The following is a 54,792-nucleotide window of genomic DNA, read 5'->3' as shown; positions in this document are numbered from 1 at the left end:
GTAATCCTACGATCACTGCTTACGCGAGGGTGACCGCGGAAACGCCACCATTCGCCACCCCTTCGGATGAACCCGCCCGGCGTCGACCGCGATTCACTTGACAGGCCGCGATCAGGGACAGGCGGAGTGAAGCATTCAGGGGCGCGTGAACCGTATCGCGCACCCCCTCGATGTCACCCCGCGCGTCATCGGGCCGCCGGCCGCGCCGGAGGACGCTCGCGTGCTCCGGGTCGTAACCACCGGTGACTCGGACCCGTTGGAGGGGGCATGGGCTTCACGATCGGCGGCATCCGTGAGATGCGATCCGGCTCGCGGCGCCGCGGCCGTGCGGCCGAGGGCACCGCGGTGGCCGAGTACACAGGACTCTGGGGCTGGGCGGTGGCTCCGGGGGCACGTGCGGCGGACGGCGCCTGCTCGTGCGGCGACCGTGTGTGTGCGGCCCCCGGGGCGCACCCCCTGGACTTCGCCCGGGAGGTACCGGCGGGCGCCACCTTCACGACCGCCGCGAACGCCTGGGCCGAGGCGCCCGGCGCCTCGATGCTGCTCCCCGTGGGCCGCAGCTTCGACGTGCTCGACGTCGCCGAAGCAGCCGGCCGGCGGGCTCTGGTCCGCATGGAGCGGATGGGGCTGCCGCTGGGCCCGGTGACGGTGACGCCCACCGGGCGGACACAGTTCTTCGTAGCCCCCGGTGCCGCGACGGGGCTGCCGGGACTCCTGTACCGGATGGGCTGGGACGACGCGGATCTGGATCTGCGGGCGCTGGGCCCGGGTACGTACATCACGGCTCCGCCGTCCGACCTGGGGGGTCTCGGCCCGGTCCGCTGGCTGCGCCCCCCGGTGCCTGACACGGCGGTCACTCCCCCGCAGGCACGTCTGCTGCTGGGCACGCTGGCCTACATATGCCACCGCTGGTGACGCCGGAAGGGCGGTGAACCCTTTTCGGGTCCACCGCCCTTCCGGCGTGCGCGGAGGTACGGGTATCAGTCGCCGATCAGTGCGTCGACGAAGGCATCCGGCTCGAACGGAGCCAGGTCGTCCGGCCCCTCACCGAGGCCGATGAGCTTCACCGGTACGCCCAGCTCACGCTGGACCGCGATGACGATGCCGCCCTTGGCGGTGCCGTCCAGCTTGGTCAGGACGATGCCGGTGATGTCGACCACCTCGGCGAACACCCGTGCCTGCACCAGGCCGTTCTGGCCGGTGGTGGCGTCGAGGACGAGGAGGATCTCGTCGAGCGGCCCGTGCTTCTCGACGACCCGCTTGACCTTGCCGAGCTCATCCATGAGGCCGGTCTTGGTGTGCAGCCGGCCGGCGGTGTCGATCAGCACGACGTCGGCGCCCTCGGCGATACCTTCCTTCACCGCGTCGAAGGCGATCGACGCCGGGTCTCCGCCCTCGGGCCCGCGGACCGTACGGGCGCCGACCCGCTCGCCCCAGGTCTGGAGCTGATCCGCCGCAGCGGCGCGGAAGGTGTCGGCCGCACCGAGCACGACACTGCGGCCGTCGGCGACGAGAACCCGGGCGAGCTTGCCCGTGGTGGTCGTCTTGCCGGTGCCGTTGACGCCGACGACCATCACGACGCCGGGTGTTTCGGCGCCGCCCTCCGTCTTCACGGCACGGTCGAAGTCGGTGCCGAGAAGGGTGATGAGCTCCTCGCGCAACAGCGTGCGCAGCCCTTCCGGCGTACGGGTACCGAGGATGCGGACCCTCTCGCGGAGCCGCTCCACCAGTTCCTGGGTGGGCGCGACACCGACGTCGGCGGTCAGGAGCGTGTCCTCGATCTCCTCCCAGGTGTCCTCGTCGAGGTTGTCGCGGGACAGGAGCGTGAGCAGCCCCTTGCCCAGGGAGTTCTGCGAGCGGGCGAGCCTCGTACGGAGCCGTACCAGACGGCCCTCGGTGGGCTCGGGGACTTCGAGCGCGGGGATCTCCGGCTCGATGACCACCGGGGCTTCCCCGGCGGGAGCCTCGGTGCCGGGGGGACCGACCTCCTCGATGGTGCGCCGCGCTTCGTCGCGCGGCGCCTCGGCTTCGTCGCCGACATGGGGTTCGGCGGGAGCAGTGATGGTCGGCGTGCTCGACGGCGCCGAGGGCGGCAGCTGCTTCTTCTTGCGGCTGCTGACCACGAGCCCGCTGATCAGGCCGACCGCGACCAGGGCGATGACTACAGCAAGGATGACGATTTCCATAACCCGTCCAGTATCGGCCACCGCCGTGGTCCGGGCGCTGTTCCGGAGGACCGCCCGGACGGACCATGTGAGCGTTATGCACCTTTTGGGGGTAAAGGTACGCTGCTGCCCGTGGAGAACCGCGGTCTCGATCCCGTCCCCGACGCCGAGCGCACCGGCCGGGTCCGCGCCCTCTTCCCCACCTGGGTGACGGCGAACATGACGGTTCTGCTGCTGACGGTGGGCGCCGGTCTCACCGTCTTCAACGGACTGAACTTCTGGCAGGTGCTCGCCGTCGCGGGTACGGCGCCGCTGCTCTCCTTCGGACTGGTCGGCCTGGTGTCGATCGCCGGGAAGCGCGGCGGCTCACCCGGCATGGCACTGTCGCGGGCGGTCTTCGGCCAGCGCGGCAACCTCTTCCCCGGTGCCCTGCTGTGGGTGGCCCGCTGGGGCTGGGAGACGGTCAACGCAGTGACCGGCTCCTACGCCCTGCTGGCGGTGCTCAACCTGCTGTTCGATGTCCGGAGCACCAGCAGACTGGTCATGGTGACCCTGACGGCCTTCGTGGCGGGCAGCTTCCTGGTCTCGGGGCTCGGCATCCGGGCGCTGCGAGGGTGCTGTGCCGTGTCGGCGTACCTCTTCGGCGGCGCCAGTCTCCTCGTGCTGATCGATCTGATCGGCTCGACACCGTGGCGGGCCGTCCTGGAGCGGCCCGCGGGCCCGGCGGCGATGATGATCGCGGGAATCGGGACTCTGGTCGCCGGGGGCATCAGCTGGGTCCCGTCCGCCCCGGACTTCGCCCGCTACCTGCCGCGTTCGGCATCCGGCCGGACGATGGTCGGCGTGACCGTGGGCGGGGCACTGATCGTCGTCCTGCCGATGGTGATGATGGGCGCGGTGATGGCGGTGGGCACGCCGGGTCTGGCCGTCACGAAGGATCCGGTGGCCTTCGTCGGGCCACTCCTGCCGGGATGGATCTCGGTGCCGTATCTCCTGATCGCCGTCGTCGGCATGGTGATGATCAACGCGATGTCGATGTACTCCGCCGGTTTCACCGCGCAGACGCTCGGATTCACGATGCCCCGCGCCTGGGCCGTGGGGGTGAATGCCACGATCAGTCTGCTGCTCGGCGGGCTGCTGATGATGGTGGCGACCAGTTTCATCGACGCGTTCATCTCCTTCCTGACCCTGCTCGCCGTGACGTTCTCCGCCTGGATCGGGGTGTTCGGCGCGGATCTGCTGCGGGGGCGTACGTACGACGCGGCAGCCCTGATGGACACGACGCCCCGCAGCGCCTACTGGTACTCGGCCGGCTTCTGCTGGCAGGCCATGACCGCCTGGGCCGCCGCCCTCGCGGTGGGGCTCTTGTTCACGACGGTGGAGTGGTTCACCGGCCCGCTCGCCGCCACCTGGATCGGGCGCAACGGCCTGGGCTGGGCGGCGACGATCCTGGTCGCGGCGGGGGTGTACGCGCCGCTGCCGCGCCCGGCCGCGCGTACGGACGGCGGCGGCCCCGTCGACTTCTGACGGCCTGCCCCCGACGGTCCCGGACCACGACAGCACGCTGCCCCGGTCGGGCAAGGGGCCGGACCGGGGCAGCGTTCTGTTCCGAGGAGAGGGGCAGCGGGGATTAGCCCATCTCCTCCAGCGCCTTGCCCTTTGTCTCCTTCACGAACATGAGCACGAAGGGGATCGAGAGCACGGCGAAGCAGGTGTAGATGATGTAGGTGCCCGACAGGTTCCAGTCCGCCAGGCTCGGGAAGCTCGCGGTGATCGCCCAGTTGGCGATCCACTGCGCCGACGCGGCGACACCGAGGGCGGCGGCACGGATGCGGTTCGGGAACATCTCGCCGAGGAAGACCCAGACCACGACACCCCACGACAGTGCGAAGAAGAGCACGAAGACATGGGCCGCGATGAGTGCGACGGTGCCCTCGGTGTCAGGGAGCTTGCCGTCGACGAGGTCGGCGGAGAAGGCCCAGGCCTCGAAGGCCAGCGCGATGGCCATACCGACCGAACCGACGAGCGCGAGCGGCCTGCGGCCGACCCGGTCCACGAGGACCATCGCGATCACGGTGCCGATGATGTTGATGATCGATGTGGTGAACGAGTAGAAGAACGAGCCGGTCGGGTCGATGCCGACCGACTGCCACAGCGTCGATGAGTAGTAGAACGCCACGTTGATGCCGACGAGCTGCTGGAAGACGGACAGTCCGATACCGACCCAGACGATCGGCAGGAATCCGAAGCGGCTCCCGAGCAGGTCGCTGAACTTCGACTTGTGCTCGCGGTGCATGGCCGTTTCGATCTCGTTCACCCGCACGTCGAGATCGACGTCCTTCCCTTCGACCTCTTCGAGGATCTTCCGGGCCCGGTCCTTCTTGCCGACGGAGATCAAAAAGCGCGGCGACTCGGGGATCGCGAAGGACAGCAGCCCGTACAGGATGGCGGGCACGACCATGACACCGAGCATCCACTGCCAGGCTTCGAAGCCGCCGATCTCGCCGCGCTGGTCGCCGTCGGCGATCTGCAGGATGCCGTAGTTGACCAGCTGCGAGATGGCGATGCCGATGACGATGGCGGCCTGCTGGAAGGAGCCGAGCCGGCCGCGGTAGGCGGGCGGCGAGACCTCGGCGATGTAGGCCGGGCCGATGACCGAGGCCATACCGATCGCGAAGCCGCCGATGATCCGCCACATGGCGAGGTCCCACAGGGCGAACGGGAGCGCGGAACCGACGGCGCTGATGGTGAACAGCACCGCGGCGATCTGCATACAGCGGATGCGGCCGATCCGGTCGGCGATGCGTCCCGCGGTTGCCGCGCCGATCGCACAGCCGATCAGGGCGACGGCGATGACCTGCGCCAGCGTCCCCGAGCCGATGTCGTAGCGGTCGCGGATGGCTTCCACAGCGCCGTTGATCACGGAACTGTCGTAGCCGAAGAGGAAGCCGCCCATGGCCGCGGCTGCGGTAATGAAGATGACATGGCCGAGATGCTCCGGGTGGGCCTCCCGGGCTCCGGACGGTCCGCGCGCTGTGCTGGTCACATGAACTCCTGATGCCTGGCCGCAACGTCAGGCGTGGGGGGTGAGCTCTCCCAGTGGCGCACAACTTTTCGCCAGACACCACTTGAAGGTAAAAACAACATTGCTGAGGTTATGCGTTCAAGTTTCGAAGTCAAGACTCGGGTCAAGCCTTTAAAGGGCAGACAACTACCCACCAGCACCCAAAAGGTGCGTTGAAGTGTTGAAGATTGGGCAAAGACGGCATGCCCGCGTGTGCCCACCGGTTGGTTCGGAGCGGCCAGGCCTCAGCGGAGCCGCTGGCTGATCACCTTGGAGACTCCGTCGCCCTGCATCGAGACGCCGTACAGCGCGTCGGCGACCTCCATCGTCCGCTTCTGATGCGTGATCACAATGAGCTGCGAGCTCTCCCGGAGCTCCTCCATGATCCGGATCAGACGCTGCAGATTGGTGTCGTCGAGCGCCGCCTCGACCTCGTCCATCACATAGAACGGGCTCGGCCTGGCCTTGAAGATGGAGACCAGCAGGGCAACGGCCGTAAGGGATCTCTCGCCTCCCGACAGCAGTGAAAGCCGCTTGACCTTCTTGCCCGGCGGCCTGGCCTCCACGTCGAGTCCTGTCGTCAGCATGTTGTCCGGGTCGGTGAGGATGAGCCGCCCCTCGCCGCCCGGGAAGAGCCGGGAGAAGACGCCCTCGAACTCACGTGCGGTGTCCCGGAACGCTTCGGTGAACACCTGCTCGACCCGCTCGTCGACCTCCTTGATCACCTGCATGAGATCGGCCCGGGTCTTCTTCAGGTCCTCGAGCTGCTCGGAGAGGAACTTGTGCCGTTCCTCCAGCGCGGAGAACTCCTCAAGGGCGAGCGGATTCACCTTCCCGAGTTGCTGATACGCCCGTTCGGCGGCCTTCAGCCTCTTCTCCTGCTCCGCCCTGACGAACGGCTTCGGCTGGTTACGGGCGTCCTCCGGATCCTCCGGAAGCTCCTCGCCCTCCGCCGCGGGGGACGGCGGCACGAGTTGGCCGGGGCCGTACTCGGCGGCGAGACCGGCCGGCTCCACGCCGAACTCCTCCAGCGCCTTCGTCTCCAGCTGTTCTATCCGCAGCCGCTTCTCGGCCCCGAGCACTTCGCCGCGGTGCACCGAATCGGTCAGCCGGTCGAGCTCGCCCTTGAGGTCACGGCCCCGGTTGCGTTCGGCCGCCAGCTCACGCTCGCGCCCGGCCTTCGCGGCCTCGGCCGTGACCCTCTCCTCCTCGGCCCGTACGACGGACACCTCGACGTGCGCGAGCAGCTGACGGGCACCGGAGGCCACGGCGGAGGCCACCGCGGCCTCGTGGCGCAGCCGGGTGCGGCGCTGCTCCGCGCGGGTACGGGCCTCGCGTTCGGCGCGGGCCCCGCGGTCGAGTGCCTCGGCGCGCCCGGCGAGTCCCTTGACCCGTTCCTCGTGGGTACGGACCTGGAGCCGCGCCTCCATCTCGGTCTGGCGTGCGTTGGCGCCGTCGGCGGCGAGCCGGTCCCGTACGGAGGTGTCGGGCTCCTCCTCGACAGGGGTCTCCTCGGCGACCAGCAGCCGCTCGCTGAGCTCCTCGGCCTCCTCGGTGGCCCGCTCCAGCGCCTCCTGGGCGCGGGCTGCGGACGCGGTCGTGCGCTCGGCCTCCCCGGCTGCGCCCCGGGCCTGCCCGGCCAGGCGGCCGAGCTGCTGAGCCACTCCGGACTTCTCCCGCTCCGCAGCCCGGCGCCGTTCTCCCAGCTCCTCCACACGGGCCGCGCCCTCGCTCCGCAGAGCGCCCGCGCGGTGCTGCGCCTCGGCCAGCTCCTCGCACCGTACGGCCAGCTCGGCCAGCTCCGCAGCGGCCTCGTCGACCGAGGCCTGCACCTCCAGGAGGCTGGGCGCACCGGCGGACCCGCCGTGCGCGAAGTGCACCCCCAGCACATCGCCCTCGCCCGTCACCGCGGTCAGCCCGGGGTGAGCGGCAACCAGGTCCTCGGCGTCCTCCAGCGTGCCGACGACGACCATGTCGCGTACCAGCCGCCGTACGGCCACCATGAGTTCGGCAGGCCCCTGCACGAGTTGGGCCACGGCCGGCGCGGACGCGGCACCCGGCCCTTCGGCGACCGCATCCGCGCCGGCCACGAGGGGAACCGCTACGGACGCAACGGACGCATCCGTACCGGCCACGGACCGAACGGCCGAGGACACAACGGCCCGCCCCTCCTGCGCGGCCTGCCCTGCCCCCGGGTGGCCAGGACCACCGGGCTCCCCGCCCTGCCCGGGTACGAGCCCCGCACCGTGCTCCGTGCCACCGCCGGACGACTGGCCCGGCAGATGCCCCGCGACGGCCCCCACGCCTCCCAGCAACAGAGCCGCACGGCCCGCGTCCTGCTTGCGCAGCAGACGGATCGCGTCCGCCGCCGTGGCCGGGTCCGTCACCGCGATCGCGTCGGCCGCCGCCCCCAGAGCCGCCGCCACCGCGACCTCGTACCCCGGAGCGACCGTGAGGAGTTCCGCGGCCGGGCCGAGCAGCCCCGACAGCCGGTCCCCTGCGCCGAGCAGCACGCCCGTGCCGTCCTTGCGGCGCAGTCCCAGCGAGAGTGCCTCGTGGCGGGCAGCGACCGCGGCACGTTTGCGCTCCGCCGATGTGGCCGCCTCCCGGGCCGCGCCGAGCGCCGCCTCGGCACCGGCCAGCTCCCGCTTGGCGGCCTCGTGCTGCTCCGCCAGTTCCGCGTCGCCCGCGTCCAGGCCGTCGACTTCGGCCTTGAGCTGTTCGTACTCCTCCTGTGCGGCGACCGCCCGCTCGCGTGCCTCGTCCCGCGATGCGGCCAGCCTGTCGATCTCGGCCTGCGCCGAACCGGCGCGACTGCGGGCAGCGTTGACCTGGCCGTTCAGCCGGGCAAGACCCTCGCGCCGGTCGGCGATGGCGCGGGCGGCGTCCCGGAGCCTGCGCTCCTCGGCAGCCAACTCCCTTTCCAGCTCGGCCCGGTGCGCGGTGGTGTCCTCCAGGGCGTGTTCCGCCGCCTCCAGTGCAGCCTCCAGCTCCGCCTCCTGCTCGCGGATCCGGGCGGCCTCACGCTCCATGTCCTCCGGGTCCCGGCCGCGCCGCTCCTCCTCCGGTGCGGCGGAGGCGCTCTTCACCCGCGCGTCGGCGAGCGAGATCGTGCCCCGCACGCGTTCGGCCAACTGCGAGAGTTCGTACCAGGTCTGCTGGGCCCGCTGCAGCCGTGGCGCCAGCCGCCGTACCTCGTCCTCGAGGTCGGCCTCGCGGGCGAGCGCCGCCTTGAGCTCGGCCTCCGCCTTCTCCCTGCGCAGCTTGAGCGCGGCTTCGTCGGCGATCTCGCCGCGCAGCGTGTCGTGCAGCCGCACCAGATCGTCGGCGAGAAGCCGCAGCCGGGCGTCCCGCAGATCGGCCTGGATGACGGCGGCCCGGCGGGCCACGGCGGCCTGGCGGCCCAGCGGTTTGAGCTGGCGGCGCAGTTCGTCGGTCAGGTCCTGGACCCGGGCCATGTTGGCCCCCATCGCCTCCAGCTTCCGCAGCGCCTTCTCCTTGCGCTTGCGGTGCTTGAGCACGCCGGCCGCCTCCTCGATGAAGGCGCGGCGCCCCATCGGATCGGCATGCAGTACGGAGTCCAGCCGCCCCTGCCCGACGATGACATGCATCTCACGGCCGATACCGGAGTCCGAGAGGAGTTCCTGGATGTCGAGCAGCCGGCAGGTGTCGCCATTGATCTGGTATTCGCTGCCGCCGTTGCGGAACATGATCCGCGTGATCGTCACTTCGGCGTACTCAATGGGCAGCGCACCATCGGAATTGTCGATGGTCAGCGACACTTCCGCGCGGCCGAGCGGTGGCCTCCCGGTGGTGCCGGCGAAGATCACGTCTTCCATCTTGCCGCCGCGCAGGGATTTCGCCCCCTGCTCGCCCATGACCCAGGAGAGCGCGTCCACCACATTGGATTTGCCGGACCCATTAGGACCGACGACGCAGGTGATCCCCGGTTCGAACCGCAGGGTCGTGGCGGAAGCGAATGATTTGAAACCACGCAGGGTCAGGGCCTTGAGGTGCACGCCGCCGGACTCTACCTTTCACTCTCGGTTTCGCTGATGAAGGTGCAGGGCACATCAGACGGTAAGCGAAGAGCGATGGGTCCGGGACGGGCCGGGGGGCAAAGAAAGAAGGGACGCCGAGGCGTCCCCAGTAAATTGTATGCAGTCCTGCGTGACGGATCGCGAACGGACCGGATCACAAGCAATCCATGTTGTTCCCGGACGACGATCCGTGACGAAGACATTCCAGTGGTGATCCCGTACGGCTGCCACGAGCAGCCCGACCGGCCCGAAGAGGGCCATCGGTCAGGTCAGCGCGGGCTCCGCCTGGGGTACGTCAATGTCGATGCTGTCGAGCAGCGACTCTTGGTGCTGGGCGGCGGCGTTGAGCGCGTCGTTCTCGTCCTGGATCCGTACGAGCTCGGATTCCAGGTCCTGGACGCGCTGCTGGAGCCGTCGCATCTCGGCGAGGAGTCGCGGATCGGAACCGCCGACGTAACCGAGAAGCGCCTTTGCCATGATGGATGGTCCTCCACACTGAGTGACCGACCGATGCGGTGTGGGTCGTGAGGGAATCGCACCCGCGGTGCTCGGCAGTGCTCTGTAATCACTGCGGTTCTGCTGCCAAACAGCTCTGCCAAACAGCTAAGGTGCGCGGGGTTTTCAGCGTCTCACCAAAAAGTTTGACGGTCAACACGATCACACCCCGTTGAAGCGGGCGTCCCGGGGGCGCGCGGCCTGACGATCATGCGGCGCGACTCTCCTGCGGGGTCCCGAGGGGGCGTGGAGATCTTCGTTACTGCCGCAGCCTGGCATGACATGACGTTCTTGGCAAGAACGCTCCGGTGGCGGGTTCTTTCGCAGGTCATTTCGGGTGCGGGGTCCTCGAGGACCGACTCGGTCACCCCTCGGCGCGCCCCGGATACGGAGCGGATCCGCATCTTTTTTCGTGACCCCGGTCAGCGGATTGCGAATCCGTCATATCCACCGCGCGGCGTGTCCCAGATCTCAGTGACTCCGTCGACGCGGCCGGGTGTGTCGTCGGAGCCGAGCCAGTCGAGCAGACGGTGGCAATTCTCACGTGTCCCTTCGGCGACAACCTGCACCCTGCCGTCGTCGAGATTGAGGGCAAAGCCGGTGAGGCCTCCGATCTCCAAAGCATTTGCCCTGGTGAACCAGCGGAACCCTACTTGCTGTACTCGGCCGCGTACCCAGACAACGAGTCGTGCATCTTCGTTCATGCCCGAACGCTAACCGGGCAATTGCTCAACGAGCACGTCGCCCCAATACGCCATGGCGTACAGTCCCGTCGCAATAGCTTCACCCGAACGGGTGAGGTCGACAGTGAACACGGTGACGTCGCAGCGACGCCCGGAGCACGAGGAAGGCACAGCGCATGGGACGCCATCGACGCTCGGGCGCAGCCCCCGCCGCTGACCAGCACGCAGCGGACGGGACAGGCGGGCACCGCGGTGCCCGCCGCAAGAAGCGGGTCGGAGCGCCTCTGCGCACCGGACTTCTCGGCGTGTCGGCGGCCGTGGCCGTCGGCGCGGTCGCAGTCGCGTCGGGTCTGCTGCCGGGCGGTGACACCTACAGCGTGAGCGGCGGCCCCGCCGCCGACCAGGTCCGCGCGGGCGGCGCCCCGGACCTGCTGACGCAGGGCGGCGCGTCCGCCAAGCCGACCGACCGCACATCGGCCTCCGCATCCGCCCAGGCCGGACGGGGTAGCGCGCGTCCTGCGGCACCCTCGAAGTCGGCCTCGGCCACCCCGACGAAGAAGCCGTCCGCCACCACCTCGAAGCCGGCGGACAAGAAGACGGACAAGGCGACGAAGACGCCGGAGCGCGCAAAGGCGCCGGCCACGGAGCCGAAGAAGAGTTCGAGCCCGGCGACCAAGGCTCCGGCCGCCCCGAAGACGCCGTCCGCCTCTCCGAGCCGCAAGACCACTGCTCCGGCAGTCGGCACCTCCGCGCAGGCCGCCGTGCTCGCCCTGGTCAATCAGGAGCGCGCGAAGGTCGGCTGCCGCCCGGTCACCGCCAGCGCCTCGCTGAACGCGCTCGCCCAGAACTTCAGCGAGGACATGGCAGCCCGCGGCTTCTTCGGCCACACCGACCCCGACGGAGCGACCCCCTGGGACCGCGCCGACAAGGCGGGAGTGGAAGGTCTCGGCGGCGAGAACATAGCCCGCGGCCAGGCCGACGCGCAGGCCGTGATGGACGCCTGGATGAACAGCGACGGCCATCGCGCAAACATTCTCAATTGCGACTACACGACGCTCGGCGTGGGTGTGCAGCTCGGTTCCGGCGGCCCGTGGTGGACGCAGGACTTCGGCTTCTGAGCTAGCCGCAGGTCAGCGGGCTAGGAACCCTGTGGGGCCGTCCCGGGGCCGTCGGGCACCTGAAGCTCAGCCCCAAAGACGCGATCTACAGCGGTCCGGGTCCTGGTCTCGCTAGCGGGCATGAGGTGCGTGTACGTGCGAAGCGTGAAGCCCGGATCGTGGTGCCCGAGGAATTCACTCAGCGCCTTGATGCTCTCCCCCGCATCGAGCAGCACCGACGCGTAGAAGTGCCGCAGCGCGTGCGTGCCGCTGTCCCGGCTGGCCGGAACAGCGGCTGCTCGCAGCGCGGGCTTCCACACCCTGTGATTGAAGCGGTTGCGATTCAGGGACAGCCCTTCCGGGCTGGAGAAGATCAGCCTCGCAGTCACGAGCGGGCCGTTCAGCGTCTTCCAGGGCAACGTAATCTCCGCCGCCGGATGGGTCTTCGAGTGCGCGGTGAGGGCCCGAGCGACGGAATCAGGGAGCGGCACGTCGCGCTCCTTGCCGCCTTTCGGCGGGGCGAACACAGGCCGGGCGTGGAGAAGCTTCACCTGACGCACCACGTGCAGGACGCCACCAATCGGGTCCACGTCATCCACGGCCAGGCCAAAGACTTCCCCCTGCCGCAATCCGCATCCGGCGGCAGGTTCGACCAGCGCGCGGTAGCGGTCGGGCAGAGCGGCCCGGACAGCCATCACGCGATCGGCCGACCACGGCTTCACCTTGCGAGGATCGAGGCGCGGAGCCTTGACCGATCGGGCGCCGCACGGATTCGCGCGGATAAGACGGTCTTCGACGGCTGCGGTGAACACGGTCGAGACGTGCGCGAAAATGCCACGCCGGTACGCAGGCGAAAGACCCGCGTCTTCCAGGGCCCGAATCCACAGCCGGACGTGGGTCGGATTGAACGAAGCAAGTGGGCGCTGCCCCAGGTGAGGAATCGCGTGCAGACGTAGCCGCATCTCGACAGATTCGCGTGTCGCGGGGTCGGTCATCTGCGTGGCCATCCACTTGATCGCGTATTGCTCGAACGTCACCTTCCCCGCGTCGGGATCGATGTAGTCGCCGCGCGACATGTCCGTCTCGATCTGAGCCAGCCACTGATCAGCCTGACGCTTCTGCTTGTCAGGGAAGGACTTGCTCTTCTCGGTTCCGTCAGGACCGATGTAGCGGGCGCGGTAGCGCATGCCGGTGCCGTGGCGATCGGTCTTGGCCCGGGTGGTCTTAACGTCAGTGCTCTCGGTCTTGTACCAGCGGTCTTGGATGTGGCCTGCCAATTTGGGTCTCCTGTGTAGTACGCAGCAGGGGCACGACCCGTGTGGGTCGTGCCCCTGCTGGTGGTGGCGAGTTGGGTTACGCCGCGTCGGCTTCGATGCGATTGCCGATCCAGGTGTGGACGGCTTCGGGGTCGTAGCGAAGGTGCTTGCCGATCCGGAATCCGGGCGGGCCGGTGCGCTTCTTGCGCCAGGCGTAGACGGTTTCCAGCGGAACGGAGAGCAGGGTGGCTACGTCGTCGGGGGTGAGGTAGCGGTCGGGGAGTCCAGCGCGGAGCGTCTTCGTGATGGCGTTAGCCATTCGGCTTCTCCTTGACGGCAGGGTGGGGGCTCCGGCCCCCTTCTCTGAGGTCCGCTACATCCGCTACGCCGCTACATTGCAGGTCAGCGGCATGATTTTTGTAGCGGATGGGTTCGATGTAGCGGCTACGGCCCATCGCTGGGGCGGGGGCCGTAGCCGCTACATCTGGTTTTGCCGCTACAGATTCAGGGGCTCTGACCTGGGATGTAGCGGCGTAGCGGATGTAGCGGCCGTGGTGGAGGGAGGCGGAGGGCAGTAGCGCGCCCACGCGTCTTCGAGGTCTTTGGTGAAGAAGCCTTTGAGGATTCCGCCGGCGGTTCGGATGTTGCGTGAGCCGATGGGGTCGTTGTCGGTGGTCATGTACTCGCCGAGCATTTTGGAGAGGCGCCGGTTGTCGAGCGGCTTTCCGTTGAGGTCGGCCCATGGGGCGTCGTCGAGGGAGTTGAGGCGGTCGAGGATGGCGATGGTGGGCAGGCGGTCGATGCCGATCAGCACGTGGTCACGCAGATCGGTCAGCAGGCGGATGCCCAGGCTGCCTTTGTCGTTGGCCCGGGAGGCTTCGACGAGGGTGAGGCAGGCTTCGCGGGCCCGTCGGGGCCAGTTACCCCCGATGGCGTCGGCGATGGCGAGCAGTCCCTCCCACACGTCGGCGGGTCGGTCGCTGACGCCTTCCGGCATCTCCGGCCAGGCCCCCATGACCCAGCCCTGTGCCTGCTCGGCCCAATCTGCGAGGCGGTCGCGCAGCGCGTGACCTTCCTGCTCATGGAGGCGGGCGCGGAAGGGTTCGATCGTTTCGTTCCTGGCCCTGCGGCGCATGCGGATGATGACGGCGCGGGTCAGGATCGTGTCGGGCAGGGAGCCGAGCCCTGCGACGGCGACGGCGGTGTAGGACGGGAACGGAGTGACGGTCTGGCTGTCGCCGACGCACCGGTAGGTGACGCCTGTGCGGCGGTGTCCGGCGTTGAGGAAGCCGCGTAGCTCTTCGTTGTCTCCGGCCTTGGGGCCGAACACGGTGTCGATCTCGTCGAAGAGGATGGTGGGCCGTCCGTCCGGGCCGGACACTGCCCGGAACAGGGCGGGGGCGGACGCGTTCACCGCGACCATGGGGCGCGGCACGAGCGTTTCGACGATCTCCAGCGCCCTGCTCTTCCCGCTGCCCGGTTCGGGCGAGAGGAACGCGAGGCGCGGGGTGGAGTCGAAGCAGTCGAGCAGGTGGGCGTGCGCGTCCCACAAGGCGACCGCGACGTAGGCCGCTTCGGTCGGGAAGATGTTGAACCGGCGGTGGAAGGCTTCCACTTCGTCGAGGAGGGCCGCGCCGTCGATGGGGACCGTCTGTGGTGTCGGGCTGGTCATGCGGCGTTCCTCCTGTGCTGCTCGGTGGCATGCGGGCAGTGCCCGACGCGTGCGCGGGTGGTGAGTTCGGTGACGGCTGTACGGCCGCGGGCGCGTTCGTGGTGGCCGCAGGTGCACAGCCAGTCCGCGTCGGGGATCTCGTAGCGGTCGAGTCCGCGAATGCTCAGACCGGGGTGGATGCCGGTGATGGTGACCGTGCGCGGGTCAGGGCGAAGGGATGAAGGGGCGGCCTGGCGGCCGACGACTTTCGGCGCTCCATTGCCGGATCCGGGCGGGGCCGGTCGGGCGACGCCGGGTCCGGTAGGGGTGGCGGGGACGCTTTTCAGGTGGCGATCAGCCCGGGTGGTCACGCTGCCTCCGGTCGTGGCCGGCAGGTGCGGATGGACCAGTCCAGGGCGCTGGTGATGGTGGCGCGGCACTCTGCCGCGGTGAGTCCCACGGCCTCGCCCTCTGCTTGAAAAGCCACTTCGACCACGTGGCGGGGAAGATCCCCCCACGCCACGAACCGGCCCATCGCGCGGGCAGCGTCGAGCAGGGTCGTGTTGCGTCGGCCCTCAGGCGCCGTCTGTACGCTCCGGCGGGCCCACCGGAATGCGGTATCTGCGCCCCCGTGAGTCCGCAGCGGCGCCGGGGCGTTGGTCGGTACGGCATTGGTCCGCACGGTGTTGGGGTGTGCGGGTACAAGGCTCTGCATGAGCCACCCGGGTAGGGGGTTGATGAGCGCGGGCCCGTCGACCTCGTACCGGTGGCCGTTGATGACGCTGCCCGCTGCGACGATGTACCCGCCCCACGCCCGGGTGTCGACCAGGGGCGCGAGGGTGCTGGCGGTGTTGTGGAGGCGGGCGGCTGCGGGGGCGCTGAAGTACCGGTGCCAGCCGCCGCTCGCGGTCCGGATTGTGCGGGTGCGGGGCACCGGCTGCCCGGCGCGCTCACAGAGCGCACGAAAGGTCGTCACGCCGTCAGGCGTGCCCGTGCTGCTGTTGGGCTTGGGCATGTCGAGATCCACGACGACCAGCCCGGACGGGCCCGTCGCCAGACCGACGTTGAACGGCCCGGCCGTCCAGGCGGCGCGGATGCGGTCCGGGTCGATGGTGGCGCGCTGCTCCCACTTCAGGTGGCCGGAGGTGCAGGGGCCGGTGCGGGGGCAGGCGGACTCGCCGTGGAGGGCGGGGCGCTTGCCCCCTGGCCGGAGCGGGAAGACGTGCCAGCCACGTTCGGCGGCTTGTAAGGCTGCGGACAGCAGCGCGGTTGGTGCGTGATGGGTCATGCTAAGTGTCTCCAGTTCTCTGGATTGGTGGAGAGGGCGGCCCCGGACTTTGGCGAGACGGGGGCCGCCCTCGGTCAGTTGTGGAAGCGGCTGGAGTCGGGGTGTTGGTCGCGCCGGTCCTCGGCCGCGTTGGTCACCGCCCGGTCTTCTGCAGTTCGTACGTGTGGCACAGCACGGAGCCGATGACGATGCCGATCCGGTGGACCGTCCACCGGCCCTGGGTGAGCGGGCCCGGCGGGACCTCGTCGACGATCCGCCCGGTCCGCCCCGCCGCGCGGGCGTCGTCCTCACATCTCACGATGCGCACTTCGTCGCCTGCCTTGAACGCCATCACTCTCGTCCTCCTCGGGTCTGGGCTGCGGTGCGCAGGAGAGCGATGACCTCGCCCTGCGTGCGGTCGGGCATGTCGTTCCAGCGGTGGTAGGGGAGGGTGCAGCTGCGGCTGCGCAGGACGGCCTGCAGGCGTTGTCCGGCGCGGTCGACGGTGCTCTCGTCCCCGATGCCGAGGCGGTAGAGCACGGCCTGGGCACCGAGGATGCAGCGGCGACCGGACGTGGTGCGGTGCGTGCCCCGGGCCCAGCCGTACCGCTCGATCACCAGGGCGGTGAGCTCCAGGTGCTCTGCGACGGTCACCGGCCGGGCGGTGGTGTGGCGGTGACGGACGATCGGGAAGCCGAGCACCCAGTCCGGCAGGATCCGGAGCATCCGGCCGGGGAGCTCCAGCGCGGGCGCGGTGGCCGGCGCCTGCGTGCCGAGCGCTTCGGCGACAAGCTCCTGGGTGGTCTTGGTGACCAGCGGGTGCGCGGTCGTGCGGGTGCGGGCGGCGAGGAACTGCTCGATGTCGCGAACGAGCCGGGCGGCATCGATGTCGGAGCGCGGTGCGGGGAGCGGAGCAAGCTGCGCGGCGCCCACGGCCTGCTCAGCGGGCCGGTTGATCGTGTTCCCGGAAAGCATGCGGAATCCCTTCCTGCGCTGGGTCAGGGAGGCGGAAGCACCCCCCTCGGGAGGTGCGTGGAGGGGGTGCAGGGGTGCTGAGCTGGGGTGACTCCCTGCCTCCCTGAACATCATTTGCGCAGGTCAAGCACAGGGAGACAGGCCAGGGAGGCGGTTAGGGAGTTCTCCCTGCCTCCCTGACCTGCCGGGGGTGCGCTCCCTGCGATCAGGAAGCGGAAGTGGAACTGCCGGTGTCCCGGTTGGCGAGTGCGCGGATGACCCGTTCGCGGCCGACGACCATGCGCCCGTCGGACTTGTAGGGCTCGGCCGCCGTGCCGTCCAGGACCCGCTTGAGGTCGGCGTGCGTCCAGCTTCCGTAGCTGTCCTCGGACAGCACCGCGAGCCGCTTCAACACGTCCTGGGTCAGGACCCGGTTCGTGTCCCCGATGACGCCGGCGATGTCGGCGAGCGCATCCCGCTCCTCGCCACGCTCGATGACGTGCAGGGTGGTGACCCCATCGCGCAGCGCCTTGGCGCGGTCGGTGATGGCTTCGGCCCCGTCGTCGTCGATGTAGTGCGTGCGCACCGTGATGGATGCCTGGCCGGCCGGAATGCTGATGCCGTCGGACGCGACGACCAGGGTTCCCCTGTCCAGCCCGGGGCGCAGCAGGTTCGGTGCGGCCCCGCCGTCGACCGCCTTGTCCCCCAGCGCCATGCGGGCTTGGGATTCGGTGCCCAGCGCGAGTGATGCGCGGGTGTGGGCGCCTTCGCGGACCAGCTTGGGAAGGTTCTGGTCGGTGGGGTCCTGGGTGCCCTGCCACATCAGGACGTTGACCGCACGCCCCTGGTTGTGGATCTTCCGGACGGCCATGAAGTACCGGGAGTTGGCCTTGGACCCGCCGTAGGGCCGCTTGTCGGCGTCCTTGACCGGGCACATGAACGCGACCTGCGCCTCGTCCACCAGCACGATGAGGGCGGGGAACTCGGTGCCGGGCGGGGCCTGGAGGCGGCGGTTCATCTCGTCCACCGCGCCCTCGACCATCTCGGTCACCTGGATCACGTGGTCGTCCGTCGGCCCCTGGATCAGGGTGGTGGCCAGGCCGTCGAACATGGCCCAGTCTCCGACGCCCTTGAGGTCGCCCATCAGGAACTGCACCGACTTGTCCAGCGCCAGCCACAGGGCCAGCGAGCGCAGCGCGACGGTCTTGCCCTGGTTCGACAACCCTGTGATCAGCAAGTGGCGCTGGTACAGGCTGATCGCCGCAGCGTCCCCGCGCAGGTCCTGACCCCACGGGGCGCGGCCCTTGGCGTAGTCGGCGGTCAGGGTGTCGTCGGTTGTCAGCGGCGAGGGGCCGATCGGCTCATCGAGGGCGCCGCTGTCCGCAACCCAGAGCCGCACGGTGCGGGCGGCCTGGGGGATGGTGATGAACACTTCGTGCTCATGCCTGCTGAGGTTCTCAGCGAGCTTGCGCCGCTTGCCCTGGACCTCGTTCGTGGAGACACCGGAAGGCAGCGTCACGTCCACTTCGACCCCGCATCCAGCGATCCGGATCGGACCGAGCATGGACGCGCCGGCGTCGCCCATGTCCTTGATTGCGTTCCGCAGCGGAGCGATACCCAGGTTGCGGAGCGCGAGGACCACGATGGACGGGGTGATCGGCTCACCATCGCTGCTGCGGACGTTGGCGGGGAGTGCCCACTGGGGTGCGGCTTGCTGGTTCTTGCCCACCGCCCACAACCCGAACAGCACCACCCACGGGCCGATCGTGACCAACGGCCCCCACGTCACGGTGATGATGAAGACGATCCAGCGGACCAGCTCGATGAGCGCCATGGTAGGGGCGCCGATGTCGGTCCAGTCCTTGCTGGCGACGGCGAGCATGATGCCGAGCAGTAGGAGACCACCCGCCCCGATACCGGCGCCGGCCGCGATGCCCTTGGCAGCGTCGAGCGGGGCGGTGAGCAGGTCCATGCGGCGGCGGTGGCGCTCCTGCCGGAAGCGCTGCCCGCGCTCCTCCCACTCCGCTGCCGCTTCCATGTTGCCCGCGGCTTCCGCCGCACGGAGCAGGCGTTCGTAGCGGGAGGCGGTACGGCCCTCCCACGTTCGGCGGGCCACGATCCGAGTACCGCCCAGGGCGTAAAGCCCGTGGCGGGCGGTGGCCCTGCAGGCGGTCTTGGTGCGCTCGTGGGTGACCACCGTGCGGACACCCCGCGCGGAACGCACCCACAACGGCACAGGCGGCTTCTCAGCAGTAGGCGCTGTCCCTGCAGCTATGTCCACCACCGGGGGCACCACAGTGCGCGGGACGGTCTTTTCGAAGAGGGGAACGACGTTGTCGCTCATGGCGGAACGACTCCTGACTGCCCCGGAACCCGGAGCGAAGTGGAAGGGGTTGGGGTGGGTCAGGATGCGGCGGCGGGAACGAGGCGACCGGCGAGGTACTCGGCCCCGTACGCCTCCCTCTCCTCCGCCTCCAGGCAGCGTTCGTGCTCCCGGTACTGGCGGCGGGACTGCTTCTCGACGCCCAGGTCATGCCGCAGTCCGGCTATCAGCCGGTCGCGGACGTCTTTGCGGCTGGTCTGCATGGCGTGGACCAGCTCGTGCACGAGCGTGATGGCGAACGTGGCTTCGTTGGGGTGCTGGTCGACGTTGACGACGATCAACACCCCGCCGTCGACGAGCGGGACGGCGCGGCCCGCCGTGTCGCGGGCCAGCTTCCTCGCGGAACGCAGCGCGCGGGCCTGGACCCGCTTGTCGGTGCATCCGGCGGTCTCCCACTCGGCGGCGGTGGCCACCTGGGCCAGGTTCCGCTCGGCGGTGAGGACTACCTGCACGTCGGGCATGCGGCCGGCCACGGCCCGGTCCACGATCCGTACGGCCTCTTCGGTCAGGCGCTTGGCGGTGCGAAGGGTGGCCCGGTAGCCGAAGAGCTTGTGTGTGCTGACGGTCAGCTTCACTACGTCTCCGTTTCGACGCCGCAGCTCAGGCGGCAGACTCGGTGTCCAGGTCGGAGCAGGGCACGCACATGCCGAGTGAGCGCGGGATGCAGTACCCGGCATCGGTCCGGCAGTTGGGACAGGTCCGCCGGGCCGCCATCGCCTTGGCGAGAGCGACCCGGCGACCAGGCGTCATCGGCCGGACGGGCTTGGCCCGGTCGATGCGGTAGAGGTAGGCGACCAGCGGGCCGCGTCGGCGGCGTGGCCGCTGGAGTTCCGCGGCCACGTCCTGACCGCCGGGCCGCAGTCCGAGGGCGCGGAGTTGGCGGCGGGTGGCGTATCCGTCCGGGGCAAGGCGCCATCGGTAGACGGGCAGCGTGGCCATCAGGCAGCTGCCACGCGCTTCCACGCGGTCCTCAACCGGACCTCGGAAGCGGAGTGCCCTGCCGCCCGGAAGCGGGTGGCCATCTCCCGGTAGGACAGGGCCGGTGTCTCGCTGTGCCGAATCTGATCGACGAGCGCATCCAGTGCTTCGTCGGTCAGGGCGCCGGCCGACTCCAGCACGAACGCCGAAACGGGCTCCGTGGGCCCCCAGACCGGGAGCTCCCAGCGGGGTGTGACGCCCGCTGTGACGCGGCTCGTCACGCTGCTCAGCGCCCTACTGGTGTCCTCACCCTCCCGCGCCGTTTCCAGGGTGGACCAGGCTCGGGAGAGGGTGTCGGCGGTCTTGGCCTGGACGTGTGCGACGCGGGCACCGGCCTGCGTCACAGCCGTCAGCCGCGTCTCCTCCGTGGCCGCCTCGGCCCGAAGTCGGGCGCGGGCCACCGCGGCTTCGTCACGTGCTTCCTGCTGAATGCCCTGGATGGCGTCCAGCGCCTCACCGGTGAGCGCGGTCCGCTCCCACAGCCCGTGGACCAGCCACAGGGCCTTGGCCGCGACGGGCAGCCAGGCAACGGCCAGCCACGCACCGGCGGACTCCTCGGCGGTGAGTGCGTGGGCGATCAGGACGCCGGTCGCGATGAGGCCGAATGACCAGCCGACCGCGGTGACCGGGTTGCTGTGGTCACCTTGCGCAGCCAAGCGGCGTTCGTAGGCGAGGGTGGCGAGCCATCCGCCGTCGATCCCGAGACCGACGACCAATGCGACCGGCCACGGCATCGCCGTGCCGAGCCACATCACGACGACGGCCAGGGTGAGGACCATCGATACCGCCGTCATTGCGACGGCGGGCAGTGCGGTCTTGCCCCTCATGCGGCACCGCCCGACCGCACCGTGTCGGTGCGGTTGGTCAGGTCGCGGCGGGCGGCCAGGACCCGGTTGCGGGCGCGGCGGATGCGCCGTTCGTCCACCTCGTTGACCGGGCGGTCGATGGTCATGATCTGCGCGTCCAGCAGCTCGACGTCCGCCCGGATGAGCGGCATCTCCAGCTCGATCGCGTCCAGCTCGGCGGCCGTCGGCTCGATGTCGAGCGACGCGGCCGTAACGAGGTCCTGAAGTGCGGCGATGGTCTTCATGGGTCGTTTTCTCCTTAGTCGGTGAACGGCCTGAAAGGCGGCCCCGGTGGTGAGACACCGGGGCCGCTCAGTTGCGGAATGGGTGGGTCAGTTGCGGCGCTTGCCGTTGCTGTCCGTGCCGTGGGTGGCGTCCAGCTCGGCCGCGGCGTTCTTGCACTTGCCGGCCACGATCCGGTCGTAGACCTTCTGGCTGCGGGCGACGGCCTTGGGAGTGGTCAGGTCGGTCGACGCGCTCCGCGACTGCTTACCGAACATGCGAACTCCTCTGGGTGGAAGGTGTGGACCCGGCCGGTCATCCCGGCACCGGCTCCCCTCAGCCCCGCCCGTACGACCCGGTGGGCCGGACGGGCGGAGGAGGCAGTCGGCCGTTTCGCGGGGGAAACGGCAGTCGTTCGGTTCTCCGATTCGCACGGCGCTGCTCGTTCCGGGGAGATCCGAAGTCCCGGAAGTCGTGGCAGTTTCGAAGGTGTGCCGTGCGGTTCTTAGAGCCGATGGCGTTCCCGGTTAGGGGTGTGGGCCCCGGTGTGAAGGGGGCCGTTTCTCGGTCGGCTGGTCTCCACTCGCCTCGGCTGGAACGGTCACGGCCGTCGTGCTGCGGTGGATCACGCTGTTGAGTTTGGCGTGACGGAATCGGCCCCTTCCGGAGATTCCGGATCGGGCGATGGCCACAACAAGAGACTGGACCGGTGGACCGGTCCAGTCAATCGATGAATTCGCGAGCCGTCACGCTGTTGTGATGAAAAGTGCAGGTGGGGGTCACTTTCTGGGCAATAAAAAAAGCTGAACCGGTGGACCGGTCCAGCCGCCTCCGTTGCTCGTGTTGCGCCTACATGGCGTAGGTATCCACCTGCTCGAAGAACGAGGACGGCGTTACGCCCTCCTCGCAGACCAGCGGCTTCCCCTGCTCGTCATACGCCGTGTGCAGAAGCACGGCCACCGGTGCCCCCTGCGGCACCTGCAAGCGGTCTGCCTCCGTCTCCGAGGCAAGGCGCACGGTGGTGACGTCCACGCCTTCGGCCGGGCCTCGCCCGGTCTGACGCCGGACGTAGCGCGTTGTGCCTTCGGCGATCGGGGTGGTGTCGGCAAGGCGTGGTGCCACCTCCGCGATATCCGGGGGGAACCACGCCTCAACGCAGCTATTCGGGGTTCCGTCCGGGAGCTGGAGGACGCGAACGCGCCGAAGCGCCTTAGTCCCGGGGGAGAGGCGGAGGGCGGCGGCGACGTGGGCGGGGGGTTCCGCCCAGTCAGGCGTACCGACGCGCAAGAACGGCATGCCGCCCAGGATGCGCGCCGACCCTGCGCGGCGAGCGCCGGCAGGGCGTGCCACGGGCGTTTCCGTGACGACGAACCCAGTTCCCTGCTTGGCCACGACCACGCCGTCGTTGCGCAGCACGTCGACGGCCTTGATGGCGGTAGCTCGTGACACATCCCACTGCTCGGCCAGCTCGCGGCCCGACGGGATCGTGTCCCCGGGAGCGATCTCACCAGCGGCAATGCGGGCGCGCAGGAACTCTGCGATCTCTTCGTACTTCAGGACTGCCATGGTTTCCCCTATTTCCTGCGCTGGACTGGTCCACCGGTACACACGATACTGCGACCATGTCGAATCTCGAATTGGCTCCCTCCGTGATGCGGTTCTACGGCGAGACAGTGAACGAGGATGACCGCCTGCGTAGCTCGGCAGACGGACGTATGGAGCTGGCCAGGACTCAAGAGCTCCTCCGACGCTTTTTGCCTCCCGCGCCGGCACGCGTGCTCGACGTGGGAGGGGGAACCGGGATTCACGCTGAATGGCTGGTGAAGGACGGCTACGAAGTCACGCTCGTGGACCCCGTGCCCCGCCATGTCAAGAGCGCCGCGGCCGTGTGCTCAGCGCTCGTGGGGGATGCCCGCGATCTGCCGCAACCGGACGGCAGCTTCGACGTAGTGCAGCTGCTTGGGCCGCTCTACCACCTCCCCGACCCGGACGACCGGCGTAGGTCGCTGGCGGAAGCACGCCGTGTGGTGAAGCCGGGCGGGCTGATCGCTGCTGCCGCGATCAACCGCTACGCGTCGCTCTTCGAGCACGTCACGTACGCGCACCTACACACTGAGCGGATTCACGACTCCGTCTCCAAGATTCTTGAGACGGCCGTCTATGACGGTGTACGCGGATTCACCTTGTCCTACTTCCACCGCGCCGAAGAACTTCTGGCGGAGCTGGCCGCCTCCGGTCTGACGGACGTGCAGGTCTTCGGTATCGAGGGGCCCGCGTGGTCCCTCGTGAAAGCGGTCGAGCAACAGCCGGGCGAGGGGCCCACGGACGATCTAATCGCCTCTGCGATGGCGGCGGCCCGGCTGGCGGAGCCCTACCCGGAGCTCCTTGCTGCCAGCTCGCACCTTCTGGCGGTCGGAAGGGCTCCTGCTGACATGCGCGGCTGACCTTGGCGACGGGTCGAGAAGAGCGAGATCGCGGTGGGTGATCCTACTTGCGAATCACGTGGCCTCAGGTCGCACCCTGAAACCGACCGGATGTTGCAGGACGTATCGATTGCCTCGCCTTACAAGACTTCCGGTAACGGAAACTGTTGAGTAGCTGTCATGGGCGCGGGTCGCCAGAGAATAATCACTCTCGGTCAGGTCAAGCCAGATTCGCCTGAGGCGGTCGTTAGTTCCTCCTTCGACGATCCCCGCAATGCTGATTTCTCCTGCACCCAGGGCTCCCTCTCGGTGCAGGCGGACTACGGAGCCAACGACTGTCACGTCCTCTTCCGGAGCCGCAGCTCTAAGTTCCTGCGCCGCTTCACGGAGTACGGTCACCTGGTCACGGTTCAAGCCGATCGGACCCGTCGGCTCGACTGGGCGAGAAAGGGCCCACGAAAAGTCAATACGGACGTCACCGCTGTCAGGCGAAGTGAAGCCAGCCAGTGCCTCACAGAGATTGGCGTTAACGCCCTTTTCGGCGCGCTCCGTAAAAGCACTGATATCGACTCGTCGCTGAATCACATCGTCAGCCGCAGAAACTGCAGCGCTCGTAGCCTCCCGCAATTTTAGCGACACGCGCCGCTGAAATGGCTGGCTCAGGAGTCTCACCTGCGGATGGTCTACTTCGATCTCAGTCTGCCCGATTCGAGGCGGGACCGGAATGTAGACGGTGAGAATATAACTGCCTTCGAGGGTGGGGCCGAGTCGGACGGAACGCATGAAGTCCAACGCAGCCGCCGGCTTGCGGGCAGGTTGAACCAGGCGGATTCCGTCTGTGCTGGCCGCCACGGCACCAGAGAGCACCCACTGACGCAAGCTCTCGAACGCTTTGACGCCTTCATCGATTGGCGTCGTTCCCGGATCTCCTGCCGGATCAGTGCGCACGTATTGAACATCCGCATCTGATACTGAGATTTCCAAAGAGATTTGGGATTCGCTTCTCCCCTCAGCTGCGGCGAGAGTCGAAAGTAGTGTCCGGATGTGCGAGGCGTACCCTCGCATTCTGCGATGGCGAGGCACGAACACCTCGTACGACTCGTCGTGAGCCGTCCACAGCGTTCCACCGCCTTGCTCGTGCGCGTCCCATCCTCGGGAGGTCAGATATAGGGAAATCCTCTGAGGGTCGCTTGCTTGTGCGAAGTTAAACGTGCCAGCATCCGTAATCACGACGAAATCCTACTTTCGGTAAGTTCTCCCTTTACGAGTTGAATCAGAGTCTCCACCGTGAGGAGATTTTCTCGTGGTACGTGAACCGATTTGTTTGCTTGTTTGTCTGGATCGATCGCATCACGGTCCATGAGATTTACCCAGTAGATGGCATGGTGAAAATTGCTCGAATCAGGACTGGATATTACGTAGCTGGTCTTCTCGGGTGGGGTGTGAGCTAGGAAGAGGTAGCGGCGAAGGGGGAGCTCTTCGCCCACCGTGCCGATAAGGTCATTGTAGTTTTTTACGGGTATGGAATACGAGAAGTTGTCTTCCACGTATTTCGGGTTGCAGCACGATTTGACCTGAGCTTCGATCAGAGGATAGCGAGTTGTGCCAACCATTCCAGGGAAGCCAATTTGGATATCTACCCCATCGACATCAAGGCTCCGTTTTCCAGGATTTAGTCCTGCGGCGCAAGATAATGCCCACACCAATCCTTCAGCGAAATGCCCCTGCCAAACCTCGCTGTTCAGCCCCACTCGTTGTCCTCCCGCCGTGCGGCGCAGGCCCACCCCTTGATCAGTCATCGTCAGGGATGGGTAGCGTGTCGCGCAATGGCGCCGAAGGTGTAGAGGTGTGCGTGATCGTGCCATGGCGGCTCCCGTTCAGGGTGCTCCAACTCGCGACCAGTGTGGCCTCCTTCGCTGACAATCGCTCAGCCCAGCGCAGTCCCTCACCCATGCGAGTCTCCTCAGGCAGTGCGGACCTGACATCAGCTTCTGACATCAACGTCCCTGGACGATGGCGCACAACCACGGTCGAAAGCGTGGCGTTCTAGGGCCCTACAGGAGCCGATACGCTCGACTTGGGGCTCTCAATGCGAGGGGGCACCCGCCTACGGATCGGATCCGCGAACACCTCCCGCGGCTCCGGCCGGGCGAGCAAGTGTCCCAACCTCTCGGTGAGCGAGGGTAGTTCCTCCGCTCCCTCCATGTGCTCCGGCGCCACATCGACCAGCATGACCAGGCAACGACATCACCGATCAACAGTCACAAGATCTGAGGCTGTAGTACTGGGCTGAGTTCCGTTCCTGCCGTTCCTCATCAAAACGCTTACCGTCCCGCCGATGGTGTCCCGCCGGGCCATGCACAGGGCTGCGCCAGCAGCGGATAGGGCCCAGCTGCCACAACAACGTTGATGGATACCGACCACCAGTCCGTGACGAGTGACCTCCTTCGAACCTCCTCTCGTTTCTCCTGTTCCTTGGACATCGGCTCGCCCCGGTCGCGTACCTCACCACGTCGGCCTACCGTAGAGATCGCGGGACGTCAGCAGGTTTGACCCCACGAGTTCAACGAGTGCATGGCGAAATGCTCAGTGAGACCCGCTGCGTCCTCTCCACCCAACCACGGGTCCTCCGAACGTGGCACAGCGCCGAGTTCGGAGGATTATCGTCACCATGGAATTGGAGCTGAACCATGGCACTCACCGCCCTATGGACGCACGGCAACGCGGTCGTACCCGAATCGCCGCAGCAGTTGGTGAAGTTCACTCGGTTCGGCTTCGGCACCGACGTCAAATCGGCTCAGAACGTTCCGACGATGTGGTTTCATGCGCCGATGCCAACCCCGCCGTTCCTAAACGGTCAACGTCCAAAGCTTCGGCGAGTCATACTTCTCGGCAAGTCGGGCGACGTCAGCAGCGCCATTCGTAGGGTTCACATCTTCGATGGAAACGATCGAGTCCAGGATAAGAGCGTCCTCATTGGCGGCGACAACCTGAACTTCAACGAAGAATGTGTTGTTCAGACCGGCAGCCAACCAATATTTAAGGGGCTTGGCATAACGATGTTCCTAGACGCCAGCAGCGGCTCGTTCTCGTACTTCTTCGCCGCCTTTGGCGCCGACTGGGAGTAGAGCGCGAAGGCACCTGCAAGTCGGGGTACGTGCGGCGTCAGGCGACAGCCAGTAACCTGGTCTGCGTAACTCTCGGCACCCGCGCCCAAACCAAGGACGCCCACGCCAAGAGCCGAGTGGCGAGCAGACCCACTGCTGGGAAGCCCCGATCTCTGACCGATCCATGCCGACGACGGAACCACGTCGGCGCCGAACGTGCAGATCCTGGCGTGTGGGAAAGGGTCACCTGCGGGCCGTGCCGGCGGCCCTGACATCAACGGCTGACATCAACAGGCACGCACAATGGCGGACCGCTGGCGTATCAGCTGCAGCGGACGGACACGGTGATCCGGGAGCTGGCGGCCCAGGAGCAGCAGAACCGGCACCGTGCGGAGCAAGCCCGCCAGGATCAGGGGTGGAAGATCCAGCCGAAGCGCGGTGAGGCGCCGCCGGTGCTGCACCGGGGTGGCTGCGCCACGTGCAAGGTCAAGGATGGAATATTGCTGGACCCCGGGCAGGCCCGGCTTGCGGTGACGCACGAGACGTACATCCTCATGTGCGAGATCTGCACCCCTCAGACAGACCTGCAGGACGGGTAGGGCCACCAGCACGAGTCACCCTTAAGCGACCCCCTGCACTTTCCCTGCCGGGGGTCGCTTCGGTGGTGGGTCAGCGCCCTGCGATCAGCCAAAGGATCAGCACGGCGTCCACAGGTGTCGTCGATCTTAACTTCGCACCATTGGATTAACGGTGGAGATCTGGACGTCAACCGGAGGCTGGTCCGGAGGTGGCCCCGAGATCATCGCCTGCACGAGAACAGTTAGAACCTCAGCCCGTTGTTCGCTGGTTAGTTCAGAATCGACGATCAAGCGCTCGGCTGCCAGATACCTGGAGAATTCCAGCGGCTGATCAAAATACCGCTGCAAATGTGCTGCAGCGGATTCCTGCGAGCGGATGAAGGTGCGGCTTACAAAACCCGCAAGGGCGGCAGAAACCGAACCCAAAACTGCGGCAGCCGCACTGGTGGCAGTACTGTCGGCTTTCAGGGCCAACACGGTAAAGCCAACCAGTAAGGCGAAGCCGATAAGCATGGCCGCCTGCGCATTCCGGAACGACTTCTTCGCTTGACCTAGTGCAATCCCGTGATACTGGTGCAACCTTGCATGGGTCACAGTCCAAAGGCTAGCTAGAGCAAGGTGCGAGCGGTCCCGCTCAGAGGTTCCCGGCGTCACAGTCCTCTGTGCCAGCGAAGCCTCCAATTGCTCCTCTGCAACTTGGACGCGGGTCACAGATTCTTCCGGCCGCTGAGGCATTCCGGAAAAAAAACGAGCAAGGCCGAAAAAGAAAAGCGATCCGAAGATCCACAGGATGCAGAACCAGAAGTCCCATGTATCAACGGGGGCGAATAGCAGTTGCCCGCTCTCGCTCTTTCTGAAATAGCTGCCCGCAATAAGGACTTCCAGGAAGCCGAAGGTGTTAAGGAAGCGGCGGGTGTACTTGGCCTGCTTAGGGGTGAGGATGCCCACTTGCTCGTCTGGCGGTGACGGTTCCGTTTGAGGTGGAACTTCGTCCTCCGCTGGAGCACTTTGGTGGGGCAGGACAGAGTTATCAGACAATTCTCCCCCTGGGGCGGTTACCCGGTGCAAGCCCGATCAGGTCCACACTGACGCGTGAGGATAGCGCGCCAGGTAAATCTAGTGGCCAACTTGATGGCCGTTCACTGCTCAGCAACCGTCCTGACCATGCGTGTCGGATGGGATGAACCTCTGATGCGCCAGCAACGCTCTCCCAGATCGGGTGAACCTTGCCCTGCAGCTACCGGGAAGGAACCGCTGGTGAGAGTCTCTGGGCAGACGCTGGCGGGTGGGCCTGGTCAAGGCGGCGAAACGTCCACCTGGTCTGGCTTCGCGGGTCGACTTCGGCACCGCAAAATTCCTCGGCTGCACGGTCGGACGAGTGCTGCTGACCGGAGAGCACTCAGCCCGGAAACCGATCTGCTGGGGGTAGTGCCGAGGTTCGCCCAAAAGCGCGAGCTGATGCCCGTCGGAGCCCATCCGCTCAGCCGCCGACGCAGCCTCCTCCTGCGTCGGCGCGAAGAAGAGATGCAGCTCGTGCGGCCAACCTCTGCCAGAACGGCCAGCGATGGGGCGAAACGGCGCGCCTGCCGAAGTCAGTGCAGCGCCAGGACGGCTCGCGTTGTCCTGGTCTTTGTTCAGTCCGCTGGCAGACTCCACCGTTCGCCGCTGTACGCGCACCCCGCGTGACTTGCTACGTGAACGGCCACGGACGCCCCCGAACGGCCACGCGGACAGTTGGAAAGCGTGTTGGCGAAGTGGCAGCGAGGGCCAGCCGGACGGCCAGACGTGGGCCATGTGCGGGCCAGACCAGATGCCTGGGGAGACGCTTTGGGGGTAAGTGCAGGTCAGCGCGCTGTCAGTTGTCTGGGCTGAACGGTCTTGAAAGCCGTTCCTGGGGTCGTATGCGCGGTCTCTGGCCTACGACCGGGCGCCCGGTTCTCGCCCTGCAGGCGCAGCCGGCCCGGGCTGCGATATGCGACGACTGGTCGCAGCATGGACCCATGGCAGCGGCGCCAATTGTCGTACACCGGCCGTCCCCCACGGGCGGCCGACGGGTGACCGTGCGCCGCGTCGGGAGAGACGAGACCCTCGGCCTGGCCCATTCCGATCATGACCTGGTCGTGTTCCTCGAAGGCGCGGGGATCCTCGATCCGGAACTGATCGTCGACGATCCAGTGTGGGTCGAGTGGCGGGGAAGCCGCGCCCACCAGTGGGACGCGGCCTAATTATGGGCCACACTCGTGCCCCGCCGCCAACGGCAGTGCAAGAGGCCAGGCGGTCAGACCAGAGGGGGCGGAGGTGCGTTGCCGGCCCCGCGTGCGGACCGGCCAGCCTCTCGCACATCAGCATCTGTGCTACGCCGCAACACAAAGATCCGCAGCAGGGACAGCAGACTCGGACCACACAGCGCGCCGGCGATCCAACCGTTCGTCGGCATCGCGTACAGCCCACCGCCGAGCATGAGGACCGAAAGAGCGACCGCGGAGTGCAGCAGCCGCATGCGGTACTTATGGTTGCGGGCGTCTATTTTCTCGCGAGCTCCGCGCTCATTCTCTGCCTCGGTCGCCAGTTCGCGGCGTTGCGCCTCGGCTTCCTCCGCGGCCGCCTTCCGAGCCGAGTCAGCTTCCTGTAGGTCGATTCGGAGCTTACTCAGCTCGTGCTCTCGTCGCAGTTGCGGTTCAAGTGCTTTCAACGCGACCTGGAGCTGCTCAGGCCCGCCGAGCGCTGCGCCCCACTGGGCGGCGATCCCGAGCCCAGCGGACAGAATCGGATCAGTGCTGCGAACACCCGGGAGCTGAGCGGATTGATCTTCGAGGCTCATGCTCGCACCCCTCCGTCGCCGCCGCCGCCCACCGGCACATAGTCGTTGTCCGAGGGGGTGGGAGGCGGTCCAAGCCGGAGAAACAGGCGGGCCAAGGCGTGATTCAAGGCGTCTGCTGCGGGCGCGGCAACGTCAGCGCTGTGCCCCTCCGGGTCATCGATGAAGAAGTCTCGGAGGCCCGCAGGGAGTGCGCGCTGCGCTGCGCGAACTTCCCTCCAGGCTTCAGCCCATGCGAGTTCCGGGTCGTAAGTAGGAGTTTGACCGAGAACGCGCTCCATTACGTCAATTTCGAGGGCAATATCCTCTGCACGGTAAATGCCTCGGCCAGCATTGAGTAGTGGCAAGAGCAGGTCGCTGACCCGCTTGATGGTCATGTCAATGTCAGCCTGCTGGCGGCTAGCCTTCGATCGAGCATGCTCAAGCTGCAGCATTACCCCCCCTGGCTCCCCGACGAAGTCAGTGACGCGCTGGAGGCAAAAGCTGATGACGATGCTGCTACGCATCCAGTCATCTAGTCGATTGCTTTCAATCGCAGCCGTAACGGCGATTCTCGCGACGCGATCCGCCAGGTCTCTAAACTCGTCCATGCGCCCCCCATGGTGTCTGCCAGTCAACCCTAGCCATACCGGGCGCCCGTCACTACACCCCTTCCGCACTGCCGTGGCCTGGGCCGTCCTGGGGCCGTCCGAGGGGCGCCAGCAACGACCAACGTTCACCACTGACGACCGCTCCACCGCCGGTCAGAACGATGGAGCGGCCAGGTTACGCAGGGCTCGGGCTCTGGGCCTCAGTTCTTCGGCTTCTGAGCTCGCCACGACCGCCTTACGCGTGTGCAGCGCTCACCACGAGTGAGCGCTGCACACGCGTAAGCTGACTGCCATGGGCGGGACAGACGCGGGCGGCACAGACGTGGGCGAGGCAGAGACGGACTCCATGCGCGACGGAACCGAAGTGCCGTTCGACGTGTTCTCCCGGAACTGCCCCTCGCGCGAGATGCTGGAGCACGTCACGGGCCGCTGGGGCAGTCTGACGCTGGGCGCCCTGTACGGGGGCAGCGTCCGCTTCAACGAACTGCGCCGTCGGATCGACGGCATCAGCGAGAAGATGCTCTCCCAGACATTGCACGCCCTGGAGCGCGACGGTCTGGTGCACAGGGAGGCCCAGCCCACCAATCCCCCGCGCGTCGACTACGAACTGACGCCCCTCGGCCGCGAGGTCACCGGACAGTTGCTGGCACTCATCCGGCTCGTGCAGGGCCGGATGCCCGAGGTACTCGATGCGCGCGGGCACTACGACGGTGCACACGGAGCCTGAGCCTCACGCCGTGCGCGGCGGACGCTGGCAGCGCGGGCAGAAGTAGCTGGAGCGGTTCATCCAGGGGCGACGGCGCATCGGCGTGCCGCAGCGGTGACACGGCTCGTCCTCCCGTCCGTACGCGTCGAGCGACCGGTCGAAGTAGCCGGACTCGCCGTTCACGTTGACATAGAGGCTGTCGAAGCTGGTGCCGCCCTGATCGAGCGCCTCGTGCATCACGGCCCGGACATGGCCCAGCAGCTCCGCCGACTTCGGCCGGGTCAGGGTCGCGGTGGGCCGCTCGTAGTGCAGCCGGCTGCGCCAGAGCGCCTCGTCCGCGTAGATGTTGCCGACCCCGCTGATCAGGGACTGGTCCAGCAGGGCGCGTTTGACCGTCGTACGGCGCAGGCGCAGCGCCGTGTGGAACGCGGCGTCGTCGAAGGCCGGGTCCAGGGGGTCGCGGGCGATGTGCGCGATGACATCGGGCAGACCCTCGGGGGTGTTCTCGTGGAGCGAGAGTCCGCCGAAGGTGCGCTGGTCGACGAAGCGCAGCTCGGTGCCGAGAGTGTCGTCGAAGCGGATCCTGATCCGCAGATGCTTCTCGTCGGGAGCCTCCCCCGGCTGCACCAGCAGTTGGCCGCTCATGCCGAGGTGACCGAGCAGCGAGGAGGACACCTCCTCCAGCGGCACCCAGAGGTACTTGCCGCGGCGCATCGCCGTGCCGAAGCGCAGACCCGTCAGCCGGGCGGCGAAGTCCGGCCCGCCCGCGAGGTGTCTGCGGACCGCACGCGGGTGCAGGACCTCGACCTCGTCGACGGTCCGCCCGGTGACCCAGCGCTCCAGACCGCGCCGTACGACTTCGACCTCGGGCAGTTCGGGCACGGCGGCGCTCCTTCGAAGACATGACGCAAGACGGCGCAAGACAGCGAAAACCCCCCGGTGCGCCAGGCACCGAGGGGCTGTCGGATGGTTCAGGCCGGAGCGGCGTCCGTGTTCGGCGACGGGTCGGCAGGAGGTTCGGTGACCCCTGCATCGGCAGCGGTCTTCTCTGCCGTCTCCCGTGCTTCTGCGGCGGCGCTGATCTCACGCCAGGCGGATTCTGCCGCCTGCTGCTCCGCTTCCTTCTTGCTACGGCCGGTGCCGGTGCCGTACGAGACACCACCGACGCGAGCAGCAGCAGTGAAGGTCTTCTCGTGATCGGGGCCGGTCTCCGTGACGAGGTACTCGGGAACTCCGAGGCTCTCGCTCGCGGTGAGCTCCTGGAGACTGGTCTTCCAGTCCAGGCCGGCTCCGAGGTTCGAGGACCTGTCGATCAGCGGGTCGAAGAGCCGGTGTACCAGCTCCGAGGCCACACTGAGGCCCTGGTCCAGATAGACGGCGCCGATCACCGCTTCAAGGGTGTCGGCGAGGATGGAAGCCTTGTCCCGGCCACCCGTGCCCTCTTCACCGCGGCCGAGCCGGATGAAGGAGCCGAGTTCGAGGCCGCGGCCCACTTCCGCAAGTGCACGCGAGTTGACCACCGCGGCCCGCAACTTGGCCAGCTGGCCTTCGGGCAGGTCGGGGTGGGTGCGGTACAGCGTGTCCGTGACCACCAGTCCGAGCACCGAATCCCCGAGGAATTCGAGCCGCTCGTTGGTGGGCAGACCGCCGTTCTCGTATGCGTACGAACGGTGGGTCAACGCACGCACCAGAAGGGCGGACTCGAGGTGGTACCCGAGCCGCCCTTCCAGAAGCGTGTGGGACGAGGCTGTGTTGACGTTGTCTGCCTGCTTCTTGGCGCTGGACAACTCAGACATCGGGCCTCTCACCAGCCGCTCAGACCTCGAGGACCTGGCGCTTGTTGTAGGTGCCGCAGCTCGGGCACGCAATGTGCTGGAGCTTCGGCTCCTGGCAACGCTCGCACGAAACCAGGGTGGGGACCGCAGCCTTCCACTGCGACCGGCGGTGGCGCGTGTTGCTGCGCGACATCTTCCGCTTCGGAACAGCCACGGCTACTTCTCCTGCTTCTCGTCGACGCCAGGTTCGGCGCCGCCCATGTTGTCCTTCTCGCCGTCCTGAACGGTCTCGGCGAGTCCTTGCAGTGCCGCCCAACGTGCGTCGACGGCATCGTGGTGGTGGCCCGGATTCTCGTCCAGCCTGATTCCGCATTCGGAACACAGACCGGCACAGGTCTCCTTGCACACCGGCTGCATCGGCAGTGCGAGCACCACCGCATCACGCAGCACAGACTCGAGGTCGAACAAGCCGTCCTCGAGGAAGAACCTGTCCTCGTCGTCCTCGGCGTCGTCGACCGGGTCCGCGGTCCTGCTGCGGTTCCGGTCATCGGCGTCAGGGTACGAGAACATTTCCTGGAAGTCCGCTGCGATCTCAAGGCGCACCGGCTCCAGACACCTTACGCACTCCCCCTCGGCCGTTGCACGGGCGGTGCCTGTGACGAGCACCCCTTCCATGACCGATTCGAGGCGGAGGTCCAGCGCCACGGGCGCCTTCTCCGGCACACCGATGACCCCGTCGATACCGAGGTCCTTCGGCGCTTCCACCGAGCGGGGCAGCCGCTTCAGGGCACCGGGACGCCGACCCAGCTCGCGCGTATCGAACACGAGGGGGTTGCGGTGGTCGAGGTGACCGTTCAGGGCTTTTCCTGCTTTCGAAATCATGTGCAATGTTCAGCTTCCGGAGGGACCGCCCCGATTCCGGAGAGGAAGAGGGCAGCCGGGATCGCGGCATACGCGCGACCGAACAACCAGGATACTGGACGTACCGCCCAGCTCCCAATCCGGTCCGGTCTGCCGCCGGCGCGATCCGGTCAGCGCCCCTGTTCGTACCGGCGCAGCTGCTCCAGGTCGATCATGCTGGTGTCGAAGAGGCTGGTCTCGTCGAGCGCGCTCTCGCCCTGCGGCAGGGGGGCCTGGGCCTGCTGCGGCCAGCCGTACTCCTGCTGGGGCTGCGCCTGGAGCCCGCTCTGGTCGTAGCCCTGCTGCTGGTAGGCGGCGTACGGGTCCGGCTGCTGCTGGTAGCCGTAGCCGTCCTGCTGGACCGGCTGGTCCTGGTAGGCGTACGTCTGCGCGTACTGCGGCTCCGGCTGGGCCTGCACCGGGAAGCCCGCCTGCGAGGGGTCCTGGTAGTCCGGTACCGCGCCGTCCCGGTAGTCCGCCACCGGCGCGTAGCCCGGCTGTGCGGGCTCCGCGTAGAGGGGCTGCTGGGGTGTGTGCTGCGGCTGGGGGGTGGCGAGCTCGGCCAGGCCCGCCCAGTGGTCCTCGTCGCTGGTGCGCTGGTGGCCGCCCGCGGCGTCCTGGGCCGCCATGTGCGCGCCGAGGTCGTCGGTGGCGACCCGGCCGTGCAGTTTCTGCCGGCCCCGGCCGACGGCTTCCAGAGTCTTGGCGAGCACTGCCTCGAAGGCGCCGAGCTTGGTGTCGACGTAGTCGTCCGCGCGCCGCCTGAGCGTCTCGGGGTCGGCGCTGCGCTCGGGCGCCTCGGCGAAGTCCGGGTCCTCGTAGCCCTGCTCGTCGAGCCCTTCGCTGCGGCCCAGGAGCTTCTCCCGGCCGCGGTCGACGGAACCGATGGTCTTGGTGAGGACGACCTCGAAGTTGGCGAGCTTGCTGTCGACGTACTCGTCGGCCTCGCCGCGGACCTCATCGGCCTCCCTGCGGGCCTCGGAGAGGATCCGGTCGGCCTCGGCCTGGGACCGCCGCGCGATCTCGGTGTCGGAGATCAGCGAGCCGCGCTGGGCATGGGCCGACTCGATGATCCGCTCGGCCTCCTGCCTGGCCTGCTCCACGAGCTGCTCACGGCCGCCGATGAGCTCCTCGGCGTGGGCCAGCGAGCCGGGCAGCGCCTCGCGCACCTCTTCGAGCATCGCGAGCAGCTCGGCGCGGTTGATCACACAGGACGCCGACATGGGCATGGCGCGGGCGTTCCCGACCGTTTCGACGATCTCGTCGAGCTTCTTCTGCACGTCCACCGTGTGCTCGCCACTCTCTGCTGCTGTTGGAGACGGACGGGACGACTGTAAGGCCAGTCGCCTCCCGTCCGACACCTGGTGACGGACGGTCAGCACATCACTTCTGACCGAGACGCTCCACGAGGGCCTCATGGACGGGCGGCGGCAGCAGGTGCGAGACATCGCCACCCCAGGTCGCCACCTCCTTGACCAGGGAGGACGACAGGAAACTGTAGGTGGGGTTGGTCGGCACGAAGAGTGTCTCGACCCCGGAGAGCCCGTTGTTCATCTGGGCCATCTGCAGCTCGTAGTCGAAGTCGCTGACGGCCCGCAGGCCCTTCACGATCGCCGGGATGTCACGCTGCTTGCAGAAGTCGACCAGCAGGCCGTGGAAGGACTCGACCTCGACGTTGCCGAAGTCCGCGGTGACCTCGCGGATCATCTCGATCCGCTCCTCGACCGTGAACAGGCCGTTCTTGGACTGGTTGATCATCACCGCGACGTGCACGACGTCGTACAGCTTCGAGGCTCGGCCAATGATGTCGAGATGTCCGTTGGTGATGGGGTCGAAGGACCCCGGACAGACGGCGCGGCGCAACGTGTTTCCCTCGCTCTCCGATGCGGTCATCGTGCGTCTTCGCACGTAGAGGCGGCGCGACCGTACCAAAGCGTTCCCTCGCCGTAGCGACGGGCCCGCAGTGGCTCGAATCCCGTCGGCCAGCTGAATTCGCCGCCTCTGGTGCTCCGCTCCACCGTGACGAGAGCATCGTCGCTGAGCCACCCCTGAGCACGGAGTGTGAGCAGTATCTCGCCAAGATCGCCATCGGTGACGGCGTACGGAGGGTCGAGGAAAACCACGTCATAGGGGTCCGCCGGCGCCTGCCCTGTCACGATCTGTTCCGCTTTGCCTGCACGGACTTCGGCGCCGGGCAGACCAAGGGTGCGGACGTTGTCACGGACGGTACGCACGGCCTTGGCGTCGGCCTCGACGAGCAGCGCGTGGACCGCACCGCGGGAGAGCGCCTCGAGGCCAACGGCGCCGGAGCCCGCGTAGAGATCGGCGATACGGATGCCTTCGAGGGTGCCCAGGAACGCTTCCCAGGTGGAGAACAGGCCTTCGCGCGCACGGTCGGACGTGGGGCGGGTGCCGGTGCCGGGCGGGACGGCCAGGCGGCGTCCGCCGGCCGAGCCGGCGATCACGCGGGTCATGGGTGTCTGGTCCTCGGGTCGCGGGCAGCACACAGGACGGAACGCGTGCCGTGCCCCCACGATATGGCGTCGGGGCGGATCCGGCCCTGGTCACCCCTTGTCGAGGTACTCCTCCCGGTCCTTGTCCAGGAGCGCGTCCAGCGCGGTGCGCAGTTCCGGGAGCCGCTCCAGCGCAGGGTCGGCCGCGACGACGCGGACGGCCTCGTCGCGGGCGGCCGCGATGACCTCCTCGTCGTCGATGACGCTGAGCACCCGCAGGGAGGAGCGGACGCCGGACTGGGCCTGGCCGAGGACATCGCCCTCGCGACGTTGTTCGAGGTCGATCCGGGAGAGCTCGAAGCCGTCGAGAGTGGCGGCGACGGCGGAGAGCCTGCCCCGGGCGGGGCTCGCCTCATGGGCCTCACTGACCAGCAGGCAGAGGCCGGGGGCCGAGCCTCGCCCGACGCGGCCTCGCAGCTGGTGCAGCTGGGAGACGCCGAAGCGGTCGGCGTCCATGATCACCATCGCCGTGGCGTTCGGGACGTTCACCCCGACCTCGATGACGGTGGTGGCGACCAGGACGTCGACCTGACCGGCGGCGAACCGGCGCATCACGTCGTCCTTGTCGTCGGGGTGCATCCTGCCGTGCAGCACCTCGATCCGGAGGCCGGTGAGCGGACCCTTGCCGAGCTGTTCGGCGATCTCCAGCACAGCGAGCGGCGGACGCTTCTCGGCGTCGTCCTCGGGAACGGCCTGCTTCCTCCCCTTCTTCTTCTCCGCGGCCTCCTCCGCGTCGTCCCCGATGCGGGGGCACACCACGTACGCCTGATGGCCGTTCTCCACTTCCTCGCGGACGCGTTCCCAGGCACGGCTGAGGAAGTGCGGCTTGTCCTTGGCGGGGACGACATGGCTGGCGATGGGTGAGCGGCCGGCCGGGAGCTGGTCCAGGACGGAGGTCTCCAGGTCCCCGAAGACGGTCATCGCGACCGTACGGGGAATGGGTGTGGCGGTCATGACCAGCAGATGCGGCGGCTGCTTGCCCTTGGAGCGCAGCGCGTCACGCTGTTCGACGCCGAAGCGGTGCTGTTCGTCGACGACGACCAGACCGAGGTCGTGGAACTGCACCTTGTCCTCGATCAGCGCATGCGTACCGATCACGATCCCGGCCTCGCCGGTGACCAGGTCGAGCAGCGCCTGACGGCGGGCCGGGACGCCCATGGACCCGGTGAGCAGTACCACTTTGGTGCCCCGGTCGGAGCCGCCGAGCATGCCGCCCTCCGCGAGTTCGCCCATCATCTCGGTGATGGACCGGTGGTGCTGCTGGGCGAGTACCTCGGTGGGTGCCAGCATCGCGGCCTGGCCCCCCGCGTCGACGACGGTGAGCATCGCGCGCAGGGCGACCATCGTGTTGTGGGTGACCGTGAAGTGATCGGTGACGTACGCGTGACTCGGGTGCGCGACGCTGATGCACTGGACCGGCTTTCGCCCGACATACTCGACCGAGCGAATTCCACGCCCGAACCTGTTGTATTTCGGCCGGGTCCGCATGCGTGAGGCCTTGCGAGTGAGCCGGAACGGCACGTACTCGGCAGGCAGGGCGATCGATACGTTGAAGGCCGCCTGTTTCGGATGCACCCTGGCACGCCCACCGAGTGAACGAACGAGCCAGGCCACGTCGTCGGCCAACCGCCGCGAGGCCGAGGAGAACGAAACACACATCCCTTGAGCGTCCACGGTCCCGTCCGTGTCCATGAGCCCTTGCAGGACAGCAAGCCGATGCTTGATCGTCGTGTTCTTGAATACTGGTGGGATGAATTTGTGGTGCGACGTGGCCCCCCACAGATTCAGCGCACGCAGCACGTCGATGGCCGGGTTCCTTCGCAATCCGCCCCTCGGCCCCGTCATCCGGATGGTGTAGTCACACGTCGTACCTGGCACGGGTACCAGCTCGCAGTCCGGTCCCAGTGCGGATCGCGCTGCCGTCAGGATCTCGTCGTCGGCCGTGGACAGACGCAGGTTGTGACGGAACGAGCCGGCCCCGAGCAGCAATCCGAACACATAGGGGTCGAGGGGCGGTTCCGACCCCGATGCGAGATCCGCCGGTGCGGCGGACGGGAGATACCACTTGGACGACCCCTCTGCCGTGCACGTGTCCATCCTGATCTCGCGGGTCGTCATCACCTTGGCCGTTTCCCCCCGGGCCCAGGCACAACTGGTCCCGACGATCCACAGATGCTCGTCGTCGGCTTCGACCACCGTGTCGTCGGACAGAACAAGCCGCCAGACATCCCGCTCTCCCTGGGGAAAGACCCCGTCGACTGCGGCAACTTCCCCCGTGGGAACCACTACCTCGTCGCCCTGCACGACGGTCCCCATGGGCTTGTAGCCCTCGGGGGTCAGAACCAGCGCGTCGAGCGGCTGTGCTTTGCCCGAGCCGACCTCGCCCTGGAGGAGGCGGTGCATCGGGTGCTCAGTCGCCAGGTCGCCGAAGATCTCTCCGGTGACCTTCTGCTGACCGTCGGTGAGCGTGAAGGGCAGCTTGGCGTCGAAGGCGTCGAGCAGTCCGTCGGGGACGGATCTGCGGGCCACCGCCGGGAGTTGGGTGTCCGCGTAACGGCGGCGGGCGAGCGCGACCTGGAGGATGAAGGCCTCGTCCCACTTCAGCCGCTCCCGAGCGGCCGCGATGTCCGCCTTGGTGTGCGGACGGTGGATCTTGAGCAGTGCCTCGGGCAGCGGGACGAATCCGCGCCCTTCCCGGAGCGTTGCGGGCAGCGGGTCGACGGCCTCCTGGGCGCTCGGCAGGACGGTGTCGACGGCCTTGGCGATCCGCCAGGAGTCGAGCTGCTTGCAGGCGGGGTAGATCGGCAGCAGCTGCCCGGCGAAGGCGTCGACGGCGTCGGTCGCCTCGTCCTCGTCGTGGGCGTCGAGGAGTTGGTACGTGGGGTGGGCGAGCTGCATCTTCCGGTTGAAGACGGAGACCTTGCCCGCGAACATCGCGCGACGGCCGGGGAGCAGCTCCTGGTGCGGTTTGTGGACGCCGTGTCCGAAGAAGACCAGCTGGAGTCTGCCGCTGCCGTCGGTGAGGGTGACTTCGAGGCGCTTGCCGCGGCCGTTGTTGAACATCATGACCCGCGCGTCGGCGACCTGTGCGACGACCGTCACATGCTCGTCCAGCGGGAGCTCGGTGAGCGCCGTGAGACGGCCCCGCTCCTCGTAGCGCCGGGGGTAGTGGTGCAGCAGGTCACCGACCGTGTGCAGGTCGAGGTGCTCGGCCATCACCTTCGCGGTGGCTCCGCCGAGCAGCTTCTTGAGGGATTCATCGAACGCGGACACGCGATCCATTGCACACCACGGCACCGACAAATGTCGCCGGGCGCCGCACCGGGGCGGCTACTCGACGCCGATCAGCAGGGGTGCCGCCTGGTGGCCGCCCCGGTAGATCACCGTGTCCACGGCCAGATAGCCCTCGCGGACGTGCTCCTGCAGGGCCTCGGCCAGGGCGTCGGGGACGCCCTCGCCCAGGACCAGCGTGACCAGTTCGCCGCCCGCCGACAGCATCCGGTCCAGGACGGTCCGGGCCGTGCCGGGGACGTCCTCGCCGATGACGGCGACGTCCCCGTCGATCAGGCCGAGGATGTCGCCCGTCTGGCAGATGCCGGCCATGGTCCACGACTGACGTTCGGCGACGGCCAGTTCGGCGTACCGGGTGGCGCCGGCCGCCGCGGTCATCGCCACCACGTCCTCGTCGAAGCTGCGGTCCGGTTCGTGGACGGCGAGTGCGGCGATGCCCTGGACGGCGGCACGGGTGGGGATCAGGGCGACACGGACGCCCTCGGCCCTGGCCTGTTCGGCGGCTGCCGCGGCGGTGTGGCGCAGTTGGGCGTCGTTGGGCAGCAGGACCACCTCGCGGGCGTGGGCCCGGCGGATCGCGTCGACCAGTTCGCCGCTGGCCGGCGGCTCGCCGGGACGCGCCAGCACCGTGGTCGCCCCGGCCTCCGCGCACAGGCCCGAGAGCCCGTCGCCGGGGACCACCACGACGACGCCGCGCTGGGCGGGTTCGCGGTGGGTGCGGATCCGGTCGGCGGCGAAGTGCGTGATCCGGATCCGGTACGGCCGGCCCGCCTCGACCCCCGCCTCCACGGCGGCCCCGGCGTCGTCGACATGGACGTGGACGTTCCACAGGCCGTCGCCGCCGACCACGACGAGCGAGTCCCCGAGCGCGTCCAGCCGGCCCCGGAGCCGGCCGACGGCGTCGTCCTCGGCCTCCAGCAGGTAGATCACCTCGAAGGCGGGGCCGCCGTCCGGGTCCGCCTGGGCGCAGTCGCCGGTCGGGGGCAGGGCGTCGGGGGCCACCCGCGGCGCGCGCGCCGGGGCCTGCCCGCCGACCGCTTCGAGCAGCGCCCCGAGCACGGTCACGAGGCCTTGTCCGCCCGCGTCCACGACGCCCGCCCGGCCGAGGACGGCGAGCTGTCCGGGGGTCGCGGCCAGTGCCGTGCGCGCGCCTTCGTACGCGGCGTCGAGCACGGCCGTGGGTCCTGCGGTCCCCGCGGTGGCCCCGGCGGCTTCGGCGGCTGCGGTGGCGACGGTCAGCACGGTGCCCTCCACGGGGTGGGCGACGGCCCGGCGGGCAGCGGCGGCGGCCTCGGCAAGGGCGGTACGCAGGTGATCCGCGTCACTCGCCTCGGCGAGCACTCCCGCCATGCCGCGCAGCAGCTGGGCCAGGATCGTGCCGGAGTTCCCCCGGGCGCCGATCAGAGCGCCGTGCGCCATCGCCCGTACGGCATCGCCGACGGCGGGCACGGTGGAGCCGGTCTCATGGGCCGCGAAGACCGCTTCGACGGCTGCCGCCGCCGACTCCACGGTCAGATACAGGTTGGTGCCGGTGTCCCCGTCGGCGACGGGATAGACGTTGATCGCGTCGATCGCCTCGCGCTCGCGGCCCAGGGCTTCCAGCGCCAGTGAGCACCAGGTGCGCACCGCGACGGCATCCAGATCGTCGGGGGACTGCGGCACCGTGTGGTCCTCCTTGAGGCGGCCGTGGGGGGCGGGCTGCACCGCAGAGTAGCCCTCGCCCGGCGTACCGGGCCCGGACAGGGGCGGGCGGACGGACCGGCGAGCCATGGTAGTTTCGTATCTCCGAAGCAGGCGTTGTATGCTGCTTCGGTTGCCCGGCGAGAGTCGGGCCATTCCTCCGGTACCGCCACTTCAGTCAAATGATTCCGGCGCGCCGGAATTCACTGTAAGTGCACCTGAAGTCTTTGGAGTGACCCGTGGCTGCCAACTGCGACGTTTGCGGCAAGGGGCCGAGCTTCGGCAACAGTATTTCGCACTCGCACCGCCGTACGTCCCGTCGCTGGAATCCCAACATCCAGCGCGTGCGTGCCGTGGTCGGTCGGACGCCGAAGCGGCTCAACGTCTGCACCTCGTGCATCAAGGCCGGCAAGGTCGCGCGCTGACGTTTCGTCGTAGCGCAGCCTTACCGGTTGCCCAAAAAGCCGGTCCACCTCGGTGGACCGGCTTTTTGCTTTGCTCTGCTCCGCTCAGCGGGCGCGGGTCTGCCAGCCGTGATCGACGGGGCCTATCCCGCCGCCCAGCGCGAAGCCCGCTTCGATCGCGCCGGTGACGTACGCCTTCGCACCCCGTACGGCCGTCGGCACGTCCTGGCCCTTGGCGAGTCCGCACGCGATCGCCGAGGCCAGGGTGCAGCCCGTGCCGTGGGTGTGCCGGTTGTCGTGCCTGGGCGCGCGCAGCCAGTGCTCCTCGCTGCCGTCCGTCAGCAGGTCCACGGCCTCGCCCGGCAGATGTCCGCCCTTGATGACCACCCAGCGCGGCCCGTAGGAAAGCACCTCGGCGGCAGCCCGCCGCATTCCCTGCTCGTCGGTGACCGTGATCCCGGTGAGCTGGGTCACCTCGTCGAGATTCGGGGTGGCCACCGTCGCGGTGGGCAGGAGTTTCGTCCGTACCGAATCGAGGGCCTCGGCGGCCAGCAGTGCGTCCCCGTGCTTGGAGATCCCGACGGGGTCGACGACGACAGGTGCGTCCGTCCCCGCGAGGAGTCCGGCGACGGCTTCCACGAGCGCGGCCGAGGACAGCATGCCGGTCTTCACGGCCTGGACGCCGATGTCGTCGACGACACTGCGGTACTGGGCGCGTACGGCTTCCACAGGAAGGTCCCAGGCCCCCTGGACACCCAGCGAGTTCTGAGCGGTCACAGCGGTCAGGACACTCATTCCGTGTGTCCCGAGGGCCAGCATCGTCTTGAGGTCGGCCTGGATGCCCGCACCGCCGCCGGAGTCCGATCCGGCGACGGTGAGCACTCTGGGCGGTACAGCGGTCGGTATAGCCATGCCCCGGAATCTACTGGGCGTCCTCGATGGAGCCGAAGTGGTCCCAGCCGCCCTTGCTCGTCCAGGGCGCCCCGTCGACGGTGACCTGGGGCAGCGCGGAGGGGTTGAGGACCTCGCCGATCACCTTCCAGCGGGCCGGGAGCTTCACGTCCGGGGGGAACGTCGCCACGATCGCGTGGTCCTCTCCCCCGGTGAGCACCCACTGCAGCGGGTCGACGCCGACGGCCTGCCCGATGTCGGACATCTGCGAGGGGATGTCGATCAGCCCGGAGCGCAGGTCGATCCTGACCTTGCTGGCCTCCGCGATGTGTCCGAGGTCGGCGACGAGTCCGTCGCTGACGTCGGTCATGGCGGTGGCGCCGAGTCCGGCCGCCGCGGGGCCCGCGTGGTAGGGCGGTTCCGGCCGCCGGTGGGCCTCGACGAACGCGCGCGGTGAGCGGAAGCCGCGGGAGAGCACGGCGAATCCGGCGGCCGACCAGCCGAGCCAGCCGGTGACGGCCACGACATCGCCGGGCCTGGCGCCGGACCGGGTGACGGGTTCGTGGTTGCGCAGGTCACCGAGTGCGGTGATCGCGACGGTGATGGTGTCGCCCCCGACGACATCGCCCCCGACCACGGCGGCGCCGGCGACCTGGCATTCGTCACGCAGCCCGTCCATCAGCTCGGCGGCCCAGGTGACCGGGAGATCGGCAGGTACGACGAGGCCGAGGAGCAGCGCCGTGGGCACGGCGCCCATGGCCGCGATGTCGGCGAGGTTCTGTGCCGCGGCCTTGCGGCCGACGTCGTACGCGGTCGACCAGTCGCGGCGGAAGTGCCGCCCCTCCAGGAGGATGTCCGTACTGGCCACGACCCTGCGGTCGGGAGCGGCCACGACCGCGGCGTCGTCGCCGGGCCCCAGCCGTACCGCCGGAGTGGTGGTGAGCCGGGAAGTGAGCTCTCTGATGAGCCCGAACTCCCCCAACTCGCCCACGGTTCCCTTCACCGAGACTCACCTCTCATTTATCGCACCGGACACCTGTCCGGGCTGCTTCAGCGGCCGGAGGTCCGGACCGTGAACGGGCCGTCGACGGGAGCCGCCGGCCCCGGGACGTACGGGCACCGCTGTCCCCCTTCTGCACCGGTGGGCTTGCGGTCGCGAGCCCTGACTGCTGTCGGTACCGTCAAGAGATACGTCAACTTCTGTGCTGTGTACGCCACGCTGTGTGCGCCAACCGGCCCGCAGGTCTCCCCGCAGCCCGCAGCAACGCGATAACGTGGCGTCCCTTTCCCCCACATGATCCTCGTGGCCGCCCTGGAGGTTCCGTGGTACAGGCGTACATCCTTATCCAGACCGAGGTGGGCAAGGCGTCGATCGTCGCCGAGACCATCGCAAAGCTTCCGGGAGTGATCCAGGCAGAGGACGTCACAGGCCCTTACGACGTGATCGTGCGCGCGCAGGCCGAAACGGTCGACGCCCTCGGCCGCATGGTGGTCGCCAAGGTGCAGCAGGTGGACGGCATCACACGAACCCTGACCTGCCCGGTCGTCCACCTCTGACCCCCTACTACGCTGGTCCGGTGACGCACGCCCGCCGCCGGTCCCCCCGATCCGCACTTCTCGCTCCGCCCGCCGCCCTGCTCGTCCTGGCCGCGGTGGGCTGCTCCTTTGCCGACGCTCGCCCCTCGGTCACGGTTCCGACGCCGTCGCCGGAGGCCGCAGCGTACTGCGAGGCGCTGCACAAGGAGCTGCCGAAGACCGTCACCGGTCTCGAACGGAGTGATCCCGGACCGGATTCGGTGCTGACCGCCGCCTGGGGGGACGGGGCGATCGTACTGCGCTGCGGAGTCCCGCGGCCCGCGAAGATGGACGACGCCCAGTCCGAGGCGATCGACGCGGACGGCGTCAACTGGCTGCTGGAGCAGCGGGATGACTCCGGTCCGCGGTTCACGACCACCTACCGCAAGGCATATGTGGAGGTGACGCTCGGGGTGGAGTACGCCCACGATGTCACCCCTCTGTCGGCGTTCGCCGTACCCGTCAGGGACACGGTGCCCGACAGTCTCTAGTGTGCGGGGGTCAGCGCAGTCCGGTGGAGCGGTCCAGCGCCGCCTGGATCAGCCGGTCCACCAGCTCCTGGTAGCTCACGCCGCTCTCCTGCCACATGCGCGGGTACATGGAGATCGGGGTGAAGCCCGGCATGGTGTTGATCTCGTTGATGACGAACGTGCCGTCCTCGGTGAGGAAGAAGTCGGCGCGCACCAGGCCCTCGCAGGAGGTGGCCTCGAAGGCGTCGACGGCGAGCCGCTGAACCTCGGCGGTCTGCTCCTCGGTGAGCGGCGCGGGCACCAGACCGGCCGCCGAGTCGATGTACTTGGCCTCGAAGTCGTAGAAGTCGTGCGCGGTGACCGGCGGGATCTCGGCGGGCACGCTGGCGCGCGGACCGTCCTCGAACTCCAGCACGCCGCACTCGATCTCGCGGCCGCGCAGCAGGGACTCCACGAGGAACTTGGGGTCGTGCCGGCGGGCCTCCTCGATCGCCTCGTCGAGTCCGGCGGCGTCGTCGACCTTGGTGATGCCGACGGAGGAGCCACCACGGGCGGGCTTGACGAAGAGCGGCCAGCCGTGCTCGGCCGCGAACTCCATGATGCGCTTACGGGCGGCGGGGCGGTCCGAATCCCATTCCCGGGGACGGACGACCTCGTACGGGCCGACAGGCAGCCCGAAGGAGATGAACACCCGCTTCATGTACTCCTTGTCCTGGCCGACCGCGGAGGCGAGGACACCGGCGCCGACATAGGGCACACCGGAGAGTTCCAGGAGCCCCTGGAGCGTGCCGTCCTCGCCGTACGGGCCGTGCAGCACGGGGAAGACGACGTCGACCTCGCCGAGCACCTCGGGCACCGCGCCGGGTTCGCTGTAGACGACTTCGCGGTTGCCGGGATCGACGGGAAGCACCACGGCCCCCTGTCCGGAGGTGGCCAGCTGGTCCACGTTCGGGACCTGGCGGTCCGTGATGGCCATACGGGCCGGTTCGTCGGCCGTGAGGGCCCAACGGCCGTCCGTGGTGATGCCGATCGGCAGGACGTCGTACTTCGTCCGGTCGATGGCGCTCATCACGGCACCGGCGGTGACGACCGAGATTCCGTGTTCGGAGCTCCGGCCGCCGAACACGACCGCCACACGCGGCTTGCGGCGCTGCTCGGAGCTCCGCTCGGAGCTCACGGGGCTCTCAGGGCTCTGGGGGAGGTTCTGGCTGCTCATATCGCGACGAGCGTACCTGCTGGTAGGGCTCGAGTCAGCGCCGCTCGGGCTTGGCGCTGCGCGACATCAGCTCCTTGAGCGCGACCACCGGCGCCTTGCCCTCGTGGACGATGCCGACAACCGTCTCGGTGATGGGCATGTCGACGCCGTGCCTGCGCGCCAGATCCAGTACGGATTCGCACGACTTGACGCCCTCGGCGGTCTGCTTGGTGACGGCGACGGTCTCCTGGAGCGTCATCCCGCGGCCGAGGTTGGTGCCGAAGGTGTGGTTGCGCGACAGCGGGGACGAGCAGGTCGCCACCAGGTCGCCGAGGCCGGCCAGTCCGGAGAAGGTCAGCGGGTCGGCGCCCATGGCGAGACCCAGGCGGGTCGTCTCGGCGAGGCCGCGGGTGATGAGCGAGCCCTTGGTGTTGTCGCCGAGTCCCATGCCGTCGGCGATGCCCACCGCGAGGCCGATGACGTTCTTGACGGCGCCGCCGAGTTCGCAGCCGACGACGTCGGTGTTGGTGTACGGCCGGAAGTACGGGGTGTGACAGGCGGCCTGGAGGCGCTGGGCCACGGATTCGTCCGAGCAGGCCACGACAGCCGCGGCGGGGCGGCGTTCGGCGATCTCCTTGGCCAGGTTGGGACCGGTGACGACGGCGATGCGGTCCGGGGTGACCTCGGTGACGTCCGCGATGACCTCGCTCATCCGCTTGGCCGTGCCGAGTTCGACGCCCTTCATCAGGGAGACGAGCACGGTGCGGGACTCCAGGTCCGGTGCCCAGGCGGCGAGGTTGGCGCGCAGCGTCTGCGAGGGCACGGCCAGGACCGCGAAATCGGCGCCGCGCAGCGCCTCGGCGGGGTCGGTGGTGGCCCGGACCGATGCGGGGAGCTCAATTCCCGGCAGATAGCCCGGGTTGGTACGGGTCGTGTTGACGGCCTCGACGACTTCGGCGCGGCGGCCCCAGAGAGTGACCTCGCAGCCCGCGTCGGCGAGGACCATGGCGAAAGCGGTACCCCATGAGCCGGTTCCGAAGACGGCTGCCTTTGCGGGGTGCGTCACGTGGGTCCCTTTCCCTCTGCCTTGCGCCGCTGTTCAGCACGGGCCTTGCGGTGATCGTAGAGCTCGGTGGGGGCCTTCTCGCCGCGTACCTCCTCGAGCTGTGCGGTGACCGCGGCCATGATGGCCTCGGTGGCACTGCGCAGCACCTCGGGCGTCGGCTCGAGGCCGTAGAAGCGGGAGAGGTCGACCGGCGGTCCCGCCTGCACCTGGAGGGTCTTGCGAGGGAACAACTGGAGCTTGTTGTCCTTGGCATAGGGCGGCATCGCAAGGTTGGCGCCCCACTGGGCGACGGGGATGACCGGGGCCTTGGTCATCAGCGCGACGCGGGCGGCGCCGGTCTTGCCGGCCATCGGCCACATGTCGGGGTCGCGGGTGAGGGTGCCTTCCGGGTAGAAGGCGACGCATTCGCCCCGCTCGATGGCGTCGACGGCGGCACGGAAAGCGTCCAGCGCATCGGTCGTTTCACGGTATACGGGGATCTGTCCGGTGCCGCGGAGCATCATTCCGACAAAGGGCGTCCTGAACAGTCCCGCTTTCGCGAGGAGCCGCGGCACCCGGCCGGTGTTGTACTGGAAGTGTCCATACGAAAGCGGGTCCAGATACGAGTTGTGATTGACCGCTGTGATGAATCCGCCATCGGCCGGAATGTGTTCCATTCCCCGCCAGTCGCGCTTGAACAGAACCACCAGGGGCGGTTTTGTGATGACCGCTGCCAGGCGGTACCAGAAGCCGATTCTACGGCGGGACACTCGGACGCCTTCCTCTAGGAACTGACCTGCTGCCTGGCTTGTGGCGGTGACATCTCGCCCCAGGCCGCTTCTGTGTGGAGAACACCGTACGCCTCGCCCGCGGGGGCGGCCCTCCGGGTTGTCGTACCGGCAGGCGAGAATAAGTCCTGATGCGTACGGAGGGGGAGATCGCCACGAACACCGACCCGACCGACTCCTGGTCACTGGTCGTCCCGCTGAAACCGCTCGCACGGGCCAAGAGCCGGTTGGGGCGGGCGGCGGGCGAGGAACTGCGTCCCCGCTTCGCGCTGGCGTTCGCCCAGGACACGGTGTCCGCCGCACTGTCCTGCCGGGCTGTAAGGGATGTGGTGGTCGTCACGGACGACCGGACCGCCGGGGCGGCGCTTGCCGCGCTCGGGGCCCGCATCGTGGCCGACGCACCGGCGGCCGGACTGAACGCGGCACTGGAGCACGGCGCGCGGTCCGTGCGGGCGAAGCGTCCCGGCGCTGCGGTGGCCGCCCTCAATGCGGATCTTCCCGCACTGCGCCCGGAGGAATTGACGCGGGTGCTCGAATTCTGCTCGGCATTTTCTCGCGCATTTGTCACCGATACGCAGGGAATCGGCACCACATTTCTTTCGGCGGCACCCGGAGTGGAATTGCGGCCGGCCTTCGGCGGACCGTCCGCGGCACGGCACCTGGCGTCGGGTGCTGCTGAGATCTCACTGCCCGGCCTCGACTCCGTCCGCAGGGACGTGGACACGGGCGAGGATCTGCGAGTGGCCCTGGCCCTCGGGGTGGGGCCGTACACCGCGCAGGTGCGGACCTCGATGGCGCCGGCCGGGGACCGATAGGCTGCCGTTCATGCAGGCGACCTCGTTCACGTACGACTCCGAGACCCGCACCGGCAGCGTGCTTCTCGACGACGGCACCCCGGTGGACTTCGACGCCCCCGCCTTCGACGCGGGCAGCCTGCGGCTGCTGCGTCCGGGGCAGCGGGTGCGGATCGAGACCGAGGGTGAGGGAGCGTCGCTGCGGATCACCCTGGTGACGCTGCAGACGCTCTGAACGGCTCCTGACAGCCCGCGGGCCGGGCTCCCCGAAGGGAGCCCGGCCCGGCGCGTATGAGGAGCGAGCGATGCCCGGTCTCACTTCTTGCGTGCGGTGACCTTCTTGGCTGTGGTCTTGCGCGCCGTGGTCTTCTTCGCGGGCGCCTTCTTCGCCGTGGTCTTCTTGGCGGGCGCGGTCTTGGCGGCCACGGTCTTCTTCGTGGCTGTCACCTTCTTCGCCGGGGCCGTCTTCTTCGCAGCCGCGGTGGTCTTCTTGGCCGTGGCGGTGGTCTTCTTCGCCGTGGTCTTCTTGGCGGCGGCGGCGGTGGTCTTCTTCACTGCGGCGGTCGTCTTGCGCGCCGTGGCCTTCTTGGCGGTGGCCTTCTTGGCCGCGGCCTTGGCCGTCGTACGGGTGGAAGAACCGCCGGAGAGGCTTCCCTTGGGGGCCTTCTTCACGGCCACGTCGTTCTTGGGGAGCTTCTTGGAGCCGCTCACCAGGTCCTTGAACCCCTGCCCCGCACGGAAACGCGGGACGGACGTCTTCTTGACCCGTACGCGCTCACCCGTCTGCGGGTTGCGGGCGTACCGGGCGGGGCGGTCGACCTTCTCGAACGAGCCGAAGCCGGTGACCGAGACACGATCCCCCGCGACAACCGCACGGACGATCGCGTCGAGTACCACATCGACAGCGTCTGCGGCCTGCTGACGGCCGCCGACCTTGTCGGCAATCGCTTCTACGAGCTGCGCCTTGTTCACGTCTTCCCCTTCGGAGACATCGCCAGAACGAAACTGTTCCGGCTTTTTCGCACGTTAGGCAGATATATACCGCAAATCAAACACGAAACGGGCTAATCACCCTTGTGCCGCAACGAAGTCGACCGCTGCACTGTTCCGCAGACTCAGTCACCTTCGGGGAATCGGCCCTCGTCGAGGTCCTTCATCAACCGGTCCAGACGCCTTGCCGCGTCCGGGAGATCGTGCTTAGCCGCGGCCGTGACGACCAGCAGCTTCCGGGACAGCGCCATCCTTACGCCCTCCGGGACTTGCAGTGTGCGCACCCTTGCGTGCGCTTCCTTCAATCGGTCGGCGACTTCGCCATAGAGCTCGAGTTGGCTGTCGCGTCCCATGCACCGATTGTGCCATCTGGGGCGAGTTGTCGCCCGAGGGGGTCTCAACAAGCGACTGCGCCCCCTGCCGGAAGGCAGGGGGCGCAGTTCGGGAAAAGCGCTGCTCAGGCGTCAATTGTACGCGGCTTATGGGACGGCCTGGCCGCCTCGTAAGTCGCAATGTCCGCTTCGTTCTGAAGGGTGAGGCTGATGTCGTCGAGCCCGTTCAACAGTCGCCAGCGGGCGTTCTCGTCGAGCTCGAAGTCGGCGGTGATTCCCTCTGCGAGAACCTGCCGCTTCTCCAGGTCAACGGTGATTTCGGCCGTCGGATCGGCCTCCGTCAGGTCCCACAGCGTGTCGACGACCTTCTGGTCGAGGACGACGGTCAACAGACCGTTCTTCAGCGAGTTACCGCGGAAGATGTCGGCGAACCGGGAGGAGATGACCGTCTTGAAGCCGTAGTTCTGCAGGGCCCAGACCGCGTGTTCGCGGGACGAGCCGGTGCCGAAGTCGGGGCCGGCCACCAGGACGGAGGCGCCGTCCCGCTCGGGGCGGTTGAGGACGAAGTTCTCGTCCTTGCGCCAGGCCTCGAAGAGCCCGTCCTCGAAGCCGTCGCGGGTGACCTTCTTCAGCCAGTGCGCGGGGATGATCTGGTCGGTGTCGACGTTGCTGCGGCGCAGCGGGACGGCCCGGCCTGTGTGTGCGGTGAATGCTTCCATGGTTATCGGACTCCGGCGGGCGTACGGGCGTCGGACAGGTCTGCGGGCGAGGCCAGATGGCCCAGCACGGCGGTCGCGGCGGCGACCTGCGGGGAGACCAGGTGCGTGCGGCCGCCCTTGCCCTGCCTGCCCTCGAAGTTGCGGTTCGAGGTGGAGGCGGAGCGCTCGCCGGGGGCCAGCTGGTCGGGATTCATGCCGAGACACATCGAGCAGCCCGCGTGCCGCCATTCGGCGCCGGCGGCCGTGAAGACCTTGTCCAGGCCCTCCTCGACGGCCTGCAGGGCGACCCGGACGGAGCCCGGGACGACCAGCATCCGTACGCCGTCGGCGACTTTGCGGCCGTCCATGATCGAGGCCGCGTTGCGCAGGTCCTCGATCCGGCCGTTGGTGCAGGAACCTACGAAGACGGTGTCGACGCTGATCTCGCGCAGCGGCTGGCCGGCGGTCAACCCCATGTACTCCAGGGCCTTTTCGGCGGCGTTGCGCTCCGAGGCGTCCTCGTACGAAGCAGGGTCGGGGACGTTGGCCGACAGGGGCGCGCCCTGACCGGGGTTGGTGCCCCAGGTGACGAACGGCGCGAGTTCGGCGGCCTCGATGACGACCTCGGCGTCGAAGACGGCGTCGTCGTCGGAGCGCAGGGTCTTCCAGTACGCCACCGCGGCGTCCCAGTCCTCGCCCTCGGGCGCGTGGTCACGGCCCTGCAGGTAGTCGAAGGTGGTCCTGTCCGGGGCGATCATGCCCGCGCGGGCACCGGCCTCGATCGACATGTTGCAGATGGTCATCCGGGCCTCCATCGAGAGCTTCTCGATGGCGGAACCGCGGTATTCGAGGATGTAACCCTGGCCGCCGCCGGTGCCGATGCGGGCGATGATCGCCAGGATCAGGTCCTTGGCGGTGACGCTGTCGGGGAGTTCGCCCTCGACAGTGATCGCCATGGTCTTCGGGCGGGCCAGCGGCAGCGTCTGGGTGGCCAGGACGTGCTCGACCTGGCTGGTACCGATACCGAAGGCCAGCGCGCCGAACGCGCCGTGGGTGGAGGTGTGGGAGTCACCGCAGACCACCGTGGTGCCCGGCTGTGTCAGGCCCAGCTGCGGGCCGACAACGTGCACGACACCCTGCTCGACGTCGCCCAGCGAGTGCAGCCGGACGCCGAAGTCCGCGCAGTTCTTGCGCAGGGTCTCCAGCTGGACCCGGGAGACCGGGTCGGCGATCGGCTTGTCGATGTCGAGGGTCGGGGTGTTGTGGTCCTCGGTGGCGATGGTGAGGTCGAGGCGCCGCACCGGGCGTCCGGCCTGGCGCAGACCGTCGAACGCCTGCGGGCTGGTCACCTCGTGCAGCAGGTGCAGATCGATGAAGAGAAGGTCGGGCTCGCCCTCCGCGCGCCGGACGACGTGGTCGTCCCAGACCTTTTCCGCGAGTGTCCTACCCATCGCTTTCCCTCCGGCCGGCGTCTTCGCCGGCCCAACTAGAGATTCGGTGCGCCTCCGTCCGGACCCCCGAGCGGGGCGGTGGCTGCGGGCCGTTGTGCGGCCGCACGTACAGGTTCGCAACTTCCGGAGAAAATTGAACTTGCGTTTCACAGAGTGAGACGCGAGTATCGTCGTATGGACAACTCTAGCGGCGTCGGCGTTCTCGACAAGGCAGCTCTGGTATTGAGCGCCCTGGAGTCCGGTCCGGCCACCCTCGCCGGACTGGTCGCGGCGACAGGGCTCGCACGGCCCACGGCTCATCGACTGGCCGTGGCACTGGAACACCACCGAATGGTGGCGAGGGACATGCAGGGCCGTTTCATTCTCGGCCCCCGGCTCGCGGAACTCGCGGCCGCGGCGGGTGAGGACCGGCTCCTGGCGACGGCAGGGCCCGTTCTCACGCATCTGCGTGACATCACCGGCGAGAGCGCACAGCTCTACCGCCGGCAGGGCGACATGAGGATCTGTGTGGCGGCGGCGGAGCGCCTGTCCGGACTGCGGGACACCGTGCCGGTCGGCTCCACACTCACCATGAAGGCGGGCTCCTCCGCTCAGATCCTGATGGCCTGGGAGGAGCCGGAGCGACTGCACCGGGGCCTGCAGGGTGCCCGCTTCACGGCAACAGCCCTCTCGGGCGTACGGCGCCGCGGCTGGGCCCAGTCGATCGGTGAGCGCGAGCCGGGCGTGGCCTCGGTCTCGGCACCGGTCCGCGGACCGTCGAACCGGGTGGTCGCCGCGGTCTCCGTCTCCGGACCGATCGAGCGGCTGACCCGCCACCCGGGCCGGATGCACGCCCAGGCGATCATCGACTCGGCCGCACGGCTGAGCGAGGCCCTGCGCCGCACGGGCTGAGCCGGCGCAACGCCCCGCCCTTCCCCGAAGGCCGCCCCAGCGCCGTGGCGGCCCCCTTCTTCTTCCTTCTTCCGACGTCTACTCCCCGGACGCGCGATGCGCGAATCGGTCCGCCGCCCGGCGGCCCCGCTGCTCGATCGGCAGCACACCCGTCGCCGCAGCCAGGCCATGGGCCGGCATGTCGGCGTAGATCGATTCGTAACTGCCCTCGGGCACCACGTAGCTCTCGTGCCACAGCCCCACATGCTGCCGGGACTTCTTCTCCTTGCGGTTGACCATCGCCCAGGCCTTCCGGTGGAACATGTCGCCGGCGGCGGCGTACGCGTACAGCTTCTCCTTCGACTCCCAGTACTGGACGACGTAGTACGTCCGCGGCGAGCCGGACAGCAGCGTGTAGCCGAGCAGGCCCCGGCTCTTGTCCTTGCCCAACTCCCGGAGCATGCGCGGCATCGCTGCGAAGACCGGCAGCCAGTGGTGCACACCCCAGAAGTGGTTGATGCGCATCCCGATCAGAAGGACGACGACGTCGCCCTCGGCCGCCGCGGTCGTCCGGCCCGGATTCAGCTTCGCGAACATGGTGTGCCCCCAGCACTCGTCGGCTCGTGGCGAGTCATTGGAGACCGCCACTATCCAATGGTTGGATAGTGGCACCGCCCAATGGGCGGCGCAAGGGAAGGCGCAGAGGGTGCGACTGTCGGAACTCAGCGAGCAGAGCGGCGTATCGACCGCGACGATCAAGTACTACCTGCGCGAGCGGCTGCTGCCCGCCGGCCGGCACGTCAGTGCGACCCAGGCCGAGTACGACGAGAGCCACCTGCGCCGGCTGCGGCTGGTGCGGGCGCTGCTGCAGGTCGGCCGCCTCACGGTGGCGACGGCCCGCGAGGTGCTGGCCCACGTCGACGACGAGTCACTCGGCCGGACGATCCGGCTGGGCGCCGCCCTGTGGGCGCTGCCGCACGGCCCCGAGCCCGACGAGGACGCCCCGGAGACGGCGACCGCTCGCGCCGACGTGGCGCGGCTGCTCGCGGACCTCGGCTGGACCACGGCCCGGGAGCTGGGTGAACTCTCCCCCGCACACCGTTCCTTGGTCGCCTCCGTGGCCACCCTCATCCGCCTCGGCTACCCCTGCGATGTGGACTACCTCACCCAACAGGCCCGCGTCATGCGCCGGGTGGCGGTGCAGGACCTGGACGCGATGGAGGAATTCCCTTCGGAGGCCGAGCAGGTGGAGGCCGCGGTGGCTTCGGCCGTGCTCTACGAGCCCCTGCTGACGTCGCTGCGCCGGCTGGCCCAGGCCGAGGAGGCAGCCCAGCGCTACGGCCTCTGAGGGACACACAAGAAAGGCCCTTCACCGAGGTGAAGGGCCTTTTCGTATCATGCTGTTGTACCCCCGACCGGATTCGAACCGGCGCTACTGCCGTGAGAGGGCAGCGTGCTAGGCCGCTACACAACGGGGGCTTGTTACTTCGATCTTGCGCTGGGCTACCAGGACTCGAACCTAGAATGACGGTACCAGAAACCGTAGTGTTGCCAATTACACCATAGCCCATGGTGTTGCAAGTACCCCCGACCGGATTCGAACCGGCGCTACTGCCGTGAGAGGGCAGCGTGCTAGGCCGCTACACAACGGGGGCCCTAGCGATCCTGCATCGAAAACGTGGGTGCGACCCAGGTGTTCTCGCGGGAAGGATCTGTACCCCCGACCGGATTCGAACCGGCGCTACTGCCGTGAGAGGGCAGCGTGCTAGGCCGCTACACAACGGGGGCTTGTTACTTCGATCTTGCGC

Annotated in this window: 58 protein-coding genes and 4 tRNA genes; 15 read left to right on the top strand and 47 right to left on the bottom strand. The window is 68.3% G+C overall.

The features are described from left to right. The first annotated feature begins 267 nt into the window (after positions 1-267). Complete coding sequence (locus tag ACFWBQ_RS32590; protein ID WP_385505332.1) at positions 268-915, top strand: bifunctional DNA primase/polymerase; 648 nt, start codon at positions 268-270, stop codon at positions 913-915. Positions 916-980: 65 nt separating this feature from the next. On the opposite strand, the gene ftsY is transcribed toward ACFWBQ_RS32590, so the two are convergent. Continuing rightward, on the bottom strand, positions 981-2,186 hold the full coding sequence (gene ftsY / locus ACFWBQ_RS32585; protein ID WP_385505325.1) for a signal recognition particle-docking protein FtsY: 1,206 nt from the start codon (positions 2,184-2,186) through the stop codon (positions 981-983). Between the two features lie 111 nt (positions 2,187-2,297). Here ftsY and ACFWBQ_RS32580 point away from each other — a divergent pair, with 111 nt between their 5' ends. Next, complete coding sequence (locus tag ACFWBQ_RS32580; RefSeq protein WP_385505319.1) at positions 2,298-3,692, top strand: cytosine permease; 1,395 nt, start codon at positions 2,298-2,300, stop codon at positions 3,690-3,692. Between the two features lie 103 nt (positions 3,693-3,795). On the opposite strand, the gene ACFWBQ_RS32575 is transcribed toward ACFWBQ_RS32580, so the two are convergent. From ACFWBQ_RS32575 to ACFWBQ_RS32560, 4 genes are all read right to left on the bottom strand, one after another. Next, positions 3,796-5,211, bottom strand: a complete 1,416-nt coding sequence (locus tag ACFWBQ_RS32575; RefSeq protein WP_385505305.1) for a sugar porter family MFS transporter — start codon at positions 5,209-5,211, stop codon at positions 3,796-3,798. 263 nt (positions 5,212-5,474) lie between these two features. Next, positions 5,475-9,248: an AAA family ATPase gene (locus ACFWBQ_RS32570; RefSeq protein WP_385505299.1), complete on the bottom strand. Its 3,774-nt coding sequence runs from the start codon at positions 9,246-9,248 to the stop codon at positions 5,475-5,477. 285 nt (positions 9,249-9,533) lie between these two features. After that, a complete protein-coding gene (locus ACFWBQ_RS32565) occupies positions 9,534-9,746 on the bottom strand; it encodes a hypothetical protein (protein WP_018551753.1) in 213 nt (70 codons plus the stop codon). A 440-nt stretch (positions 9,747-10,186) separates the two neighbouring features. Next, positions 10,187-10,468 carry an acylphosphatase gene (locus ACFWBQ_RS32560; protein ID WP_385505292.1) on the bottom strand — a complete coding sequence of 94 codons (282 nt, stop codon included), beginning with the start codon at positions 10,466-10,468 and terminating at the stop codon, positions 10,187-10,189. Positions 10,469-10,623: 155 nt separating this feature from the next. Between ACFWBQ_RS32560 and ACFWBQ_RS32555 the strand changes: the two genes are divergently transcribed. Continuing rightward, positions 10,624-11,565 (top strand): CAP domain-containing protein, encoded by a 942-nt coding sequence (locus tag ACFWBQ_RS32555; protein WP_385505287.1) that lies wholly within the window; start codon positions 10,624-10,626, stop codon positions 11,563-11,565. 20 nt (positions 11,566-11,585) lie between these two features. Here ACFWBQ_RS32555 and ACFWBQ_RS32550 read toward each other — a convergent pair whose 3' ends face one another. The 14 genes from ACFWBQ_RS32550 to ACFWBQ_RS32485 all read right to left on the bottom strand — a co-directional run bounded on the left by ACFWBQ_RS32550 (position 11,586) and on the right by ACFWBQ_RS32485 (position 22,666). After that, positions 11,586-12,821: a tyrosine-type recombinase/integrase gene (locus ACFWBQ_RS32550; protein ID WP_385505283.1), complete on the bottom strand. Its 1,236-nt coding sequence runs from the start codon at positions 12,819-12,821 to the stop codon at positions 11,586-11,588. 76 nt (positions 12,822-12,897) lie between these two features. Further along, entirely contained in the window at positions 12,898-13,119 is a 222-nt protein-coding gene (locus ACFWBQ_RS32545; RefSeq protein ID WP_385505279.1) for a helix-turn-helix transcriptional regulator, read from the bottom strand. 177 nt (positions 13,120-13,296) lie between these two features. Continuing rightward, positions 13,297-14,472 carry a DUF3631 domain-containing protein gene (locus ACFWBQ_RS32540; protein WP_385505273.1) on the bottom strand — a complete coding sequence of 392 codons (1,176 nt, stop codon included), beginning with the start codon at positions 14,470-14,472 and terminating at the stop codon, positions 13,297-13,299. Continuing rightward, the gene (locus tag ACFWBQ_RS32535; RefSeq protein ID WP_385505270.1) at positions 14,469-14,822 is read right to left on the bottom strand and encodes a hypothetical protein; all 354 of its coding nucleotides are present in this window, start codon (positions 14,820-14,822) and stop codon (positions 14,469-14,471) included. Before ACFWBQ_RS32535 ends, ACFWBQ_RS32540 begins: the two co-directional genes overlap by 4 nt. Continuing rightward, a complete protein-coding gene (locus tag ACFWBQ_RS32530; RefSeq protein ID WP_385505268.1) occupies positions 14,819-15,739 on the bottom strand; it encodes a bifunctional DNA primase/polymerase in 921 nt (306 codons plus the stop codon). Before ACFWBQ_RS32530 ends, ACFWBQ_RS32535 begins: the two co-directional genes overlap by 4 nt. Positions 15,740-15,872: 133 nt before the next feature. Next, positions 15,873-16,070 (bottom strand): hypothetical protein, encoded by a 198-nt coding sequence (locus tag ACFWBQ_RS32525; protein ID WP_385505264.1) that lies wholly within the window; start codon positions 16,068-16,070, stop codon positions 15,873-15,875. Further along, entirely contained in the window at positions 16,070-16,693 is a 624-nt protein-coding gene (locus ACFWBQ_RS32520; protein WP_385505260.1) for a hypothetical protein, read from the bottom strand. Before ACFWBQ_RS32520 ends, ACFWBQ_RS32525 begins: the two co-directional genes overlap by 1 nt. 205 nt (positions 16,694-16,898) lie before the next feature. Then, complete coding sequence (locus ACFWBQ_RS32515; RefSeq protein ID WP_385505256.1) at positions 16,899-19,016, bottom strand: FtsK/SpoIIIE domain-containing protein; 2,118 nt, start codon at positions 19,014-19,016, stop codon at positions 16,899-16,901. Between the two features lie 59 nt (positions 19,017-19,075). Further along, positions 19,076-19,630, bottom strand: coding sequence for a hypothetical protein (locus ACFWBQ_RS32510; protein ID WP_385505252.1), 555 nt, complete (start codon positions 19,628-19,630; stop codon positions 19,076-19,078). 25 nt (positions 19,631-19,655) lie between these two features. Continuing rightward, positions 19,656-19,994, bottom strand: coding sequence for an RRQRL motif-containing zinc-binding protein (locus tag ACFWBQ_RS32505; RefSeq protein ID WP_385505247.1), 339 nt, complete (start codon positions 19,992-19,994; stop codon positions 19,656-19,658). Further along, on the bottom strand, positions 19,994-20,860 hold the full coding sequence (locus tag ACFWBQ_RS32500; protein WP_385505244.1) for a protein spdB: 867 nt from the start codon (positions 20,858-20,860) through the stop codon (positions 19,994-19,996). The genes ACFWBQ_RS32505 and ACFWBQ_RS32500 overlap by 1 nt, the downstream gene beginning before the upstream one ends. Further along, positions 20,857-21,123 (bottom strand): DUF6284 family protein, encoded by a 267-nt coding sequence (locus tag ACFWBQ_RS32495; RefSeq protein ID WP_385505242.1) that lies wholly within the window; start codon positions 21,121-21,123, stop codon positions 20,857-20,859. Before ACFWBQ_RS32495 ends, ACFWBQ_RS32500 begins: the two co-directional genes overlap by 4 nt. Before the next feature lie 87 nt (positions 21,124-21,210). Next, positions 21,211-21,378, bottom strand: coding sequence for a hypothetical protein (locus tag ACFWBQ_RS32490; RefSeq protein WP_385505237.1), 168 nt, complete (start codon positions 21,376-21,378; stop codon positions 21,211-21,213). A 571-nt stretch (positions 21,379-21,949) separates the two neighbouring features. Then, on the bottom strand, positions 21,950-22,666 hold the full coding sequence (locus ACFWBQ_RS32485) for a GntR family transcriptional regulator (protein ID WP_385505233.1): 717 nt from the start codon (positions 22,664-22,666) through the stop codon (positions 21,950-21,952). Between the two features lie 56 nt (positions 22,667-22,722). On the opposite strand from ACFWBQ_RS32485, the gene ACFWBQ_RS32480 reads away from it, so the two are divergent. Continuing rightward, positions 22,723-23,544, top strand: coding sequence for a class I SAM-dependent methyltransferase (locus ACFWBQ_RS32480; RefSeq protein WP_385505227.1), 822 nt, complete (start codon positions 22,723-22,725; stop codon positions 23,542-23,544). 54 nt (positions 23,545-23,598) lie between these two features. Here the strand turns inward: ACFWBQ_RS32480 and ACFWBQ_RS32475 are convergent, their stop codons facing one another. Together ACFWBQ_RS32475 and ACFWBQ_RS32470 are read right to left on the bottom strand one after the other, a co-directional pair. Further along, the gene (locus ACFWBQ_RS32475) at positions 23,599-24,753 is read right to left on the bottom strand and encodes a hypothetical protein (protein ID WP_385505221.1); all 1,155 of its coding nucleotides are present in this window, start codon (positions 24,751-24,753) and stop codon (positions 23,599-23,601) included. Beyond that, complete coding sequence (locus ACFWBQ_RS32470) at positions 24,750-25,322, bottom strand: DUF4365 domain-containing protein (protein ID WP_385505219.1); 573 nt, start codon at positions 25,320-25,322, stop codon at positions 24,750-24,752. Before ACFWBQ_RS32470 ends, ACFWBQ_RS32475 begins: the two co-directional genes overlap by 4 nt. An 891-nt stretch (positions 25,323-26,213) precedes the next feature. Here ACFWBQ_RS32470 and ACFWBQ_RS32465 point away from each other — a divergent pair. After that, entirely contained in the window at positions 26,214-26,651 is a 438-nt protein-coding gene (locus tag ACFWBQ_RS32465; protein WP_385505216.1) for a hypothetical protein, read from the top strand. Between the two features lie 323 nt (positions 26,652-26,974). Further along, entirely contained in the window at positions 26,975-27,229 is a 255-nt protein-coding gene (locus ACFWBQ_RS32460; protein WP_385505213.1) for a DUF6233 domain-containing protein, read from the top strand. 126 nt (positions 27,230-27,355) lie between these two features. Here ACFWBQ_RS32460 and ACFWBQ_RS32455 read toward each other — a convergent pair whose 3' ends face one another. Beyond that, complete coding sequence (locus ACFWBQ_RS32455) at positions 27,356-28,156, bottom strand: hypothetical protein (protein WP_385505208.1); 801 nt, start codon at positions 28,154-28,156, stop codon at positions 27,356-27,358. A gap of 1,052 nt (positions 28,157-29,208) precedes the next feature. Here ACFWBQ_RS32455 and ACFWBQ_RS32450 point away from each other — a divergent pair. Further along, positions 29,209-29,433: a hypothetical protein gene (locus ACFWBQ_RS32450; protein ID WP_385505206.1), complete on the top strand. Its 225-nt coding sequence runs from the start codon at positions 29,209-29,211 to the stop codon at positions 29,431-29,433. A gap of 53 nt (positions 29,434-29,486) precedes the next feature. Here ACFWBQ_RS32450 and ACFWBQ_RS32445 read toward each other — a convergent pair whose 3' ends face one another. Continuing rightward, positions 29,487-30,029: a hypothetical protein gene (locus ACFWBQ_RS32445; protein WP_385505203.1), complete on the bottom strand. Its 543-nt coding sequence runs from the start codon at positions 30,027-30,029 to the stop codon at positions 29,487-29,489. Then, the gene (locus ACFWBQ_RS32440; RefSeq protein WP_385505200.1) at positions 30,026-30,616 is read right to left on the bottom strand and encodes a hypothetical protein; all 591 of its coding nucleotides are present in this window, start codon (positions 30,614-30,616) and stop codon (positions 30,026-30,028) included. Before ACFWBQ_RS32440 ends, ACFWBQ_RS32445 begins: the two co-directional genes overlap by 4 nt. 346 nt (positions 30,617-30,962) lie before the next feature. On the opposite strand from ACFWBQ_RS32440, the gene ACFWBQ_RS32435 reads away from it, so the two are divergent. Then, complete coding sequence (locus tag ACFWBQ_RS32435; protein WP_385505367.1) at positions 30,963-31,343, top strand: winged helix-turn-helix transcriptional regulator; 381 nt, start codon at positions 30,963-30,965, stop codon at positions 31,341-31,343. Between the two features lie 3 nt (positions 31,344-31,346). Here ACFWBQ_RS32435 and mutM read toward each other — a convergent pair whose 3' ends face one another. From mutM to ACFWBQ_RS32390, 9 genes are all read right to left on the bottom strand, one after another. Next, positions 31,347-32,204 carry a bifunctional DNA-formamidopyrimidine glycosylase/DNA-(apurinic or apyrimidinic site) lyase gene (gene mutM, locus ACFWBQ_RS32430; protein ID WP_385505197.1) on the bottom strand — a complete coding sequence of 286 codons (858 nt, stop codon included), beginning with the start codon at positions 32,202-32,204 and terminating at the stop codon, positions 31,347-31,349. A gap of 89 nt (positions 32,205-32,293) precedes the next feature. Continuing rightward, on the bottom strand, positions 32,294-33,118 hold the full coding sequence (gene rnc / locus ACFWBQ_RS32425; protein ID WP_385505192.1) for a ribonuclease III: 825 nt from the start codon (positions 33,116-33,118) through the stop codon (positions 32,294-32,296). A gap of 19 nt (positions 33,119-33,137) precedes the next feature. After that, the gene (gene rpmF / locus ACFWBQ_RS32420) at positions 33,138-33,311 is read right to left on the bottom strand and encodes a 50S ribosomal protein L32 (RefSeq protein ID WP_003965982.1); all 174 of its coding nucleotides are present in this window, start codon (positions 33,309-33,311) and stop codon (positions 33,138-33,140) included. A 2-nt stretch (positions 33,312-33,313) separates the two neighbouring features. Next, positions 33,314-33,979 (bottom strand): YceD family protein, encoded by a 666-nt coding sequence (locus ACFWBQ_RS32415; protein WP_385505188.1) that lies wholly within the window; start codon positions 33,977-33,979, stop codon positions 33,314-33,316. Positions 33,980-34,128: 149 nt separating this feature from the next. Beyond that, on the bottom strand, positions 34,129-35,283 hold the full coding sequence (locus tag ACFWBQ_RS32410) for a cell division initiation protein (protein WP_385505185.1): 1,155 nt from the start codon (positions 35,281-35,283) through the stop codon (positions 34,129-34,131). 97 nt (positions 35,284-35,380) lie between these two features. Further along, positions 35,381-35,860, bottom strand: a complete 480-nt coding sequence (coaD, locus tag ACFWBQ_RS32405) for a pantetheine-phosphate adenylyltransferase (protein ID WP_385505364.1) — start codon at positions 35,858-35,860, stop codon at positions 35,381-35,383. Positions 35,861-35,886: 26 nt separating this feature from the next. Further along, positions 35,887-36,471: a 16S rRNA (guanine(966)-N(2))-methyltransferase RsmD gene (gene rsmD, locus ACFWBQ_RS32400; protein WP_385505182.1), complete on the bottom strand. Its 585-nt coding sequence runs from the start codon at positions 36,469-36,471 to the stop codon at positions 35,887-35,889. 90 nt (positions 36,472-36,561) lie between these two features. Next, positions 36,562-39,792 (bottom strand): helicase-related protein, encoded by a 3,231-nt coding sequence (locus ACFWBQ_RS32395; RefSeq protein WP_385505177.1) that lies wholly within the window; start codon positions 39,790-39,792, stop codon positions 36,562-36,564. Positions 39,793-39,840: 48 nt separating this feature from the next. Next, positions 39,841-41,463 (bottom strand): DAK2 domain-containing protein, encoded by a 1,623-nt coding sequence (locus tag ACFWBQ_RS32390; RefSeq protein ID WP_385505359.1) that lies wholly within the window; start codon positions 41,461-41,463, stop codon positions 39,841-39,843. Positions 41,464-41,720: 257 nt separating this feature from the next. Between ACFWBQ_RS32390 and rpmB the strand changes: the two genes are divergently transcribed. Continuing rightward, on the top strand, positions 41,721-41,906 hold the full coding sequence (gene rpmB, locus ACFWBQ_RS32385; protein WP_003965989.1) for a 50S ribosomal protein L28: 186 nt from the start codon (positions 41,721-41,723) through the stop codon (positions 41,904-41,906). Positions 41,907-41,990: 84 nt separating this feature from the next. Here the strand turns inward: rpmB and thiD are convergent, their stop codons facing one another. Together thiD and ACFWBQ_RS32375 are read right to left on the bottom strand one after the other, a co-directional pair. Continuing rightward, positions 41,991-42,797 (bottom strand): bifunctional hydroxymethylpyrimidine kinase/phosphomethylpyrimidine kinase, encoded by an 807-nt coding sequence (gene thiD / locus ACFWBQ_RS32380; protein ID WP_385505169.1) that lies wholly within the window; start codon positions 42,795-42,797, stop codon positions 41,991-41,993. Between the two features lie 10 nt (positions 42,798-42,807). Continuing rightward, positions 42,808-43,779, bottom strand: a complete 972-nt coding sequence (locus ACFWBQ_RS32375; RefSeq protein ID WP_351172149.1) for a thiamine-phosphate kinase — start codon at positions 43,777-43,779, stop codon at positions 42,808-42,810. Between the two features lie 320 nt (positions 43,780-44,099). On the opposite strand from ACFWBQ_RS32375, the gene ACFWBQ_RS32370 reads away from it, so the two are divergent. Together ACFWBQ_RS32370 and ACFWBQ_RS32365 are read left to right on the top strand one after the other, a co-directional pair. Next, positions 44,100-44,333, top strand: coding sequence for an Lrp/AsnC family transcriptional regulator (locus tag ACFWBQ_RS32370; RefSeq protein WP_385505157.1), 234 nt, complete (start codon positions 44,100-44,102; stop codon positions 44,331-44,333). A 20-nt stretch (positions 44,334-44,353) separates the two neighbouring features. Next, complete coding sequence (locus ACFWBQ_RS32365; RefSeq protein ID WP_385505150.1) at positions 44,354-44,842, top strand: DUF3515 domain-containing protein; 489 nt, start codon at positions 44,354-44,356, stop codon at positions 44,840-44,842. 10 nt (positions 44,843-44,852) lie between these two features. On the opposite strand, the gene ACFWBQ_RS32360 is transcribed toward ACFWBQ_RS32365, so the two are convergent. Genes ACFWBQ_RS32360 through ACFWBQ_RS32350 form a run of 3 tightly spaced genes read right to left on the bottom strand, consistent with a single transcriptional unit; the run spans position 44,853 to position 47,831 of the window. Then, a complete protein-coding gene (locus ACFWBQ_RS32360) occupies positions 44,853-46,037 on the bottom strand; it encodes a D-alanine--D-alanine ligase family protein (RefSeq protein WP_385505147.1) in 1,185 nt (394 codons plus the stop codon). A gap of 34 nt (positions 46,038-46,071) precedes the next feature. Next, the gene (locus ACFWBQ_RS32355; RefSeq protein ID WP_385505141.1) at positions 46,072-47,082 is read right to left on the bottom strand and encodes an NAD(P)H-dependent glycerol-3-phosphate dehydrogenase; all 1,011 of its coding nucleotides are present in this window, start codon (positions 47,080-47,082) and stop codon (positions 46,072-46,074) included. After that, complete coding sequence (locus tag ACFWBQ_RS32350; protein WP_385505139.1) at positions 47,079-47,831, bottom strand: lysophospholipid acyltransferase family protein; 753 nt, start codon at positions 47,829-47,831, stop codon at positions 47,079-47,081. The genes ACFWBQ_RS32355 and ACFWBQ_RS32350 overlap by 4 nt, the downstream gene beginning before the upstream one ends. Before the next feature lie 149 nt (positions 47,832-47,980). On the opposite strand from ACFWBQ_RS32350, the gene cofC reads away from it, so the two are divergent. After that, complete coding sequence (cofC, locus tag ACFWBQ_RS32345; protein ID WP_385505136.1) at positions 47,981-48,664, top strand: 2-phospho-L-lactate guanylyltransferase; 684 nt, start codon at positions 47,981-47,983, stop codon at positions 48,662-48,664. A 10-nt stretch (positions 48,665-48,674) separates the two neighbouring features. Beyond that, positions 48,675-48,878 carry a hypothetical protein gene (locus ACFWBQ_RS32340; RefSeq protein WP_385505132.1) on the top strand — a complete coding sequence of 68 codons (204 nt, stop codon included), beginning with the start codon at positions 48,675-48,677 and terminating at the stop codon, positions 48,876-48,878. An 80-nt stretch (positions 48,879-48,958) separates the two neighbouring features. Here ACFWBQ_RS32340 and ACFWBQ_RS32335 read toward each other — a convergent pair whose 3' ends face one another. The 4 genes from ACFWBQ_RS32335 to leuC form a co-directional block, all read right to left on the bottom strand. Next, positions 48,959-49,615 (bottom strand): HU family DNA-binding protein, encoded by a 657-nt coding sequence (locus ACFWBQ_RS32335; RefSeq protein ID WP_385505128.1) that lies wholly within the window; start codon positions 49,613-49,615, stop codon positions 48,959-48,961. A gap of 143 nt (positions 49,616-49,758) precedes the next feature. Beyond that, positions 49,759-49,986 (bottom strand): hypothetical protein, encoded by a 228-nt coding sequence (locus ACFWBQ_RS32330; RefSeq protein ID WP_329207005.1) that lies wholly within the window; start codon positions 49,984-49,986, stop codon positions 49,759-49,761. A gap of 104 nt (positions 49,987-50,090) precedes the next feature. After that, positions 50,091-50,684 (bottom strand): 3-isopropylmalate dehydratase small subunit, encoded by a 594-nt coding sequence (gene leuD / locus ACFWBQ_RS32325; RefSeq protein ID WP_385505123.1) that lies wholly within the window; start codon positions 50,682-50,684, stop codon positions 50,091-50,093. Between the two features lie 2 nt (positions 50,685-50,686). Further along, on the bottom strand, positions 50,687-52,114 hold the full coding sequence (leuC, locus tag ACFWBQ_RS32320) for a 3-isopropylmalate dehydratase large subunit (RefSeq protein ID WP_385505121.1): 1,428 nt from the start codon (positions 52,112-52,114) through the stop codon (positions 50,687-50,689). A 174-nt stretch (positions 52,115-52,288) separates the two neighbouring features. Between leuC and ndgR the strand changes: the two genes are divergently transcribed. Then, a complete protein-coding gene (gene ndgR, locus ACFWBQ_RS32315; protein WP_033303994.1) occupies positions 52,289-53,005 on the top strand; it encodes an IclR family transcriptional regulator NdgR in 717 nt (238 codons plus the stop codon). 78 nt (positions 53,006-53,083) lie between these two features. On the opposite strand, the gene ACFWBQ_RS32310 is transcribed toward ndgR, so the two are convergent. Further along, the gene (locus ACFWBQ_RS32310; RefSeq protein ID WP_385505113.1) at positions 53,084-53,581 is read right to left on the bottom strand and encodes a DUF4188 domain-containing protein; all 498 of its coding nucleotides are present in this window, start codon (positions 53,579-53,581) and stop codon (positions 53,084-53,086) included. Positions 53,582-53,690: 109 nt separating this feature from the next. Between ACFWBQ_RS32310 and ACFWBQ_RS32305 the strand changes: the two genes are divergently transcribed. Next, positions 53,691-54,332, top strand: a complete 642-nt coding sequence (locus ACFWBQ_RS32305; protein WP_385505109.1) for a MerR family transcriptional regulator — start codon at positions 53,691-53,693, stop codon at positions 54,330-54,332. A gap of 58 nt (positions 54,333-54,390) precedes the next feature. On the opposite strand, the gene ACFWBQ_RS32300 is transcribed toward ACFWBQ_RS32305, so the two are convergent. The 4 genes from ACFWBQ_RS32300 to ACFWBQ_RS32285 all read right to left on the bottom strand — a co-directional run bounded on the left by ACFWBQ_RS32300 (position 54,391) and on the right by ACFWBQ_RS32285 (position 54,772). After that, positions 54,391-54,463: transfer RNA gene (locus ACFWBQ_RS32300), tRNA-Glu, on the bottom strand. Between the two features lie 19 nt (positions 54,464-54,482). After that, positions 54,483-54,554 (bottom strand) — tRNA-Gln (locus ACFWBQ_RS32295). Between the two features lie 12 nt (positions 54,555-54,566). Next, a tRNA-Glu gene (locus tag ACFWBQ_RS32290) sits at positions 54,567-54,639 on the bottom strand. A 60-nt stretch (positions 54,640-54,699) separates the two neighbouring features. Next, positions 54,700-54,772, bottom strand: a tRNA-Glu gene (locus tag ACFWBQ_RS32285). Positions 54,773-54,792: the final 20 nt, after the last annotated feature.

The sequence above is a fragment of the Streptomyces sp. NPDC060035 genome, assembly GCF_042736635.1.
Lineage (GTDB): Bacteria > Actinomycetota > Actinomycetes > Streptomycetales > Streptomycetaceae > Streptomyces.
This window is presented reverse-complemented; position numbering and strand designations above follow the sequence as displayed.

Excerpts from the sequence above, each read along its gene's own strand:
- ACFWBQ_RS32310 (WP_385505113.1), bottom strand. The coding sequence starts at position 53,581 with ATGTTCGCGAAGCTGAATCCGGGCCGGACGACCGCGGCGGCCGAGGGC.
- ACFWBQ_RS32445 (WP_385505203.1), bottom strand. The coding sequence starts at position 30,029 with ATGAGCCTCGAAGATCAATCCGCTCAGCTCCCGGGTGTTCGCAGCACT.
- ACFWBQ_RS32525 (WP_385505264.1), bottom strand. The coding sequence starts at position 16,070 with ATGGCGTTCAAGGCAGGCGACGAAGTGCGCATCGTGAGATGTGAGGAC.
- ACFWBQ_RS32485 (WP_385505233.1), bottom strand. The coding sequence starts at position 22,666 with ATGGCAGTCCTGAAGTACGAAGAGATCGCAGAGTTCCTGCGCGCCCGC.
- leuC (WP_385505121.1), bottom strand. The coding sequence starts at position 52,114 with ATGGGTAGGACACTCGCGGAAAAGGTCTGGGACGACCACGTCGTCCGG.
- ACFWBQ_RS32555 (WP_385505287.1), top strand. The coding sequence starts at position 10,624 with ATGGGACGCCATCGACGCTCGGGCGCAGCCCCCGCCGCTGACCAGCAC.
- ACFWBQ_RS32465 (WP_385505216.1), top strand. The coding sequence starts at position 26,214 with ATGGCACTCACCGCCCTATGGACGCACGGCAACGCGGTCGTACCCGAA.
- ACFWBQ_RS32505 (WP_385505247.1), bottom strand. The coding sequence starts at position 19,994 with ATGGCCACGCTGCCCGTCTACCGATGGCGCCTTGCCCCGGACGGATAC.
- ACFWBQ_RS32360 (WP_385505147.1), bottom strand. The coding sequence starts at position 46,037 with ATGAGCAGCCAGAACCTCCCCCAGAGCCCTGAGAGCCCCGTGAGCTCC.
- ACFWBQ_RS32450 (WP_385505206.1), top strand. The coding sequence starts at position 29,209 with ATGGCAGCGGCGCCAATTGTCGTACACCGGCCGTCCCCCACGGGCGGC.
- rnc (WP_385505192.1), bottom strand. The coding sequence starts at position 33,118 with ATGTCTGAGTTGTCCAGCGCCAAGAAGCAGGCAGACAACGTCAACACA.
- ACFWBQ_RS32435 (WP_385505367.1), top strand. The coding sequence starts at position 30,963 with ATGCGCGACGGAACCGAAGTGCCGTTCGACGTGTTCTCCCGGAACTGC.
- ACFWBQ_RS32590 (WP_385505332.1), top strand. The coding sequence starts at position 268 with ATGGGCTTCACGATCGGCGGCATCCGTGAGATGCGATCCGGCTCGCGG.
- ACFWBQ_RS32440 (WP_385505200.1), bottom strand. The coding sequence starts at position 30,616 with ATGGACGAGTTTAGAGACCTGGCGGATCGCGTCGCGAGAATCGCCGTT.
- ACFWBQ_RS32470 (WP_385505219.1), bottom strand. The coding sequence starts at position 25,322 with ATGACTGATCAAGGGGTGGGCCTGCGCCGCACGGCGGGAGGACAACGA.
- ACFWBQ_RS32565 (WP_018551753.1), bottom strand. The coding sequence starts at position 9,746 with ATGGCAAAGGCGCTTCTCGGTTACGTCGGCGGTTCCGATCCGCGACTC.
- ACFWBQ_RS32415 (WP_385505188.1), bottom strand. The coding sequence starts at position 33,979 with ATGATTTCGAAAGCAGGAAAAGCCCTGAACGGTCACCTCGACCACCGC.
- ACFWBQ_RS32530 (WP_385505268.1), bottom strand. The coding sequence starts at position 15,739 with ATGACCCATCACGCACCAACCGCGCTGCTGTCCGCAGCCTTACAAGCC.
- ACFWBQ_RS32500 (WP_385505244.1), bottom strand. The coding sequence starts at position 20,860 with ATGAGGGGCAAGACCGCACTGCCCGCCGTCGCAATGACGGCGGTATCG.
- leuD (WP_385505123.1), bottom strand. The coding sequence starts at position 50,684 with ATGGAAGCATTCACCGCACACACAGGCCGGGCCGTCCCGCTGCGCCGC.
- thiD (WP_385505169.1), bottom strand. The coding sequence starts at position 42,797 with ATGGCTATACCGACCGCTGTACCGCCCAGAGTGCTCACCGTCGCCGGA.
- ACFWBQ_RS32480 (WP_385505227.1), top strand. The coding sequence starts at position 22,723 with ATGTCGAATCTCGAATTGGCTCCCTCCGTGATGCGGTTCTACGGCGAG.
- ACFWBQ_RS32340 (WP_385505132.1), top strand. The coding sequence starts at position 48,675 with ATGCAGGCGACCTCGTTCACGTACGACTCCGAGACCCGCACCGGCAGC.
- ACFWBQ_RS32515 (WP_385505256.1), bottom strand. The coding sequence starts at position 19,016 with ATGAGCGACAACGTCGTTCCCCTCTTCGAAAAGACCGTCCCGCGCACT.
- ACFWBQ_RS32490 (WP_385505237.1), bottom strand. The coding sequence starts at position 21,378 with ATGTTCGGTAAGCAGTCGCGGAGCGCGTCGACCGACCTGACCACTCCC.
- rsmD (WP_385505182.1), bottom strand. The coding sequence starts at position 36,471 with ATGACCCGCGTGATCGCCGGCTCGGCCGGCGGACGCCGCCTGGCCGTC.
- ACFWBQ_RS32495 (WP_385505242.1), bottom strand. The coding sequence starts at position 21,123 with ATGAAGACCATCGCCGCACTTCAGGACCTCGTTACGGCCGCGTCGCTC.
- ACFWBQ_RS32520 (WP_385505260.1), bottom strand. The coding sequence starts at position 16,693 with ATGCTTTCCGGGAACACGATCAACCGGCCCGCTGAGCAGGCCGTGGGC.
- ndgR (WP_033303994.1), top strand. The coding sequence starts at position 52,289 with ATGGACAACTCTAGCGGCGTCGGCGTTCTCGACAAGGCAGCTCTGGTA.
- ACFWBQ_RS32395 (WP_385505177.1), bottom strand. The coding sequence starts at position 39,792 with ATGGATCGCGTGTCCGCGTTCGATGAATCCCTCAAGAAGCTGCTCGGC.
- cofC (WP_385505136.1), top strand. The coding sequence starts at position 47,981 with ATGCGTACGGAGGGGGAGATCGCCACGAACACCGACCCGACCGACTCC.
- ACFWBQ_RS32330 (WP_329207005.1), bottom strand. The coding sequence starts at position 49,986 with ATGGGACGCGACAGCCAACTCGAGCTCTATGGCGAAGTCGCCGACCGA.
- ACFWBQ_RS32540 (WP_385505273.1), bottom strand. The coding sequence starts at position 14,472 with ATGACCAGCCCGACACCACAGACGGTCCCCATCGACGGCGCGGCCCTC.
- ftsY (WP_385505325.1), bottom strand. The coding sequence starts at position 2,186 with ATGGAAATCGTCATCCTTGCTGTAGTCATCGCCCTGGTCGCGGTCGGC.
- ACFWBQ_RS32560 (WP_385505292.1), bottom strand. The coding sequence starts at position 10,468 with ATGAACGAAGATGCACGACTCGTTGTCTGGGTACGCGGCCGAGTACAG.
- ACFWBQ_RS32545 (WP_385505279.1), bottom strand. The coding sequence starts at position 13,119 with ATGGCTAACGCCATCACGAAGACGCTCCGCGCTGGACTCCCCGACCGC.